Genomic DNA, 54,463 nt, shown 5'->3' on the forward strand with positions numbered 1-54,463 from the left:
ATCTGGACGGCACATTGGCGGATACATCGGGCGATTTGCTGGCGGCGGCGAACCATTGTTTTCGCGAAATGGGGTATGGTGATGTCCTGGTTCATGGGCAGGATGCAGGCATCGCGCTGCGTGGCGGTCGCATGATGTTAACACAAGGGTTGAAACGAGTTGGAGCTTACGACGAGGACACCGTTCAGGCTTATTATCCTGTTCTGCTTGAGGCTTACGCGCAGGATATCGACACCCACACAAGTTTCTATCCGGGAGCGTTGCAGGCCGTCGAGATTCTGAGTACCGCGGGCTACGGTGTCGGCATTTGCACCAACAAGCCGGAACATCTGGCCGAATTGTTACTGACGCGCATGGGAGTACGGGATCGTTTTGCCTCGTTGGTCGGGGCGGATACGCTGCCAGTGCGCAAGCCGGACCCGGCCCCTCTGCGCGAGGCTGCTCGACGGGCCGGGGGGGATCCGGCTTGGTGCGTGCTGATCGGAGACTCGGATACCGACCGCAATACCGCCCGAGCGGCAGGGGTCCCATCGGTTTTGGTGACTTTCGGACCGTCAGGAGAGGACATGGCAGCGCTGGAGCCCGAAGCCCTGCTGCATCACTTTGACGACTTGCCCGATCTTGTGCCTGATCTGATCGGTGCGGCAGCCTGAAACCTTGACCGGACCCTGTCGGAGATCCAGAAAAAGACCATGACAGAAACATTCACTGGTAATTTCACACAGCAGGAACCCCTTCCAGACGACGCAATTGAGGCAGCGCTGGCTGTCTTGCGTCACGGGCGGCTGCATCGCTATAACGTGGTCCCCGGTGAGTTGGGGGAAACGGCCCTGCTAGAGCAGGAATTTGCGGCACAGATGGGGTCCAAGTATTGTCTGGCGGTTTCCTCTGGCGGTTATGCGCTTGCCACCGCGTTGCGGGCCGTCGGTGTGCAGCCGGGCGACCCGGTTCTGACCAACGCGTTCACTCTGGCCCCGGTGCCGGGATCAATTGCCTCGGTCGGGGCGCGGGCGATCTTTGTCGGCGTCTCAGGAAACCTGACCATCGATCTGGAGGATCTTGAGGGCAAACTGGATCAGGCCCGTGTCCTGATGCTCAGCCATATGCGCGGGCATCTGTGTGACATGGATCGTCTGATGCAGATGTGTGACGCGGCAGGCGTTATCGTGATCGAGGATTGCGCACACACGATGGGCGCGGCTTGGCGCGGTCAGTTGTCGGGACGGCAGGGCGCGGTCGGGTGTTATTCTTGCCAGACCTATAAGCACGTAAACTCGGGCGAGGGCGGTTTGCTGGTTACTGATGACGCGGAACTGGCGGCCAAGGCTACAATGCTGTCGGGGTCATACATGCTGTATGAACGCCATCTGGCGGCGCCGGGACCTGAAGTGTTCGAGCGGATAAAGTACACCACACCCAATGTGTCCGGTCGCATGGACAATTTGCGTGCCGCCATCCTGCGCCCTCAGTTGCGGGATCTGGACCGGCAGGTGGAACGGTGGAACGAGCGCTATCGCGAGATCGAGACCGGGCTGCGCGGCACTCCGGGCCTGACAATAGTCGAGCGACCCGAAGAGGAAACCTATGTCGGGTCTTCGATCCAGTTCCTGCTGCTGGATTGGTCGCCTGAGCGGATAGCCGACGTTATCAGCCGCTGCGCCGCGCGTGGGGTCGAGATCAAATGGTTTGGCGGGGCTGAGCCAACAGGGTTCACGTCGCGCTATGACAGCTGGAGATATTTCGAAAGTGAACAGATGCCGGAAAGTGACCGTGTTCTGGCAGGCATCATGGATATGCGTGTGCCGCTGACCTTTTCGCTGGAGGATTGCCGGGTTATCGCGCGCATCATCCGAGCCGAAGTGGGCGCAGTTTATCAATCCTAGCCAAACAGAGTGCGCTTTCAGCGCACGCTCGACCCTTGAAAGCGCCGCCCGGTCCGGGCGGCGTTTTGTGTTTTGGTCCAGGCTTTCACAAAGATTGACCGGAGACAGATTCGCTGTTAGAGATTTATTGAACAATTGTTCATTAATGCGGAGGGAGGACACAGATGTTCATGGCCACGATGAAGTTTGATCTGGGTGAGGATGTGAACGCCCTGCGCGAGATGGTACATCGGTGGGCGCAGGAGCGCGTCAAGCCGATGGCGGCTGAGATTGATGCCAAGAACAGCTTTCCGAATGAACTGTGGAAAGAAATGGGAGAGCTTGGTCTTTTGGGTGTCACCGTGCCAGAAGAATACGGCGGTGCGGGCATGTCCTATTTGGCGCATACAATTGCTGTCGAAGAGGTCGCGCGCGCCTCGGCCTCGGTTTCGCTGTCTTATGGGGCGCATTCCAATCTGTGTGTGAACCAGATCAAGCTGAACGGTACGGAAGAGCAGAAACAGAAATACCTGCCGCGCCTGGTCTCGGGCGAACATGTAGGCGCGCTGGCAATGTCGGAACCTTCCGCAGGTTCGGACGTGGTGTCGATGAAGCTGCGGGCGGAAAAACGCAACGACCATTACCGCCTGAACGGCAACAAGTACTGGATCACAAACGGGCCGGACGCGGATACACTGGTGGTTTATGCCAAGACGGACCCCGATGCCGGATCAAAAGGCATTACGGCATTTCTGATTGAAAAAGAGATGAAGGGTTTTTCGACCTCGCCCCATTTCGACAAGTTGGGGATGCGCGGGTCGAACACAGCTGAACTGATCTTTGAAGATGTTGAAGTGCCGTTCGAGAATGTGTTGGGAGAAGAGGGCAAGGGCGTAGCCGTGCTCATGTCAGGTCTGGACTATGAGCGCGTGGTTCTGGCCGGGATCGGCACCGGCATCATGGCCGCCTGTCTGGATGAGGTGATGCCGTATCTGGCCGAGCGCAAGCAATTCGGCAAACCGATTGGCAGCTTCCAACTGATGCAGGGCAAGATTGCCGACATGTATACCGCGATGAACTCGGCACGGGCCTATGTCTATGAGGTGGCGAAGGCCTGTGATCGTGGGGACGTCACCCGGCAGGATGCAGCGGCGTGCTGTCTTTACGCATCCGAACAGGCGATGGTTCAGGCGCATCAGGCGGTTCAGGCGCTGGGCGGGGCAGGGTTTCTGTCGGATGCACCGGTCAGCCGAATCTTCCGGGACGCCAAGCTGATGGAGATCGGCGCAGGTACCAGCGAGATTCGACGGATGCTGATCGGCCGGGAAATGATGAACGAAATGCGCTGAATGAAGACGCCCCGCAGACGAGGTTACAGCGGGGCGTTTTGATCAAAGGATCAGAAGCGATGAACGTAGGAAATACCGGCCAGCCAAGGGTCGATGTTCGCAGTGCCAATATCGGCTCCGTTCAGAGTGACGTCCGAGTCGATGTCGAACCAGCGTACATTCAGACGGATCGCACCTTTGTCGGTGATCATGTAGTCGAGACCGGCTTGCAGCGAAACGCCGAAGGAATCATCGACCTTGAGGTTGCCAAGGGCAGATTGCTCGTCAAAGAAGATGGTATAGTTCAGACCGGCGCCGACATAGGGCTTCCAGGCGCTATTGGTCGGGAAGTGATAGTTCAGCGACAAGGTGGGCGGCAGATGCTTGACGCTGCCAGCGTCCACGCTTCCGCCCAAGGTGACGTTATGTTTGAACGGGGTCGCGGCCAGCAGCTCGATCCCCAGATTGTCCTGGATGAAATACTCGGCGGTGAAGATCGGGCGCGTATCCGAGTCGATATCGGCGCTCAGACCGGCCAGTGTTCCGTTGTTGGATTTCGGGTCCAGGTACCCCACACCGATTCCGAGCGTCCAATCCCCCTGAGATTGGGCAAACGCAGGAGCAGCCAGAGCCACCAACGCGGTGGAAAGGGTCAATGCGGCGAGTTTCTTGGTCATTGTTTTGCCTTTGGTTCTGTTGATGACCTTGGTGTTGCAGCGATTGGAACTGCCCACTCTGATCTGCATCAAGTATTTGTGAAGGAGTTGGGTGCAGTTGAACCGCGAAGTGCAGGAAATATAGGGAAAATTCGCCGTGCTGACCGTTGAGCGCATACCAGGTTTGCGCCCGGATGGAGGCTGGGATCTGCCGGACAGGCTGAACATGGCGCAGCAGTGCCTGCGGCATGCGGGGGACCAGGTCGCGCTGATCGATTTGACCGGACCTGACCCGCAGCACATCAGCTTTGCGCAGCTGTCGCAAATGACAGACGGAATAACCCGCGCATTATTGCGCCATGTGCAGCCCGGTGATCGCGTCGGAGTGTTGCTGAGCCAGTCGCCATGGTGTGCGGCGGCTCATCTGGCGATCTGGAAGATCGGGGCTGTGTCGGTCCCTTTGTTCAAACTGTTCAAGCAGGACGCGCTGCGGTCGCGGGTTAGTGACGCTGGTGCCCGGATTGTACTGACCGACGCCGAAGGGGCTGATCTGTTGGGTGATCTGGCCGCGCCGTTGATTGCATCGGAGATTGGCGAAGATGGCCCCGCTGTAACATTCGCCACGACCGGCCCTGACGATCCGGCTGTGTTGATCTATACCTCGGGCACAACCGGCAGCCCAAAGGGTGCGCTGCATGGGCACCGGGTTCTGACCGGTCATTTGCCAGGGGTTTCGATTAGCCATAATCACTTGCGCGAAGGCGACTGTCTTTGGACCCCGGCGGATTGGGCGTGGATCGGCGGGTTGTTCGACGTGCTGATGCCGGGTCTTGCGCTGGGCATTCCTGTTGCCGCGGCACGGCTTGAGAAATTCACCCCCGAGGCCTGCGCTGACATCATCGCGCGTGGCGGGGTGCGGAACGTATTTTTCCCACCAACGGCGCTGCGAATGCTCAAGGCAGCAGATCAGGTGATCCCCGGTCTGCGCTCGGTCGCGTCCGGGGGTGAACCGCTGGGTGCCGAAATGCTGGCATGGGGCCAAGGTGCGTTCGGCCTTACGATCAACGAGTTTTACGGCCAGACTGAATGCAACATGGTCGTATCATCCTGCGCCGAAGATTTCCCTGTGCGCCCCGGCTGTATCGGCCAACCGGTGCCGGGGCATGAGGTTGCGGTGATTGATGAGGACGGAAACCCGACCGGGGACGAGGGCGACGTCGCCATCCGGCGCGGCTCGGCCTCGATGCTGCTGGAATACTGGAACCGCCCCGAAGCGACCGCAGACAAGTTTCGCGGCGAATGGCTGATCACCGGTGATCGCGGCGTGTGGGAGGGCGACTATCTGCGATTTGTCGGTCGGGACGATGACGTGATCACGTCCGCTGGGTATCGCATCGGCCCCGCCGAGATCGAGGATTGCCTGCTGACCCACCCCGCAGTGGCGACTGTGGGTGTGGTCGGAAAACCTGACCCGCTGCGCACCGAGATCGTGAAGGCCTATGTGGTGTTGAAGCCGGGGGCTGAGGCTTCGGGGCAGGAATTGCAGGATTGGGTCAAGGACCGTCTGGCGCAGTATTCTTATCCGCGCGAGGTGGCGTTCCTGGAGGAATTGCCAATGACGGTCACGGGGAAGGTAATCCGCAAGGAATTAAAAGCGCTGGCGGCGCGGGAGGTGAGTCTGTGAAAGCAATTGTGAAGATACTCGTCTTGGCAATGTTGGGCTTCGCCCAGACGTCTAACGTACTGGCTGCCAAAGAGGACAAACTCAGCGTCGGTACCCTTCTGCAATTCTGTTCAGACAGTACTCCAAATACTGAATTGGCGATTATCATGGATGGGGAATGCGTTAACCACGTTCGCAATATGTGCGAATATGCATATGATTTAGAAAAGAACGAATACTGTCTTGGTGAGGTCACTGCGTGGATGCGGCTTGACGCAGAGATCCGCTGGCAGCGGCTTCCTGACGAGCAAAAGTTAGGTTTCGAAAACCCGCCTACAGCAAAAGAAATGTCCGAAAGCGAAATTGCTCTTGGGCCCAGTTTGCCGCTGCCTGATTGCAGGGAAATTGACGTCGGGGATATTTCGGAAGAGGCAGTATGCTCTTACGCCGATGCACTGGCAGGTTGGCGCGCGTCCCGAATAATTGAACGAGTCTGGGCACTCGATACTGACAACTTAGAATAGAGGCTCCATGAAACTCACATCCAAAGCCATGCCCGGCTCCGAGGGCTTCAAGGCAAACCGCGCCGCGCATCTCGATGCGCTGGCGCAAATCTCTGCTGCTGCCGAAGCAGCCCGCATGGGCGGGGGCGAGAAATCCCGCGCGCGGCATGAATCCCGAGGCAAGATGTTGCCGCGCAGGCGGGTGGCGAACCTGCTTGATCCGGGGTCGCCGTTCCTTGAAATCGGGGCGACAGCGGCACATGGGATGTATGGCGATGCAGCACCTTGTGCCGGGGTGATTGCGGGGATTGGCCGGGTGCAGGGGCGCGAAGTCATGGTGGTGTGTAACGATGCCACCGTGAAGGGCGGCACCTATTATCCGATGACCGTCAAGAAGCACCTGCGCGCGCAGGAGATTGCCGAGGAAAACCATCTGCCGTGCATCTATCTGGTCGACAGTGGCGGCGCGAACCTGCCCAATCAGGATGAGGTGTTCCCAGACCGCGACCACTTTGGGCGTATCTTCTACAATCAGGCGCGGATGAGCGCGAAGGGTATCCCTCAGATTGCCGTGGTGATGGGATCATGCACGGCGGGTGGGGCCTATGTTCCTGCAATGTCCGATGTGACGATCATCGTAAAGGAACAGGGCACGATCTTTCTGGCAGGGCCACCATTGGTCAAAGCTGCGACGGGTGAGGTTGTCAGCGCCGAGGATCTGGGTGGCGGCGATGTGCATACGCGCCTGTCGGGTGTGGCGGATTATCTGGCTGAAGATGACGCACATGCGCTGGCATTGGCGCGGCGGGCTGTCGGGTCATTGGGGGGGGCCGGGCTGAAGCCCGGCCTACGGTTCGAAGCACCCGAGGAGCCAGCTTATGATCCGGAGGAAATTCTGGGAGTCGTTCCCGCCGACCTGCGCACGCCCTATGACATCCGTGAAGTGATTGCACGGCTGGTCGATGGCTCTCGGTTTGATGAGTTCAAACCCCGGTTTGGCGAGACACTGGTGACCGGTTTTGCCCATGTCAAAGGCTGCCCGGTCGGGATCATTGCCAACAATGGCGTGCTGTTCTCGGAGGCCGCGCAAAAGGGCGCGCATTTCGTGGAGCTGTGTTCGCAGCGCAAAACCCCGCTGGTGTTTTTGCAGAACATCACCGGCTTCATGGTTGGTCGCAAATACGAAAACGAAGGCATCGCGCGGCATGGGGCCAAGATGGTGACCGCCGTGGCCACCACCAACGTGCCCAAGATCACCATGCTGGTTGGCGGCTCGTTCGGGGCCGGAAACTATGGAATGGCCGGTCGGGCCTATCAGCCGCGGTTCCTGTGGACATGGCCGAATTCGCGGATTTCGGTGATGGGGGGCGAGCAGGCAGCCGGTGTTCTGGCCACCGTCAGGCGCGATGGGATCGAACGACAGGGCGGCACCTGGTCGGCCGAGGAAGAGGCCGAATTCAAACGTCCGACGTTGGATATGTTCGAAGAGCAATCACACCCGCTTTATGCCTCGGCCCGTCTCTGGGATGACGGCATCATCGACCCGCGCAAAAGTCGCGATGTGCTCGCCTTGTCTCTGAGCGCCGCACTGAACGCCCCGATAGAGGAGACACGTTTCGGCGTGTTCAGGATGTAAGATGAACGTATCATTGAATGACGTCATGGCACGCTATCCGGGTGCCCAGACTTTCAAGCTTGGTGACAATGCCCGGCTGAGTGCTGAGCTGCTGGCATTGGTACGATCAGGGCGGAAAACGGCAACCTGCGGTGCGTTGCGCGACTATCCCGAAGGCAGCCCTGACACTCCTGTGGTCGGGCGGAGAGATATTGCGCTGGAATGGGATGATCGTGCGGCCTTGGTGATCGAAACGGTCGAGGTCTCGACCTGCCGATACTGCGACGTAACCGAGGATTTCGCGTTGGCAGAGGGCGAAAATGAAACGCTTGAGGGATGGAGAGAGGGTCATCGCCAGTATTTCGAACGCAATGGCGGCTTTGATCCCGAGATGGAGCTGCTATGCGAACGATTTCGCCTTGTCGAAGATCTGGCGGTTGAGGGGTAAGCTATGTTCAACAAAATCCTGATTGCCAACCGGGGCGAGATTGCTTGCCGGGTTATGGAAACCGCTCAGAGGATGGGCGTATCTTGCGTTGCTGTTTATTCTGATGCGGACGCGGCGGCCAAGCATGTGCAGATGGCGGATGAGGCCATTCATATCGGCGGCCCCGCCCCGGCGGAAAGCTATCTGAAGGGTGATGTGATTATTCAGGCTGCGCTGGATACGGGCGCGCAGGCGATCCATCCCGGTTATGGCTTCCTGTCAGAGAACCCCGATTTCGTTGACGCGGTCGAAGCTGCTGGTTTGACCTTTATCGGCCCATCAGCGGATGCGATCCGCAAAATGGGCCTCAAGGACGCGGCCAAGGTGTTGATGGAGCACGCGGGCGTGCCCGTGGTGCCGGGCTATCACGGCGACAATCAGGACCCCGAGCATCTGGCGGGGGCGGCTGACACCATCGGCTATCCGGTTCTGATCAAGGCCGTTGCAGGCGGTGGCGGCAAAGGTATGCGTCTGGTCGAACGCCCCGAGGATTTTCGTTCCGCATTGGACAGCGCACGGGGCGAAGCCAGAACCGCTTTTGGCAATGACGCTGTGCTGGTCGAGAAATTCGTGGCCAAACCTCGCCATATCGAAGTGCAGGTGTTTGGCGATGGTAAACATGCCGTGCATCTGTTCGAACGCGACTGCTCGTTGCAACGCCGCCATCAGAAGGTGATCGAAGAGGCTCCGGCGCCGGGTATGACGGCTGAGATGCGTGAGGCGATGGGGCAGGCGGGCGTGCGCGCCGCCGAGGCGATAGGTTATAAGGGTGCAGGCACGGTTGAATTCATCGTCGATGCCTCGGACGGGCTGCGCCCCGACAGATTCTGGTTCATGGAGATGAACACGCGTCTACAGGTGGAGCATCCGGTGACAGAAGCCATCACCGGCGTCGATCTGGTGGAATGGCAGTTGCGCGTTGCAGCAGGAGAGAGCCTTCCCAGGCAACAGGATGATCTGTCGATCTCGGGCCACGCCTTTGAAGCCCGGCTTTATGCCGAGGACGTGCCGAAAGGATTCTTACCGGCGACAGGTACACTGACCCATCTGGTTTTCCCGGCCAACTGCCGTGCGGATAGTGGCGTTCGCGCAGGCGACACGATCAGCCCGTGGTATGACCCGATGATTGCCAAAGTGGTGGTGCACGGTCCGACCCGCGCCGTCGCGCTTGAGACGTTGAACCGAGTGCTGCGGGAGACCGAAGTGGCGGGCACCGTTACGAATCTCGCCTTTCTGGGCGCGCTGACCCGCCATAACGGATTTGCCTCGGGCGATGTAGATACGGGCCTGATCGGGCGCGATCTTGACGGGTTGGTGCAGGAATCGCCGACTTCGGCCACAACCGCTGTTGCGGCTGCGATGACCGCACTGAATCTGGTGGATGTCGCGCCTGACACCGGGTTTTCGCTCTGGGCTCCGTTGCATCGGGCGGTGCAATTGTCCGATCAGGGAGAGGTTCTTGATCTGTACGTGCAAGTCGACGGGTCGGATCGCCAGCTTTGGCAGTTGGGCGAACACCGTGTCGTGGCCGAGCGGATCTCGGGGCGGTGGGCGCTGAGCGGCGCACCGATGCCCCGGGTGGCTGTCAGCGGAACTACTTTGACCGTATTTACTGACTACGGTCGCAGTTTCGACGTTATCGATCCGCTTGACCGGGATGCCAGCGCGACGGGTGACACCAACGTGATCGAGGCGCCGATGCCGGGTCTGGTCAAGGCAGTCTTTGCCACCGCGGGGCAAACCGTTCAAGAAGGCGACCGTTTGGCTATTCTCGAAGCGATGAAAATGGAGCATTCGTTGCTGGCCGCGCGAGATGGTGTGGTGGCCGAGGTGCTGGTCAAAGATGGCGCGCAGGTCGAGGCTGGGGCGGCTTTGGTGCGTTTGGAAGAAGAGTGATCTGTACCCGCGCGGTTTGACGTGGCACGGTCGCGCGATCCGTATTTGGAATGAGAACAAGCCATAAGGGGTTCTGACATGGGTGATCTGGTCGAAATCTACGAAGTTGGACCGCGCGACGGGCTACAAAACGAAACACGTGAGATACCGGTTGCCGACAAGGTGGCGCTGATCAATTGCCTCAGCCGCGCCGGGTTCCGTCGGATCGAAGTTGCAAGCTTTGTCTCTCCCAAATGGGTTCCTCAAATGGCGGGGTCGGCGCAGGTTCTGGCCGGTATTACCCGCGCGGACGGAGTGCGTTACGCGGCGTTGACGCCGAATATGCACGGATACGAGGATGCGCTGGCCGCCAAAGCGGATGAGATTGCCATTTTTGCGTCTGCTTCCGAGGGGTTTTCCAAGGCAAACATCAATGCCTCGATCGCCGAGTCAATCGAACGGTTCACGCCGATTCTCGAAGCGGCGCGCCATATCGACCTTCCGGTTCGCGGCTATGTCTCTTGCGTGACGGATTGCCCTTATGACGGCCCGACCCCGCCCGAGAAAGTGGCCGAAGTTGCCGACCGGCTGTTTGCGTTGGGCTGTTACGAGGTGTCATTGGGGGACACGATCGGGCAAGGCACGCCAGACAAGATCGCTCATATGCTTCTGGCGGTGCGGGAAAGGGTTCCTGTGACGCGGCTTGCCGGGCATTTTCATGACACCAATGGGCGTGCAATCGACAATATCGATGCGGCACTTTCGCTGGGGGTGCGCGTGTTCGATGCGGCCGTGGGTGGGCTTGGCGGTTGCCCGTATGCTCCGGGGGCCGCGGGCAATGTCGCGACTGAAACCGTTGCAGCGCATTTGCACCGGTTGGGCTACCAAACCGGTCTGGATATCGATGTGGTCGAAGAGGCCGCGAAGATGGCCAAGGCGTTGAGAGGCTAACATGTTCGAAACAATCTCGATTTCAGCAGACGAACGCGGTGTTGCCACGTTAACTCTGGACCGGGCGGAAAAGCACAACGCGCTGTCGGGTCAAATGATTACCGAGCTGACACAGGCCGCGTCGCAACTGGGTCAGGATGGCTCTGTCAGGGTGGTCGTTCTGGCCGCTGCGGGAAAGACGTTTTGCGCCGGTGGTGATCTGGGGTGGATGCAGGACCAGATGGCGGCCGACAAGGCGACGCGATTTGTCGAAGCGCGCAAGCTGGCCGAGATGTTGCAGGCGTTGAACACAATGCCCAAACCCCTGATCGGGGCGCTGCAAGGCAACGCCTTTGGCGGAGGCGTTGGGATGGCCGCCGTGTGCGATGTCGCCATCGGTGTAGATAGTCTGAAGATGGGATTGACCGAGACCCGGCTGGGGCTGATTCCGGCGACAATCGGCCCTTATGTTATCGCTCGTATGGGTGAGGCGCGGGCACGGCGTGTGTTCATGTCGGCCCGGTTGTTCGATGCGCCCGAAGCGGTTGATCTGGGATTGCTGGCAAAGGCTGTGCCCTCCGAGCAGCTTGCGGCCGCGATAGAAGATGAAGTCCTGCCCTATCTTTCTTGCGCGCCGGGGGCGGTTGCATCTGCCAAGGCACTGGTTCGAACTCTGGGACCTCGTATTGATGATGCCACAATCGACCAGACCATCAACGAACTGGTCGAACGCTGGGAAACGGAAGAGGCGCGTGAAGGGATCGCGGCGTTCTTCGAAAAACGTAAACCTGCATGGAATAAGTAAGTTTACCGAGTTTCCGCAAGCCAATGCAAAACGCGCGAAATGCGATTCTATGCCACGCTGTCAAGCGTATGTTTGATGGTGAACGGGGCTGTGTTCGGTTGACCCTCTGACCCGGCGGGGATAGAGAATGTCCAGTCAACACGCCAATTGACGGCGCACCCGACAAGATGCGTGCGCAAGAAAGGAGCTATTCGTGGAAGACCTGCTGCGGGAGTACCTCCCGATTCTGGTGTTTCTGGCCGTTGCCGTAGGCCTTGGAATCGTCCTGATTCTTGCCGCCGTTGTACTGGCTGTCCGCAATCCCGACCCCGAAAAGGTCAGCGCATATGAATGTGGCTTCAACGCCTTCGACGATGCGCGAATGAAATTTGACGTCCGATTCTATCTGGTCTCGATTCTCTTCATCATCTTCGATCTTGAGATCGCATTCCTGTTTCCCTGGGCCGTCGGGTTCCGCGATATCAGCGATGTCGGCTTCTGGTCGATGATGGTGTTTCTGGCCGTGCTGACCATCGGCTTTGCCTATGAGTGGAAGAAAGGGGCCTTGGAATGGGAGTGATGACCGGTGCAAACACCGCTGGCGTCGACAAGGAAGTCGCCACCCAGGCCCTGAATGCCGAGTTGCAGGACAAAGGTTTTCTGCTGACCTCGAGCGAGGATATCATCAACTGGGCCCGTACCGGTTCGCTGCACTGGATGACCTTTGGTCTGGCCTGCTGCGCGGTTGAAATGATGCACACCTCGATGCCGCGCTATGATGCGGAACGTTTCGGCATCGCCCCGCGCGCTTCTCCGCGCCAATCTGACGTGATGATCGTGGCTGGCACGCTGACCAACAAGATGGCCCCTGCGTTGCGTAAGGTTTACGACCAAATGCCCGAGCCGCGCTATGTGATCTCGATGGGATCCTGCGCGAATGGCGGCGGCTATTATCACTATTCTTATTCCGTTGTGCGCGGCTGCGACCGAGTTGTTCCCGTGGATATCTATGTGCCCGGCTGCCCTCCGACCGCCGAGGCGCTGCTTTACGGTCTGCTACAGCTACAACGCAAAATCCGCCGCACCGGCACAATTGTACGCTGAGGGGAAGGGTAGATGAGCGAAGCACTCAAAGAACTCGGCACCCAGCTTGAACTGAAACGAGCCGATTGTGTTCTGTCCTGGGATGTGACCCATGGTGAGCTGAACGTCGATGTGGCGCCGTCGAACCTCGTGGAATTCGTAGAATTTCTGCGGTCGGACCAAAACTGCAAGTTCTCGACAATGGTGGATATCACCGGCGTCGATTACCCCGAACGCGCCAAGCGGTTCGACGTGGTGTACCACTTCCTTTCGATGTACCAGAACCAGCGCATCCGTCTGCGGGTTTCGATCCGCGAAGATGACATGGTGCCTTCGATAGTCGATATCCACCCCTCGGCCAACTGGTTCGAGCGTGAGGTGTTCGACATGTTCGGCATCCTGTTCTCGGGCCATCCAGACCTGCGGCGCATCCTGACGGATTATGGCTTCCGTGGCCATCCGCTGCGCAAGGATTTCCCGACCACGGGCTACACCGAGGTGCGTTATGACGAGGCGCAGAAACGCGTCGTCTACGAGCCGGTCAGTCTGGTGCAGGAGTACCGTCAGTTTGATTTCATGTCCCCATGGGAAGGTGCGAACTACATTCTGCCGGGGGATGAGAAACAGGAGACCGAATAATGGGTGGCATCTGGTGGCTGATCCTGTCTGCGCTGACCATCATTCCGATGGTGAAGATTTTGCCGTTCTTCGGGATCAACAAATACTGGTGCCTGCTGTGTCTGGTTCCCTTTGGCACGATCGCATTGCTGTGGTGGGTCGGGCTGAAACTGCAAGAGTTGGAGCGTCGCTGAGATGATAGGTGAGTTGGTCATTCTGGGCGCGTTTGGGGTTCTACTGGCCGGAGCTGCGGTCAAGGCGACCGAGGCGGAAAAGGTCCGGGTTCGGGCCGAAGCAAAGAAGAAACGAGGGCGTTGATGGACGGCTCAAGATATGATGACGGCAGCACGGACGCGCTGAGCGGCGAGCAGAAGATCCGCAACTTCAACATCAACTTCGGCCCGCAACACCCCGCGGCGCACGGAGTTTTGCGTCTGGTGCTCGAGTTGGACGGCGAGATTGTCGAACGTTGCGACCCGCATATCGGCCTGCTGCATCGTGGCACCGAAAAGCTGATGGAAAGCCGGACGTATCTGCAAAACCTGCCGTATTTCGACCGTCTGGACTATGTGGCACCGATGAACCAGGAACATGCCTGGTGTCTGGCCATCGAAAAGCTGACCGGGGTCGAGGTGCCGCGCCGGGGCTCGCTGATCCGGGTGCTGTATTCCGAGATCGGACGCATCCTGAATCACCTGTTGAACGTGACCACGCAGGCGATGGATGTGGGCGCTCTGACCCCGCCGCTGTGGGGTTTTGAAGAACGCGAAAAGCTGATGGTGTTTTATGAGCGAGCCTGTGGCGCCCGCCTGCACGCCGCTTATTTCCGCCCCGGTGGTGTCCATCAGGACCTGCCGCCCGAACTGCTGGACGATATCGAGGCCTGGAGTCACGAATTCCCAAGCGTCCTTGATGACATTGACGGGCTGCTGACCGAAAACCGCATCTTCAAGCAGCGCAACGCCGATATCGGCGTGGTGACCGAGGATGACATCCAGAAATACGGCTTCTCGGGCGTGATGGTGCGTGGATCGGGTCTGGCCTGGGACCTGCGTCGCGCGCAGCCCTACGAGTGCTATGATGAGTTTGAATTCCAGATTCCCGTCGGCAAGAACGGCGATTGCTATGACCGCTATCTTGTCCGCATGGAGGAAATGCGCCAGTCGCTGCTGATCATCCGTCAGGCCATCGCCAAAATCCGCGAGTGCCCCGGTGACGTTCTGGCTCGCGGCAAGATCACTCCACCGAAACGCTCGGACATGAAGACCTCGATGGAGAGCCTGATCCATCACTTCAAGCTGTATACCGAAGGCTTCCACGTGCCTGCTGGTGAGGTCTATGCTGCCGTCGAAGCCCCCAAGGGCGAGTTCGGCGTTTATCTGGTCGCCGACGGCACCAACAAACCCTACCGCGCCAAACTGCGCGCACCGGGCTTCCTGCACCTGCAAGCCATGGACCACGTTGCCAAAGGCCACCAACTGGCCGACGTCGCCGCCATCATCGGCACCATGGACGTCGTATTTGGAGAGATTGACCGCTAATGCTCCGCCGTCTTCATCCCGAACAACCCGAAAGCTTTGCCTTCACCGCTGCCAACCAGCAATGGGCCGAAGCGCAGATCACCAAATACCCCGAAGGCCGTCAGGCCAGCGCGGTCATTCCGCTTCTGTGGCGCGCACAGGAACAAGAGGGATGGCTGAGCCGTCCGGCGATTGAATCCGTCGCCGACATGCTGGGTATGGCCTATATCCGTGTGCTTGAGGTTGCTTCGTTTTACTTCATGTTCCAACTGCAACCCGTTGGGTCGGCTGCGCATATTCAGGTTTGTGGTACGACCTCCTGCATGATCTGCGGAGCAGAGGACCTGATTGCGGTCTGTAAGGAAAAGATCTCGGCGAAACCGCACGAACTGTCGGCTGATGGCAAGCTCAGTTGGGAAGAGGTCGAATGCCTTGGCTCCTGCACCAATGCGCCGATGGCGCAGATCGGCAAGGATTACTACGAAGACCTGACCGCCGAGAGCTTTGGCAAGATCCTCGATGATCTGGTGGCGGGGAAAGTTCCGACGCCGGGCCCACAAAACGGACGTTATGCGGCTGAACCGCTCAAAGGGCTGACCAGTCTGACCGATCATGAGGCTGGAAAGGCCCGGTATAACGCTAGCGTCGAACTGGCCACCGATATTGGCGATACGGTCAAACGCATCGACGGGACCGAGGTTCCGATCCTGACCCCTTGGTTGGGCAAGGATGGCAAAACGGCTGCGACCAAAGCTGCACCGAAGCCGCCCAAAGCGCCAGCCCCGGCGAAACCTGCTGCGAAACAGGCCGCTGAAGCGAAGGCAGCGAAAGAGGACCAGCCCGAAACACTGACAGGCGCGCGCGCCGGCAAGGCAGATAACCTGAAACTGTTGAAAGGCGTAGGTCCCAAGCTGGAGCAGACTCTGAACGAGCTGGGCTTCTTCCACTATGATCAGATCGCTGCCTGGACACCGGAACAGGTCGCCTGGGTCGATGCACGGTTGAAGTTCAAGGGCCGGATCGAGCGCGATGGCTGGATTGAACAAGCAGCCAAGCTTGCGGCGGGTGAGGAAACCGAATTTGCCAAACGTGCCAAGGAAGATGGCACCTACAAAGACTAAACGGGTGCCCCATCGGGGCATCGGGGGATGATGGACAAGGACAAGGATCAGGCTATAGCCCGAAAGGGCCGACATATCGGCATCGTCATTGCGGTGGCGATGGTGATCTGGCTTGCCATGAACCTGTTCATTGGCCCCGCGCTGGGTTTGACAGCCCGGCACGCGCTGCTGTTTGATTTTGCTGCTCTGGCGGCATTCATTTATGCGGGTGTGAACATTTTTCAACTCTGGCGCATGCGTCAGGACAGCTGAAGGTAACGAATGATGCTGAAGGATCAGGACCGGATCTTTACCAACATCTACGGGATGCACGAACGCACGCTGAAAGGCGCGCAAGCCCGCGGGCATTGGGACGGCACAGCTGGCCTGATTGAAAAGGGCCGGGACTGGATCATTCAGACAATGAAGGATTCCGGGCTGCGCGGACGCGGCGGTGCGGGCTTCCCAACTGGCCTGAAATGGTCGTTCATGCCAAAGGAAAGCGACGGTCGCCCTTCCTATCTGGTTGTGAATGCCGATGAGTCCGAGCCCGGCACCTGCAAGGACCGTGAGATCATGCGCCATGATCCCCACACGTTGATTGAAGGGTGTCTGATCGCCTCTTTCGCGATGAACGCACATACCTGCTATATTTACCTGCGCGGCGAATACATCCGCGAGCGTGAGGCATTGCAGGCTGCGATTGATGAGGCCTATGACGCGGGGCTTCTTGGCAAAAATGCCGCTGGTTCGGGCTGGGATTTCGATCTTTTCCTTCATCACGGGGCAGGGGCCTATATTTGTGGCGAGGAAACCGCCCTGATTGAAAGCCTTGAGGGCAAGAAGGGCATGCCGCGGATGAAACCTCCGTTCCCGGCGGGTGCGGGGCTGTATGGCTGTCCGACCACGGTAAACAACGTGGAATCCATCGCGGTGGTGCCGACCATTCTGCGTCGGGGTGCGGATTGGTTCGCTGGATTTGGTCGCCAGAACAACGCCGGTACCAAGCTGTTTGCGATCTCGGGCCACGTGAACAACCCATGTGTCGTCGAAGAGGCGATGTCGATCCCGTTCGAACAGCTGATCGAAACCCATTGCGGCGGCATTCGCGGCGGGTGGGATAATCTGCTGGCGGTTATCCCCGGTGGGTCCTCGGTTCCCTGCGTGCGTGGTGAAAACATGCGCGACGCGATCATGGATTTCGATTACCTGCGCAATGATCTGGGGTCGGGTCTGGGTACGGCAGCGGTGATTGTGATGGACAAATCCACCGACATCATCAAGGCGATCTGGCGACTGTCGAAGTTTTACAAGCATGAAAGCTGTGGTCAGTGTACGCCGTGTCGCGAAGGCACCGGCTGGATGATGCGTGTGATGGATCGTCTGGTGCGCGGCGAGGCTGAACTGGAAGAGATCGACATGTTGTTCGACGTGACCAAACAGGTCGAAGGACACACGATCTGCGCTTTGGGCGATGCGGCCGCCTGGCCGATCCAGGGCCTGATCCGCAATTTCCGGGAAGAGATCGAAGACCGCATCAAGGCTCAGAAATCGGGCCGTATGGGTGCGATGGCAGCGGAGTGAACGAAGATGGAAGTGTTTGCTGTATATAGCCACGCGATTGCGTCGGTTGTGCTATTCACGCTGGTTGTATTGTTTCTGGCGCCGTTTTCTGCACTGGCCAAACAAGCCAAAGGGCTAGAACCCGGTGCGACGCCCGAGCAGGACTATGCCGACAAGGCGTATCGTCTGAACCGGGCCTATCTGAATGGAACGGAAACACTTCCTGCGTTTGTGACTGTCATAACAGCGGCGATTTTGCTGGGCGTCAGCCCGTTCTGGGTAAACCTGCTGGCCTCAGTGGCGTTGGTTGCGCGCTTGGCGATGCTGGTTGTGCACCTGAAAGGGATTGGCAAGCCAAGCAGCGGTCCGCGGACAATTCTGTATGTGATCGGCTGGGCGTGCATGGTCGTGATCGGGCTTATGGCATTGGTGGCGGCGTTTTGATGGCGACGCAGCGGAACAGAAAACAAAGAGGGAAAGTATGAAGGCCCCCAAAGCCCTTATTGTTGTGTTGGCGCTGGCTGGTGTTTCTGCATGCGGTCTGGTGAAGCCGTCGGCAGACCGGCTTTTGTTCGACGGCAAGTCGTTCAGGGCCAAGGCGAAGGTGGTCAACAAGAAAACCTCGCCCGCGGACTTTACGGTTGTCGTCAAAGGCGTCTCTGCTTCACTCGATGGTGCGCGCGAGGCCGGACGTCATGAAGGTACCAAATTCTGCATCCAGAACTTCGGATCGTCTCGGATTGCTTGGAAGGTGGGTCCGGATACTGACCCGCAGAACCTCAGCGTCAGCAATGATCAACTGACATTTGCAGGAACCTGCCAGCGGCCATGACCGGTGTTTTTCCATATCTTCGGTGGGCGGGCAGGGTGTTATTGCCTAGCAGCGGCAAAGCGCTTCGTCTTGGACAGTCCAAGACGAAAGGAAAACCCATGTCTGTTGTAAAACTAGTTGCCCTCGCATCGCTGATGGCCTTGCCGACGGTGACAGAAGCAAAGCCGCCCTTGAGGGATGTCAAAGAGATCGACAACGAACTCTACTACATCGCCATTGCAAATGAGATTTCCGAGTTCTGCCCGTCGATCAGCGGGCGGCGATTGAAAGCGATCAGTGTGATGTGGGGACTGCGGTCCAAAGCGAATAATCTGGGGTACTCGGACACGGAAATCCGCGCCTATGTCGAGTCGGATGCTGAAAAGGATCGGATGCGGGCCGAGGGCGAGGCTTATCTGGCGAAAAACGGCGTGTCCTACGACAACCCCAAAACATTCTGCTCTCTGGGGCAGAAAGAAATCCAAAGAAACAGCGCCATTGGCGTTTATTTGAGAGCGAATTGAGAGCCATGTCTGACCTCCGCAAGATCAATATCGACGGGCAGGAAATCGAAGTCGATGGTGCGATGACCCTGATACAGGCTTGTGAACAAGCTGGGGTCGAGGTACCGCGTTTCTGCTATCACGAGCGCCTGTCGATTGCGGGAAACTGCCGGATGTGTCTGGTTGAGGTAGTGGGCGGACCGCCGAAACCGGCTGCCTCCTGCGCGATGCAGGTGCGCGATCTGCGCCCGGGGCCGGAAGGGCAGCCGCCGGTAGTCAAGACGAACTCTCCCATGGTCAAGAAGGCCCGCGAGGGTGTGATGGAGTTCCTGCTGATCAACCATCCACTGGATTGCCCGATCTGCGATCAGGGCGGAGAGTGCGATCTTCAGGACCAGGCGATGGCTTATGGCCTGTCCGGTTCGCGGTTCAAGGAAGCCAAACGCGCGGTTGATGATCTGGATCTGGGACCGCTTGTGGGCACCGCAATGACCCGCTGCATCAGTTGCACCCGCTGCGTGCGCTTCACCACCGAAGTCGCCGGGATCACTCAGATGGGTCAGACAGGGCGCGGTGAGGATGCCGAGATTACCTCGTATCTGAACCAGACGCTGGATTCGAACCTGCAGGGCAACATTATCGACCTGTGCCCGGTTGGGGCACTGACCTCGAAACCTTATGCGTTTACCGCCCGCCCGTGGGAATTGACCAAAATCGAAAGCATCGACGTCATGGACGCGCTGGGATCGAACATTCGTGTCGATACCAAAGGGCGCGAGGTGATGCGCTTCCTTCCTCGCAATCATGACGGAGTGAACGAGGAGTGGATCAGTGACAAAACCCGCTTTGTCTGGGACGGGTTGCGGCGTCAGCGTCTGGACAAGCCTTACATCCGTGAAAACGGCAAGCTGCGCCCGGCCTCATGGTCCGAAGCACTGACCAAGGCCGCAGAGGCGCTGAAAAGCGCTGAGAAGCCAGCCGGTATCGTCGGTGATCTGGCGCCGGTCGAGGCCGCGTTCGCTTTGAAGCAGATGATCGAAGGGCAGGGCGGTGTTGTCGAATGCCGCACCGATGGAGCCAAGCTTCCGGCCGGGAACCGTGGCGCATATGCCGGGACCGCCGCGATTGAAGACATCGATACGGCCGAGCGTATTCTTCTGATTGGCACCAACCCGCGCGATGAAGCACCGGTTTTGAACGCGCGTATCCGCAAGGCGTGGGCGCATGGGGCCGAAGTCGCTTTGGTAGGTGCAGCGGTCGATCTGACTTATGCGTACCATCATGTGGGCGATGACCGCGCGGCGATGCAAAAGGTTGTCGACATGGGGGGCGACGATGAAATCAGGGGCAAACGCTCGCTGGTCATCATCGGGCAGGGAGCGCTGCAGGAGGCGGATGGAGCCGCTGTTCTGGCTGCCGCGCAAACAATTGCCGCAAATACGGAAAGCGGTCTGATCACTCTGCACACTGCGGCGTCGCGCGTGGGCGCGATGGATGTGGACGCCACCAACGCAGGCGGCATGGAAGCGATCAATGCTGCGGATGTGATCTATAACCTTGGTGCAGATGAGGTCGAAATCGGCGAAGGCGCGTTTGTGATCTACCAGGGCAGCCACGGAGATCGGGGCGCACACCGCGCAGATGTGATCCTGCCGGGCGCGGCCTATACTGAGGAAAACGGTCTGTTCGTGAATACGGAAGGCCGCCCGCAACTGGCGATGCGCGCCGGGTTTGCGCCGGGTGAGGCCAAGGAAAACTGGGCCATCCTTCGTGCGCTGTCGGCTGAGCTAGGGGCGACGCTCCCCTATGACTCACTGGCGCAGTTGCGCACAGCCTTGATCGAGGCGGTCCCCCATCTGGCCCGCATCGACGAGGTGATCGAGAATGAGGTTCAAGCGCTTGAGGCCGGATCTTTAGGCCAGGCGACCTTCCGCAACGCGATCAAGGATTTCTATCTGACCAACCCGATCGCACGGGCCTCGCAACTGATGGCCGAGCTGTCGGCGCAGGCGCAGGTCCGCAAAGCCGAGAAGATTGCGGCCGAATGAACCATAGCAGTTTCATATCCCAAGCCAGCGCTGTGGTTGGGTCGCACCTGACTGCGCCGGAAATGTGCGGGAAACGAAAGAAAAAGGGTGGCGCAATGGCGGCAGATGCTGTTTACACCAACGCGCCGACCCAGCCGCAATTTGCGCAGGCATCTGGCCTTTGCATAGCGCGCGAAAAACGGAATACCCACGGTGTGAGGACCAATGGCTGAATTCTTTAACACCCCCGGCGGAATAGCCATCATCATTCTGGCGCAAGTGCTTGCTGTTGTTGCCTTTGTGATGATCTCGCTGTTGTTCCTTGTTTATGGCGACCGCAAAATCTGGGCCGCTGTCCAGATGCGCCGCGGGCCCAACGTGGTCGGCGTCTACGGCCTGCTGCAATCGGTGGCGGATGCGTTGAAATACGTCGTCAAAGAGGTCGTTATCCCCGCAGGAGCCGACCGCACGGTTTTCATACTCGCGCCGCTCACCTCTTTCGTGCTGGCGATGATCGCCTGGGCGGTGATCCCATTCAACGATGGCTGGGTCCTGTCGGATATCAACGTCGCAATCCTCTATGTCTTCGCCGTATCCTCGCTTGAGGTTTATGGCGTGATCATGGGCGGTTGGGCGTCGAACTCAAAGTACCCGTTCCTCGGCTCGTTGCGCTCAGCCGCGCAGATGATTTCGTACGAGGTTTCCATCGGCCTGATCATCATCGGTGTGATCATCTCGACCGGGTCGATGAACTTTGGCGATATCGTGCGGGCGCAGGATGGGTCGTTCGGGTTCTTCAGCTGGTACTGGCTGCCGCACTTCCCGATGGTCTTTCTGTTCTTCATCTCGGCGCTGGCTGAGACAAACCGGCCACCGTTTGACTTGCCCGAAGCGGAATCGGAACTTGTGGCGGGTTATCAGGTCGAATACTCGGCCACGCCCTTCCTGCTGTTCATGGCGGGTGAATACATTGCAATTTTCCTGATGTGCGCGCTGACCTCGCTGCTGTTCTTCGGCGGCTGGCTGTCGCCGATCCCCGGCCTGCCCGATGGTGTTTTGTGGATGGTCGCCAAGATGGCGTTCTTCTTCTTCATCTTCGCGATGGTCAAGGCCATCACGCCCCGCTACCGCTATGACCAGCTGATGCGGCTGGGCTGGAAAGTGTTCCTGCCATTCTCGCTGGTCTGGGTGGTGTTCGTGGCCTTTGCGGCGAAATTCGACTGGTTCTGGGGCGCATTTGCCCGTTGGAGCGTAGGAGGCTGATATGGCAAACATCGATTACACCCGCGCTGCCAAATACTTCCTACTGCAGGATTTCTGGGTCGGAATGAAACTGGGTCTGAAGTATTTCTTCGCTCCCAAAGCCACCGTGAACTACCCGCACGAAAAGGGCCCTCTGTCCCCGCGTTTCCGCGGTGAACACGCACTTCGCCGCTATCCGAATGGCGAAGAGCGCTGCATCGCCTGTAAACTGTGCGAGGCGGTCTGCCCGGCGCAGGCCATCACCATCGACGCCGAACCGCGAGAAGACGGCAGCCGCCGCACCACGCGCTATGACATCGACATGACCAAGTGCATCTATTGCGGCTTCTGCCAAGAGGCATGCCCGGTTGATGCCATCGTCGAAGGCCCGAACTTTGAATTCGCCACGGAAACCCGGGAAGAGCTGTTCTACGACAAGGAAAAACTCCTGTCGAATGGCGAACGCTGGGAAGCCGAGATCGCGCGCAATCTGGAACTGGACGCACCGTACCGATGACTGACAGCCCGACAAATCCGTTCGAGCTGATGATGAAGCAGGCTCAGGACATGGCCAAGGCGATGAACCCGGCGATGGAAAGCTTCTCGCCCAAAGGGTTCGAGGCGCTGTGGCCAACCATGCCCAAAGAGGTCATGGAGATGATGTTCGGCAACACCGTCAACAAGGACGGGCTGGATGCCAAAACACGCCTGCTGCTGACGCTGGCCGGGCTGACCTGTCAGGGCGCTCAGGCGGATTCGGCCGTGCGCCAGACCGTACGTCATGCGCTGGAAGCGGGCGCAAAGAAACAAGAGATCGTGGAAACGATCGGTCAGATGTCGGTCTTTGCCGGCATCCCGGCCATGACCCGCGCGCTGGATCTGGCGCAAGAGGTCATGGGCGACAACGAGGATGAGGATCAATGACCGTCTTTGCCTTCTACCTGTTTGCCATCAGCGCCATCACCGGCGGGCTGTTTACGGTGATCAGCCGCCAACCGGTGCACTCGGTCCTGTGGCTGATCCTGGCGTTTCTGTCCTCGGCAGGGCTGTTCGTGCTGCTGGGGGCCGAGTTCGTGGCGATGCTGCTGGTCATCGTCTATGTCGGCGCGGTCGCGGTTCTGTTCCTCTTCGTGGTGATGATGCTGGACGTGGACTTTGCCGAGCTCAAGGCCGAAATGGCGCGCTATATGCCGCTGGCCCTGTTGATTGGTCTGATCATCCTGATGCAGTTTGTCATGGCCTTCGGGGCATGGGACAGCGCACAGGGTGCGGCGGCCAATCTGGCCCAGCCGGTCCCGACAGACCGCCACAACACCGAGGCGCTTGGCCTCATCCTTTACGATCAATATTTCCTTCTGTTCCAGCTGGCGGGCCTGATCCTGCTGGTGGCAATGATCGGAGCCATCGTTCTGACGCTGCGCCACCGCAAGGACATCAAGCGTCAGGACATCATCGGCCAGATGATGCGCGACCCGGCCAAGGCGATGGAGTTGAAGGACGTGAAGCCGGGGCAGGGGTTGTGAAACGAGCGATGACCGCTGCAATGCTCATATGTTCGGTTACGACGTCTCACGCGGAGACGAGCCCAGTACCGCCGAAAGAGTGCACTGGGTATGACGGTACCTTTGAGTTAGATACTCCCGGCATTCATGACTGGTGGGTTGCAAGAGAGATTGGGTGTGAAAACCCCGGTTACTCTTGGACCGTTGTGCCATGCGCTACGGGTGAAACTCTCGATGTTGTTGTTAAAGGTTTTCGTGCAGATAGCCTGAAATTTGATCTGAGTTCAGAATTGAATGTGCTCAGAGAGCAGTACGCCAACCTCGATACTCCACCAATGCTGACCGAGGTTGTCTCCGACCTCACGGTGATCGGTGCTGATCCAATTGTACGCGATGAGCAACTCGATCCGGCGAAATTCTGCAAAACGGGAACTGTCTCAGATGAAGGCGAGGCGAAGCTATGATCGGACTTGAACACTATCTTACGGTCGCGGCGACGCTGTTCGTCATCGGCATCTTCGGTCTCTTCCTGAACCGCAAGAACGTCATCATCCTGCTGATGAGCATCGAACTGATGCTGCTGGCGGTGAATATCAACCTTGTGGCGTTTTCCAGCTTTCTCGGCGATTTGGTCGGGCAGGTGTTTACGCTGTTCGTTCTGACCGTTGCGGCGGCCGAGGCAGCAATCGGGCTGGCCATTCTAGTTTGTTTCTTCCGCAACCGCGGCACCATCGCGGTTGAAGACGTCAATATGATGAAGGGGTAAGAGAACATGGAAACCACCATCCTCTTTGCCCCGCTGGTGGGCGCGCTGCTCTGCGGGTTCGGCTGGAAGTTCATTGGCGAGAAAGCCGCCATGTGGACGGCCACGGGCCTGCTGTTTCTGGCTTGTCTGCTGTCCTGGATCGTGTTCTTCACCTTCGACGGCCACACGCAGCAGATCGAGATCATGCGCTGGATCGAAAGCGGTTCGCTTTCGACAAGCTGGGCCATCCGTCTGGACCGACTGACGGCAATCATGCTGATCGTGGTGACGACGGTCTCGGCGCTCGTGCACCTGTACAGCTTCGGCTACATGGATCACGATCCGCAATGGCGCGAAGGCGAAAGCTATAAACCGCGCTTCTTTGCCTATCTGTCCTTCTTCACCTTTGCCATGCTGATGCTGGTGACGGCGGATAATCTGGTGCAGATGTTCTTTGGCTGGGAGGGCGTCGGCGTCGCTTCATACCTGCTGATCGGGTTCTATTATCGCAAGCCTTCGGCCAACGCGGCGGCGATCAAGGCCTTTGTAGTCAACCGGGTCGGCGACTTTGGTTTTGCTCTGGGCATCTTCGCGCTGTTCTTCCTGACCGACAGTATCAACTTCTCGGATATCTTTGCCTCTGCCCCTGCCTTGGCCGAAGAAAAGCTGCATTTCCTGTGGGGGGAATGGACCGCGATCGAAGTGATCTGCGTGCTGCTGTTCATCGGGGCGATGGGTAAATCGGCGCAGTTGATCCTGCACACATGGTTGCCGGATGCGATGGAAGGCCCGACGCCTGTGTCAGCGCTGATCCACGCTGCGACCATGGTGACCGCAGGCGTCTTTTTGGTCTGCCGCATGTCCCCGCTGATGGAGTTCGCACCGGGCGCGACAGGGTTCATCACTGTTCTTGGGGCCTCGACTGCGTTCTTTGCGGCCACTGTTGGTCTGGTTCAGACCGATATCAAACGTGTCATCGCGTATTCGACCTGTTCCCAGTTGGGTTACATGTTTGTGGCGGCGGGCGTCGGCATGTATTCGGCAGCGATGTTCCACTTGTTCACGCATGCCTTCTTCAAGGCGCTGTTGTTCCTTGGGGCCGGTTCCGTGATCCACGCGATGCATCACGAACAGGAGATGACCGAATATGGCGGTCTGCGCAAAAAGATCCCCTATACCTTCTGGGCGATGATGATCGGTACCCTGGCGATTACCGGTGTTGGCATCCCGCTGACCACCTTTGGGTTTGCCGGTTTCCTGTCAAAGGACGCAATTATCGAAAGCGCCTATGCGGGCGGGTCAAGCTATGGCTTCTGGTTGCTGGTTGTCGCTGCGGCGTTCACCTCGTTCTACAGCTGGCGTCTGATCTTCCTGACCTTCTATGGAGAGCCGCGTGGGGACAAGCATACGCATGATCACGCACATGAAAGCCCAATGGTCATGCTGGTGCCGCTGGGAGTTTTGTCGCTGGGTGCGGTATTCGCGGGCATGATCTGGTACGGAAACTTCTTTGGCCATGCCGACAAGGTCGGCAAATTCTACGGTATTCCGGTTGCAGAAGCTTCAGAGCATGCCGAGGCCGGTGATCACGCGGCGGCGGATGCGTTGCACGGCCAAGACAGCCATGCCGATGAAAGCCATGCGGCTGACAGCCATGCTGACGAGGCCGCGAATGGTGAGAATGCCGCAGTGGGCGGTGACCACCATTATATGTTTGCGGGTGAGCCGGGTGAAGGTGCGCTTTACATGGCGCCGGACAACCACATTCTGGACGATGCGCATGCGGCTCCGAAATGGGTCAAGGTTTCGCCATTTGTTGCGATGGTGCTTGGCTTTATCGTGGCCTATTGGTTCTACATCGTGAACACGTCGCTACCCGCACGTCTGGCCGCAAATCAGCGCCCGCTGTACCTGTTCCTGCTGAACAAATGGTATTTCGACGAAATCTACGACGCGATCTTTGTCAAACCCACTGTCGCCCTTGGCCGGTTCCTGTGGAAACGCGGTGACGGCAATACAATCGACGGCTTCCTGAATGGGGTTGCAATGGGCGTTGTTCCCTTCTTCACCCGCCTCGCAGGCAAGGCGCAGACCGGGTACATCTTTACTTACGCCTTCTGGATGGTATTGGGCATTGCGGCCCTTGTCACCTGGATGTCGATCGGCGGAGGCGCACACTAATGGACAATATCCTATCTATTGTCACCTTTATCCCCGCCATCGCAGCAGGCATTCTGGCGCTGTTCCTGCACGGGAGCGACGTCGCAGCGCAGCGCAACGCCAAGTGGATTGCATTGCTGGCGACAACTGTGACGTTTCTGGTGTCAATTGGCATCTACACAGGCTTTGATCCTTCGAACACCGGCTTCCAGATGGTGGAAGAGGGTGAATGGCTGATGGGTCTGAAATACAAGATGGGTGTGGATGGCATCAGCGTTCTGTTCGTGTTGCTGACCACCTTCATCATGCCGCTGACCATTCTGGCCAGCTGGAATGTGACAGACCGCGTCAAGGAATACATGATTGCCTTCTTGCTGCTGGAAACGCTGATGCTGGGCGTGTTCATGGCGCTGGACTTGGTGCTGTTCTACCTGTTCTTTGAGGCGGGTCTGATCCCGATGTTCCTGATCATCGGGATCTGGGGCGGCAAGGACCGTATCTATGCCAGCTTCAAGTTCTTCCTTTACACCTTCCTCGGCTCGGTGCTGATGCTGGTAGCCATGGTTGCAATGTATGCTGACGCGGGCACTACGGATATCGAAGCGCTGATGGCCCATCAGTTCGCATCCGAGAGTTTCAGCGTGTTGGGCATCTATGTCACCGGCGGTATGCAGACGCTGATGTTCCTGGCCTTCTTCGCATCTTTTGCGGTGAAAATGCCGATGTGGCCGGTGCATACCTGGTTGCCCGATGCGCACGTTCAAGCGCCGACGGCGGGCTCGGTCGTGCTGGCGGCGATCCTGTTGAAGATGGGCGGCTACGGCTTCCTGCGGTTCAGCCTGCCGATGTTCCCGGTTGGCACGGCGGTGATGACTGATCTTGTGCTTTGGATGTCAGCCATAGCGGTTGTCTATACCTCGCTGGTGGCACTGGTGCAGGAAGACATGAAAAAGCTGATCGCGTATTCCTCGGTGGCGCATATGGGCTTTGTCACGATGGGCATCTTTGCTGCGAACCAGCAAGGCATTGACGGCGCAATTTTCCAGATGCTGAGCCACGGGTTCATCTCTGCCGCGCTCTTCCTCTGTGTCGGCGTGATCTATGACCGGATGCACACCCGCGATATCGAGGCTTATGGCGGTCTGGTCATCCGGATGCCCGCCTATGCGCTGGTCTTCATGCTGTTCACCATGGCCAATGTCGGACTGCCGGGCACCAGCGGGTTTATTGGTGAGTTTCTGACACTCATGGGAACATTCCAGGTTAACACCTGGGTGACTGCCGTTGCGGCGACCGGTGTGATCTTCTCGGCAGCCTACGCGTTGTGGCTCTACCGCCGCGTTGTCTTTGGGGACCTGATCAAGGAAAGCCTGAAGGCGATGACCGACATGAGTTCTCGCGAGCGGTTGATTTTTGCCCCGCTGATCGTGATGACGATCCTGTTGGGGGTCTACCCGTCGCTGGTGACCGATGTGATCGGGCAATCGACGACGGCACTCATTTCGAACTATGACACGGCTCTGGCCGCGGCTGAGGCTGCGACCCAGACTGCCGCTTCGCATTAAGGGAGCTTTGGAGACATGATCCAGGCTGATCTGACAATTATCCTGCCGGAAATCATTCTGGCGATCTATGCGATGGTGGCTCTGTTGGGGGCAGTCTACACGTCGAAAGACGGGCTGGCTTCGGTTCTTGTCTGGACCACGGCGGGCCTGATGGCGGTCCTGGCGATCTGGATCGCTACTCAGGGCAGTGGCACCAACGTGGCCTTCAACGGCATGTTCGTAGATGACGGGTTCGCGCGTTTTGCCAAAGTTGCCATCCTTTTGTCGGCAGGTGCCGTACTGGTGATGAGCCAGGAATACATGGCGCGCCGGGGTCTGCTGCGCTTTGAATATCCGCTGCTGGTGGCGCTTGCTGCCGTTGGTATGATGATGATGGTCAGCGCGGGCGATCTGATGTCTCTTTACATGGGGCTCGAGCTGCAATCCCTTGCGCTGTATGTTGTTGCCGCGCTGCGTCGTGACAGTGCGAAATCAACCGAAGCAGGGCTGAAATACTTTGTTCTGGGCGCTCTCAGTTCAGGTCTGCTGCTGTATGGTGCGTCGCTGGTCTATGGGTTCACCGGCACGACACTGTTCTCGGGCATTATTCAGACGGTCCATCATGGGGACGTCTCGGTTGGTCTGTTGTTTGGCCTGATCTTCCTGATCTCGGGTCTGGCATTCAAGGTCTCGGCGGTTCCGTTCCATATGTGGACACCGGATGTCTATGAAGGGTCGCCGACGCCAATTACGGCTTTCTTTGCCACCGCTCCGAAAGTCGCGGCAATGGCCTTGTTTGCACGTCTTCTGCATGACGCCTTCGGAGGCGTGGTCAAAGATTGGCAGCAAGTGATTGTTTTGCTGTCGGTGCTGTCGATGCTGCTGGGGGCGGTTGCCGCAATTGGTCAGCGCGACATCAAGCGACTGATGGCGTTCTCGTCGATTGCCCATATGGGCTATGCGCTGATCGGTCTGGCGGCTGGTACCGAGTTGGGTATTCAGGCGATGCTGATGTATCTGGCGATTTACGTGACCATGAACATTGGCACGTTTGCGTTTATCCTGATGATGGAACGCGACGGCAAACCCGTGACTGACATTGATGCGCTGCGCCAGTATTCCAAACGTGATCCGGGCAAGGCCCTTGCTGTTCTGATCCTGATGTTCTCGCTTGCCGGTGTCCCACCGATGCTGGGTTTCTTTGCGAAGTTTGGTGTTTGGCGGGCTGGTGTAAGTGCCGATTTGACAGGCCTTGTTGTGGTCTCAGCCATCGCATCGGTAATTGGCGCCTTCTATTACCTGCGGATCGTGTTCTACATGTATTTCGGGGCCGAGAACGAGGACCCGATCGAAACGCGGTCGACACCCGTTCTATGGGTCGCCCTGATGGGATCCGCGGCGCTGATGCTGATCGGGGTCTTCTATCAGTTCGGGATCGAGGGCGCGGCAGCGGCCGCGGCGGCGACTCTTGTCAACTGAACGTTTTGCACAATCTGAGAGAGGGGCTCGGTCGCGTGACCGGGCCTTTTTGATATGACCAAGTGGCCAAAAGGCTATGGCCTGCACGAGGTGCAGGAAGTCGATAGCACACTCAACGAAGCGGCGCGGATTGCCCCCAATGCCCGTGGTCCTGTCTGGATCATGGCGCATCATCAGACGGCTGCGCGTGGGCGACGCGGACGGTCATGGGCCAACCCCATGGGCAACCTTGCCGCGACCCTTTTGATGCGCCCCGAAGGTGCACCAGAACAGGCGGCACTGCGCAGTTTTGTTGCGGCACTGGCTCTGTTTGACGCTTGCGTCTCTGTGACAGGGCGTGCCGCGGGGTTGTCGTTGAAATGGCCCAATGACGTACTGCTGAACGGTGGTAAGCTTGCTGGTATTTTGCTGGAAAGCGCCGGTCAGGGGCGCGGTGTAGCGCATCTGTCGATCGGTATTGGCGTGAATTTGGCCAACGCCCCAGACGCCGACGCGGTAGAACCGGGCGCGATCCGTCCCGTCTCGCTGTTGTCGGAAACCGGTGCAAACGTCACGCCCGAGGATTTTCTGACCGAGCTTGCCTCGGCCTATGCCAAATATGAAACTCAGTTTGTTACCTACGGGTTCGAACCCATTCGCACTGCGTGGCTGTCCCGTGCTGCCCGGCTGGGCGAGGTTATCACGGCCCGTACCGGAACGTCCGAGACGGTTGGGACCTTCGAAACGGTAGACGCAAGCGGTAACCTTGTCTTAAACACCGCCAAAGGCCGCGTGAGCATTCCTGCGGCGGATGTCTATTTCTGAAAGGGGCGCAAATGCTTCTGGCCATTGATTGCGGCAATACCAATACAGTCTTCTCAATCTGGGACGGTCAGGAATTTCTGTGCACCCTGCGTACCTCGACCCATCACGCACGCACGGCGGACGCCTATTTCACCTGGTATTCGACGCTGGTGAAACATTACGGGATCGAGGCGAATATCTCGGATGTCATCATTGCCTCGACAGTGCCGCGCGTCGTGTTCAACCTGCGCATCTTTGCTGATCGCTTTTTTGGGTGCAGGCCGCTGGTGGTGGGTAGGCCGGACTGCCTGTTGCCCGTGCCGCCGCGTGTGGATCAAGGAACTGTGCCGGGCCCGGATCGACTGGCCAACGCGGTTGGCGCATTTGACCGTCATGGCGGCAATGTCGTCGTGGTGGACTTTGGTACCGCAACAAATTTCGACGTTGTCGCCGCGGACGGTGCCTATGTGGGGGGCGTCATCGCTCCAGGTGTGAACCTCAGCCTTGAGGCTTTGCATCAGGGCGCGGCTGCACTGCCGCATATCGACATAACGCGACCCGAGAAGGTGATCGGTACAAATACGGTTGGTTGTATTCAGTCGGGCGTGTATTGGGGATACTCCGGCCTGATTGAGGGGCTGATCGCGCGGATCAAGGCCGAATATGGAATGTCGATGAAAGTCGTGGGAACCGGAGGGTTGGCCCCCTTGTTCGATCAGGCCGACGTGGGGTTCGACGTAATCGAAGATGATTTGACGATGCACGGCTTGACCGTGATTCATCGCTACAACAAGGAAAATGGCTCGATATGAGCAGTGAAAGATTGATCTACCTGCCGCTGGGTGGCGCGGGCGAAATTGGCATGAATGCCTACGTGTACGGATATGGCCAGCCCGGGCGGGAACGTCTGATCCTGGTGGACCTGGGCGTCACCTTTCCCGATATGGAGACAACACCGGGCGTCGACCTGATCTATGCGGATATTTCCTGGTTGAAAGAACGGGCCGACCGGCTGGATGGCGTTTTCATCACCCATGCGCATGAAGATCATGTCGGCGCGGTGGCTCATTGCTATGAGGCTCTGGGAGTTCCGATCTATGCCCGGGCTTTCACGGCCAATATTGCGCGTCGCAAGATGGAAGAATATGCGCACCCGACCGATGCGGTGACAACCGTGTCCGCTTGGCCTGAAACGGTCTCAGTCGGACCGTTTACCGTCGGTTTCCTTCCGGTTTCACACTCGATCCCGGAAAGTGCTGCTTTGGTCATCGACACGCCCGCAGGGCGCGTGGTGCATTCGGGTGATTTCAAGCTGGATGCAAACCCGGTCGTGGGCGAAGCCTTTGACCCCGATCTATGGGCCGAGATTTCCAAGCCGGGTGTCAAGGCGTTGGTTTGCGACAGCACGAATGTTTTCTCGGCGCATCCGGGCCGTTCGGAATCCGAGGTTGGGCCAGAGATTACCAAGCTAGTCGAAAACGCCGAGGGTATGGTTGTGGCTACCACCTTCGCGTCGAACGTGGCACGGGTTAAAACATTGGCCGAGGCGGGCGCACGCGCGGGGCGTTCAGTTGTGTTGCTGGGGCGCGCAATGCGGCGGATGATCGAGGCCGCGACCGAAACGGGTATCCTGTCGGACTTCCCCAAGGTAATCAGCGCGGAAGAGGCGCTGGACCTGCCGCGCCAAAACCTGATGCTGATCGTGACCGGCAGCCAGGGCGAACGCCGTGCGGCAAGCGCGCAACTGGCCCGCGGCAAGTACCGTGGTCTGGAACTGTCCGAAGGCGACCTGTTCCTGTTCTCGTCAAAAACCATTCCCGGAAATGAACGTGGCGTGATTTTCATCATGAACCAGCTCAGTGAAAAGGGCGTGGATGTGGTGGATGACAGCTCGGGCCTCTATCACGTCTCTGGCCATGCGAACCGGCCCGATCTTGAGAAGGTGCACGCGCTGATCGATCCGCAAGTTGTGATCCCAATGCATGGAGAGCACCGTCACCTGCGCGAGCATGTCAAACTGGCTGAGCAGGGTGGCAGAACGGGCGTGCTGGCCGTGAACGGCACCATGCTGGATCTCAGCGGCAATGCGCCCGTGGTGGTCGACTACGTCGAAACCGGGCGTACCTATCTGGACGGTACGGTGAAAATCGGTGCGATGGACGGTGTGGTACGGGACCGTATTCGCATGGCGCTGAACGGCCACGTAACTGTGACAGTCGTTCTGGACGAAGAAGACGAGCCGCTGGGCGAACCGTGGTGCGATACGATGGGTCTGCCCGAGGTCGGAACGTCCCGGGCCGGGTTGGTCGAGGTGTTGGAAGAAGACCTGAACCAGTTCCTGATGCGGGCGGCAGCCAAGACCCTACGGGATGACGACAAGCTTGAAGACGAAATGCGCCGGATCGTGCGTCAGACGGCAAAAGCGGAAATCGGCAAAAAGCCCGAAGTGACGGTAGTTGTCAGCCGGATGCGGTGAAACTGACCAGTCAGTCGTGCTCGGGCATTGGATAGCCTCTGAGCCGCAGGAACAGATTGGCTTCTTCGTTGTTCTGATAGAACGGAACCGATATTGGCGGCTCGGGTGAGGTCACCCGGGCTGCTACTTCGGCCAGAACAACTTCGGTGATAAACGGCAGATCCAGGTCGCGCGCCCGATCCAGTTCCACCCATTGCAGATGCGACAGCTCGTCCGAGGCATGGCTGAAATCATCCAGATCGCCCTGCAGCGCATCGGCATCGACCAGAAAAAACCGCGCATCGAAGCGGCGGGGACGGCCGGGCGGTGTGACTGCGCGAAAAACAAATTGCAGTGCAGCGGCCGACGGCACGTAACCCATGGCGGAAAAGCTTTGCCAGTCGTCAGGAACGTTGCCCGGCCAGCGTCCTGTCTGGCCCAGGACAAGTCCTGTTTCTTCCCAAAGCTCGCGAATTGCTGCCGCAGCAAGGGCGTGTTGTTTTCCGGATTCCGCCTGTTCCGCCAACCGCTCAGAACACAGGTCAGGCAGTGCGGTCGCAAGCGGTACATCCGCATCCGCCGGATCGACCGCTCCACCGGGGAACACGAATTTGTTGGGCATGAACACAGCCTTGGACCCACGTTGACCCATCAGGATCGACGGATTGGTCCACCTGTTCCGCAAAACGATGACGGTTGCGGCGTCGCGGATGGCGGTCTTGTCGGTCATCATGCCCAAAACAATCGCTTCTTCCGGCTCATGAATCGTTGCCAAAACCGTGCATACGACGCGCCCACTGATAGGCGACCACAGCGCCTTTCAAACGGGGGAGCAAAAACAGCGACAGTGCAACGCAAGCAATGGAAAACCCGATGGCCATCACCCATGGGTCCGGGCGCCAGTTCACATACGAGACGTGCAGGGCCGGGGCCAACAAATGCCCGACCAGCAGGATCGTCAGATAGGCGGGCCCATCATCGGCGCGATGATGAAACAGTTCCTGTCCACAGTTCGAGCAGGTGTCATTCACTTTCAGGTAGCTGTGCAACAGCTTGCCTTCGCCGCAACTAGGGCACTTGCACCGAAACCCTTTGACCAAAGCGGGCCAGGTTTCACGCTCGCTCTCAGTCGTGGTGTCGATCGTCTGATCCGTCATAATATAACTCGCGCAGTAATCTTTGGCGGATAATGCGCCTGAACGGGTGGTTTTTAAAGGGGGGTGCGTCGCTTTGCAACGCACCTGAGGTGAACCACGTCGTGAAATACCGCACTGGTTAAAAAAAAGTTGCTGGCACTGCGACGGAATTCCCTGCCTCGCGCGTTTGAATGGATATGAGCAGCGGCACTCAGGCCGCGTCAACAAGGGAAAACCGAAATGAAAAACGCAAAGTTCATCACGGCGATTGTCCTGTCGGGTGTTGCAATCACCGGCACGTCTGTTCTGGCGGCTGGCCCGGGTGGTCGTGAGCCAGTGTCCTTTCAGGAATTGGATGCCAATGGCGACGGTCAAGTGACACAGCAGGAAATGGAAGCACATCGCACCGAGCGTTTCTCGGCCGCGGATACTGATGGGGACGGCCAGCTCAGCCTTGAGGAGATGCAGGCCGCCGCTCAGAAAAAAGCAAACGACCGCGTCACCAAAATGTTCGAAAACAACGATGCGAACAAAGACGGGTTCCTAAGCCAGGACGAGTTGCCGAAACCGCGCCGGGGTGACAAGTTGTTTGACCGGATGGATGCAGATAACAGTGGTGGAATATCGGAACAGGAATTTGCCGATGCCAAAGACCGGATGGGACGGCACCATAAGAAAAAGCACCACAAGTCGGGTGCAATCGACAACTGATGCAGGGTGGAGGACCTGACCTCCCACCTACACGATGTTCGCGGTGCGGGTTGCACCGCGAGCTCTCTCAGCGACGATGTGTTGCTGAGCCAATTTGCTGAGGGTGACGCACAGGCTGCGCGGGTCTTAACCGATCGCCTTGGGCCGCTTTGTTATTCCGTCGCGTTGCGTATGTTGGGCAATCGGGCCGAGGCAGAAGACGTAACGCAGGAGGCGATGATGCGGATGTGGCAGATGGCGCCGGAATGGGTGCCGGGTCAGGCCAAAGTGTCGACATGGCTGTATCGCGTGACGTTGAATCTGTGTGTGGACATCCGGCGCAGGAAGGCCCCCGGCAGGTTGTCGGATATTCCTGAGCCAGAAGATGGCAAAGCCAGCGTAGCCGACCGACTGCAGGATGAGGCCCGCGTGGATGCGTTGCAGCTTGCCCTGTCTCAGCTGCCGGAAAGGCAGAGGCAGGCAGTGATTCTGCGCCACATCGAAGAGTTGCCCAACCCTGAAATTGCCGGGATCATGGGAATTTCAGTAGAAGCGGTCGAAAGCTTGACCGCGCGGGGCAAACGAAGTCTGACCGCGATACTGGCCGGGCGACGTGAAGAACTGGGGTATGACGATGACGGATGAAAACCTGGAACTGGATCATTTGTTTGCGCAGGCTCGGCAAAACCGACCGGCGCTGCCCGACGATCTGGCCGTGCGCATTCAGACAGATGCTGAAAAACTCCGCCTCAGTCGCCTAAGGCCCGAACCGCGTCCTCAATCTTCGATCTGGCATCGAATGATGGACAACGTAGGTGGCTGGCAGGGGTTGGGCGGCTTGATCGCCGCCAGTGCGGCGGGGCTCTGGATCGGCTTTTCCGCGCCGGGGTTCCTGCCTGATCCCGCCAATCTGCTGGCATCGCAGGAGACGGTCCTTTTTGTGGCGGACCTTGGATATGACACGAGTTTTCTGGAGAGCACTGAATGAATGCTGCCCCTAAACCGAAACGCCGGTGGATGACGGTTTTGCTGGTTTCGTCATTGGCACTGAACCTGTTGGTTGTCGGTGTTGCAGTTGGAACCGTGCTGCGCCTGAAGGATGGAGATCACACCGAGGCACCGCCGGGATTCGGTCCTGCGCTGTATCGCGCTTTGCCGAAAGATGACCGCAAAGCGTTGCGAGGGGAACTGTCTGCGCTGCGCGAAAAAGACTTAAGGGGGCGCAGACAGGACTTTCAAGCCCTGAGCCTGGCACTGCGCAGGGTGCCCTTCGATCCGGTCGCCGTTGAAGTGTTGTTGCAGCAACAGTCGCAGGCGACGGCAGAACTGCAACTAGCATTGCAGACACAATGGCTGGCTCGCATCACCGCCATGAGTAACGCAGAGCGGCAGTCTTATGCGGACAGGTTGCAAAAGATCGTCGAACGCGGGCCACATGGGCACAAGAAAAAGGATTGACGGGTTCAGGCTGCGCTTTGCCTGATACTCACCTGATTGCGCCCCGCTTTCTTTGCCGCGTAAAGGGCTTTGTCGGCGGCTTTCAGGATATCTTCTACAGGAACGGGTGTGCGTTCTTTTCCCGGCGTACCCGATTGCGGCATCTCCAGCCCAATGCTGATCGTGACGTTAACCTGCAAACCTTGGTCCGATAGTCGGAACGGGGCGCGACAAATGCTGTCACAGATGGTCTCAGCCAGTTTTCTGGCTTGCTTTTGTGACACATCAGGCACTGCAAACATGAACTCTTCACCGCCGATACGGGCGACAAAACCTTTGGATCCAAGTGCGCTTTGCATGCGTTTTGCGGCCTGCGTCAGAACACAATCACCGGCGCCATGGCCATGGCAGTCATTGATGGTCTTGAAGTGGTCCAGATCCGCCAGCATGACGGCAAAGCCACGTCCGGTACGGGCAGACTGGCGCGCGATCTGATCCAATGCCCGCATGGCGTAACGACGATTGTGCAGCCCGGTCAGCGGGTCAATCCAGGACTCGGCGATCCCTTTTCTCAGTGATACGCGCAAATGATCAAGCCGTGCCTTGCGCGCAATCTGATTGTTCAGCCGCAACAGGATCTCTTGCGCGCAGAACCCCCCCAGGCATACGGCGTCCGCTCCTCTGTCCAGCGCTTCCGAGGCCTGCACGGCGTCGTAGTCCTGCAGGACGCCAATCAGGACAGTGTTCCGGGTTGCTGCCCGTGACCTGAGATCCGCAAGGATATTCAGCGCGGATGGGTGCGAGCCCAGTTCGACCACAATCGCGTCCGGTATCGGCCCGGACAAAACGCCTTGCAGGTTCGATTGAAGGTGCCAGGACAGATCGAAATGGTGGTGGCCTTGCAAGGCCTTGTACCAAAGGGCACCAGTTCGGACAGTATCGGTCAAGATATCAACCCGGGCCGCGTTCGGTGGGCTGATCATGACAGGGGCGGGTTCCCCAAATCCAATAGGTTGCGATCCGTTGCTGACCTGCAAATCTTGAGTAGCTGCGCGCGCGCGCAAAAGGCTGCGAATGCGTGCCAGTAGCAACGTGTCTTTGAAAGGGAGCGTCAACACATCGTCCAGCCCGTCTTTCAGGGCACGCAGACGCGCGTTTTTGTCATTCTGTGCTGCCAGTACGACAACGGGCACGTCATCAAGGCCTGATACTTCGGCGAGGGCTTTCTTGACATCTGCGGCTGTTCCATCGGGCAATGTCTGGGCCGTCAGAACAAGGTCTGGCTGCACGCGGCGGGCAAGGGCTTGTAGCCCTTCAAGTTTTCCACCCTGCACCACGTGGTACCAGGCAGCAGTCAGTTGAACCTTCAGCATTATGCGGTTGGTTGATACCCCGTCGAGGACAAGGATGGTGCCTTGCACAGACATAGTCGTTCACCGTTGATTGCATGCGTGAACAAATTGTTTATGAGTCTGGTTAACAAACTCTTTCCAACACCATTCTCTGAGCGCAGTTTATGCCCCTATCGCCCGACTTAGCCGAGACTCTTGCTCTGACAGCCCTGGGGTGGCTGGTCAGCAATGACGAGCTTTTGCCTGTATTTCTTGGCTCGACAGGCGCTTCGATCGGGGATGTTCGCAATCGGGCCGGTGATCGGGACTTTCTGGCTTCGGTTCTCGATTTTCTGGTGCTTGACGATTCGTGGGTCATGGCGTTTTGTGACGCCAACTCGATCGCCTATGATCACCCGGCCCAAGCGCGGGCCGTTCTGTCAGGCGGTGGCGATGTACACTGGACCTGAACATCTTTTCCGCAGGAGCACGCGATGCCAATAGAAGCAATCGTCTTCGACAAGGATGGCACTTTGTTCGATTTTGCCAAAACCTGGGGAACCTTCGGGCGCTCGTTGCTGATGCGTCTGACAAAGGGGGATGTAGACCGGGCGGTGGAACTCGGGAGCGTCATCGGGTTTGACTACGAGCAAGAGCGGTATGCCACAGGTAGCATTGTGATCGCCGCAACGGTCGAAGAAATCGCCGAGGTGCTTATTGCGCATGTTGACGATGTGACATTGCAGGAAGTTGTGGACATGATGAATGCCGAGGCCGCAGCCGCTCCTCAATCCCCTGCCGTGCCGTTGGGCCCATTCCTGAAAGGGTTGCAGCAATCCGGGATCAAACTGGGCGTTGCGACAAATGACAGTGAGCACCCGGCATTGCAGCATCTGGAATCTGCGGGAATACGCGAACACTTCGATTTTATCGCCGGGTATGACAGTGGTCATGGGTTCAAACCGGGGCCCGGTCAGTTGCTGGCCTTTGCCGCACAGGTCGGGGTCGAGCCGTCGCGCATTGCAATGGTGGGTGACAGTGTTCATGACCTGCAAGCGGGGCGCGCAGCCGGGATGATCACCATTGGCGTTTTGACCGGATTGGCAGAAGCAGATGCGCTGGCACCGATGGCGGATGTGGTCCTGCCGGATATCGGTCACATTCCTGCATGGCTGGCCGAAAAATGATGCGTTGATCCGGAAAATCGACGCACAATTATAGAAAACCGACAAGCTCTGTCGCAGATGGAGCGGCCAGAAATGCGTCTTCGGGTCTTGCTTGTATCAAGCCAGAACGGAGGCAACCATGGCCGAGACCAACACACGCAAACGCCGCGGCGGAGGACGCGCAGGTGCGGCAGCACGCAGGGGCAGCGCGGTGATTGACCAGATGCCGTGGGACCCACCCATCAATATAGATCGCCCGACTGAACCGCTGGATCAGGCCGGGATCGAAGCGATCCATGAAGGGGCCATGCGAATTCTGGAAGAAATCGGGATCGAATTCTACAACGAAGAGGCAATCGGCATCCTGCGCGAAGCGGGGTGCACGATCAATGGTGACAACGTCCGCATGGGGCGCGATTTCCTCATGGAGATGATCGCCAAGGCGCCCAGCCAGTTTTCCATCACGCCCCGCAATGTTGACCACAGGATCGAGATAGGTGGAAAGAACATCCTGTTCGGCAACGTTTCGTCGCCGCCCAATTACTGGGACATGGAGATTGGAAAGAAAGTGCCCGGCAATCGCGAGATGTGCCGGAATCTTCTGAAACTGACGCAGTACTTCAACTGTATTCACTTCGCAGGCGGATATCCTGTAGAACCCGTCGATATTCATGCCAGCGTCCGGCATCTGGATGTGCTGTATGACAAGCTGACCCTGACCGACAAGGCGATGCACGCTTATTCGTTGGGTAAGGAACGTGTCGAAGATGTGATGGAAATGGTGCGCATCGCGGGCGGTCTCAGCCATGAGGAATTCGAGGCCTCGCCACGGATGTACACCAACATCAACTCGACCTCGCCGTTGAAGCATGACCATCCGATGATTGATGGCTGCCTGAGATTGGCGCGGCGCGGGCAGGCGATTGTCGTAACCCCCTTTACGCTGGCGGGAGCAATGGCGCCCGTAACAATGGCGGGGGCGGTTGCCCAGTCCCTGGCCGAAGCCTTATGCGCTATCGCTTTGTTCCAATATGTGCGCCCTGGTATTCCCTGCGTAATCGGAACGTTCACGTCGAACGTAGACATGAAATCAGGCGCGCCCGCTTTCGGGACGCCGGAATACATGCGCTCGACCCAGATGACCGGGCAGATGGCGCGATATTATGGGCTGCCGCTACGTTCATCCGGTGTGTGTGCGGCCAATGTGCCAGACGGGCAATCCGTGTGGGAAACCTCGAACTCGCTCTGGGCGGCCGTGCAGTCGGGCACTAACATGGTGTACCACGCCGCCGGTTGGCTGGAAGGCGGCCTGATCGCAAGCCCGGAAAAATTCATCATGGATTGCGAGGTTTTGCAGCAAATTCAGCGTTATATGAACCCTGATCTAACCGCGACCGGGCCGGATGAGATTGCTTTGGATGCCATCCGCGCGGTTGGCAATGACGGTCACTTTTTTGGAATCCAGCATACACAGGATCGCTACACCACGGCCTTCTACCAGCCCTTCCTGAGCGACTGGAAGAACTATGAGGGCTGGGAGGCCGCCGGAGGCATCTGGACGGCTGAGCGTGCGCATCACATGTTCAAAGAGATCATCTCGAGCTTTGAGGCCCCTCCGATGGACGATGGTATCCGCGAGGAACTGGCCGAGTTCGTTGAACGCCGCAAGGCTGAAGGCGGCGCGCCGACGGACTTCTGACAGGGCGGGTAGTGTCGACTTGATACTCCGTTGCTTTCACAGCAACTCGGGGCGAATTTTGGCTATTTGTTAAGGTTTCTCAGACCACAGTGCCAAGGACACCAATCTGAGGCATCCGATGCATGGTCTGATCAATCGGGCGATACAGTCCTTTGTCGGCGCGACCTACGGGCAATCCTGCTGGGTTCGCGTGACCGAAGGTGCACGGCTAGGGTTTGTCGAATTTGAAGCCATGCTCATCTATGATGATGACATGACGACCCGGTTGCTCGAGGCCCTGAGTATTGACCTCAACCGACCACAGGCGGAAATCCTCGAAGATCTGGGAACATATCTGGTGTCCCATCCGAACATGGAAGGGCTGCGCCGACTGCTCAGGTTTGGGGGTGTCACCTATGTTGAGTTCCTTCATTCCCTTGATGATCTTGCGGATCGTGTAAGACTGGCTGTCTCTGATCTGAATTTGCCTGCGCTTGAGTTGAGAGAGCTTTCAGCCACGGAATACCAGTTGTGCTGCCTTCCGGACTTACCGGGATTTTCCAGTGTTATGGTTGGGGTCCTGCGCGCGATGGCCGATGATTATGGTGCGCTGGTGATGCTGTCGCATGAGGGTCGTCAAGAGTGTTGTGAAATCATTTCAATCATTTTGGTCGAAAGCGCCTTTGCCGAGGGGCGCCATTTTGATCTGGGGGCTCGGAACAGATGACACATACTCAGGAACTGGCAGATCTTCTGGAAACGCTTTGCCCGATGTTCCTGTTGGTGGACCGAAGCGGATGCATTCAACAAGCGGGTCCGACACTGCAAAAGCTGCGGCCCGAATTGCCTTTGGTCGGGCTGGGGGTTCTGGACGTGTTCGAGCTGATCCGCCCCAGAACAGTCACCACCGTTCCCGCGTTGATGTCGATGGCCGGTGCCAAACTGCATCTGAGATTTCGCGATGAACCGCGTACGACTCTGAAAGGCCTGGTCGCGCCCTTGCCCGACTCGGGCGGTGCAGTCATCAATCTGTCATTCGGTATTTCGATTTTGGATGCGGTTCGGGATTACGCCCTGACAAGCGCTGATTTTTCCGGCACTGACCTGGCGATCGAGCTGTTGTATCTGGTCGAAGCCAAATCCGCCGCGATGGAAGCGTCCCGTTCACTTAATCTCAGGCTTCAGGGGGCAATGCTAGCCGCGGAAGAGCAGGCATATACCGATACATTGACAGGATTGAAGAACCGCCGCGCGATGGATCATTTGTTGGGGCATCTGATCCTGGCAAATTCTACATTTGCCCTTATGCATCTGGATTTAGACTTCTTCAAATCCGTGAATGATCGGCTGGGCCATGCCGCCGGGGATTACGTTCTGCAACAGGCCGCCCGCATCATGCTTGAAGAGACGCGTGGAGACGATACGGTTGCCCGGGTTGGTGGGGATGAGTTTGTCATAATTTTCAAGGGCCTGACGCGGGAAGAAACTCTGGAGTCCATCGCCGGCCGTCTGATCGCGAGGTTGAATGAACCCATGATGTTTCAGGACCAACCGTGCTGTATCTCTGCAAGTATCGGAACGGCCTTATCCACCCAGTTCAAGGTTCCCAAAGCCGCCGACATCCTTCACGCCGCCGACGTCGCCCTTTATCAGGCCAAGCGAGACGGCCGGTCCTGTCACCGCCTGTATTCCACGCTGATCAAAGCGCAAACCTGAGTTTTTCCTGTTTCCGGGTCGGAGATTTCAGGCGAATTTTCAAGCGAGCTGAACGGCCTTTGTTAACTGCTTGGCAATCTGGTGCCGGATGGGTGGCAGTTCCCCTACCACTGGCAGCAGAACGCCTTTGAACCCTGCTTGGCTCAATCCGGCGGGCACGTCGTCCACTGCGTGCCCCCCGGTGCAGGCAAAGAACGGAAGACACAGCGCCTGAGCCCCCGTGTCGGTTGCGGCTTCGGAAATGGAAGGTGGTTCTTCAACAAACCCAACGCGGACAGATTTCAAAGCCAGCATTTCCTCAAGTTGAGATGCGAAATTCAGTGCCACCGCCGACGGGTTTCGGCTACGCCCTGACCCATGTGCTGCAATGACCAGGTCGGTCGACGCAGCTGCCCAATTCCTTTTGGACAACTCGGATTGCAGGGCGTGTGCGGTCAAGGCCGGTAGCTCTGGGTCAATACCTAATGGGTCTAGGATGCGCGCTTTGTGATCCCCTAATCGCTTGGGCAAAGCGCTGGTGACAAACCATCCATTTGCCATGAAAAGCGGATAAATGACCGTGTTTTCCGGCAGGCTGCTCAGCTTAGCCTCGAACGCGCCGGGCGCGGCCAGAGTTGCTGCATGCACCGTTACATGCTCGGTCAGGGCGTCGACCGTAGTCGCGAACGCAGCCAAAGCAGCCTCGGCCGGTTCTGGATCGGACGGCTGACCATGTGCGACGATGATGGCATGTGGCATTTGGATCTCCTGACACGATATGCGTTAGGTGCCTCTGTGCGAACCGAAGTCAACACTACTGTTAGCCCAGAACCGTTAGCCAAAGCCAGACAGTCAGGATGGATGTGGCTGTCCCAATGAGAACAGCCGAAGCTGCCACCCGCTTGGCGCGGCCATACATGTTGGCAAAGATATAGGCGTTGAACCCCGGCGCCATGGCTGCGTTCAACACGCCCGAGCGGAACAGATCCTGAGGCAGCCCTGTGGATTTGCCGAATATCCACACAAGGCTGGGATGCAGCATCAGCGAGATTGCGCAAACAAAGGCGATAGTGCGCAGATCACCTTCGGGTTTGTATTTGACCAATACCCCGCCCAGTGCAAACAGGGCGCCAGGCAGGGCGGCCCGCGTGATCAGACCAAGGGCTTCGTCCACCACAGCCGGGATGGCCAAACCGGATAGATTAACCACGAATCCCAGTGCAATACCAAGGATCAGCGCGTTCTTGAACATTGCCGACAGAACAGAACGCGCCATGCGTACGCCACCGTTTCCGCGATTGCGGACAACCTCCATCACCGTGATCCCTACGCCGTAACAAAACGGGGAATGGAAGGCGATAATCGCATAGTTGCCTGTCAGGTTCTCGGGACCATAAGCGCGTTCGGTAATCGGCAACCCCAGCAGAACCGAGTTAGAGAACAGGCAACAAAACCCGATTGCCACGCAGTCTTCCCATTCGCGGCCGAAAATGATGCGCGCACCAAAAAGACCAGCGATGAAACACAAGGCGGCGGCGGAATAGAAACTGGCCAAAAGCCGGGGATCGAAACTGGCGCTGAGGTCCAGATGCGCGATGGCAAAAAACAACAGGCATGGGATCGCGAACCCTTGCGTAAATCTCATCAGCCCGTCGACATGGTCTTCTTTGAAATATCCTGTTCGTGTTGCCGTGTAGCCAGCACCGATCACAAGAAAGACAGGAAGAATGACGTCAATCAGGCTTTGCAGCATTTGGCCCCCGTGCAACGGCCATGTTGCAATATCTTATGCAAAAGGAACAGGGACCTGAAACGCGTGATGTATCACCATCCCGTCATAGGCGGGGGTGATATTGTCCGGAGTTTCTGCATCGACGGTCATATAGTCCAGATCGATATGCATGTTGGTTAGTATCGCCTGTTTTGGTTGCAGCTTCTCAATCCACTCAAGCGTTTTTTCCAGATGTGCATGTGTGGGATGAGGGCTTCGGCGCAGGGCGTCGATTATAAGATATTCCAACCCTTCCATTTCGGGCCATGCGTCGTCGTATATTTCGGCAACATCCGGCAAATAGGCGAGCCGTCCCATGCGAAAACCTAGAGAATCTATCGAGCCGTGATTGACCTTGAATGGACGAAACGGAATGGGCCCGCCCGGTCCGTCGATTTCGAACGGCCCGTCGATGGACTTGAGGTCGAGGATCGGAGGATAAGGTGACCCTTCGGGTTGAATGAAGGCGTATCCAAACCGCCCCAGCAGGGCGTTCTGAGTATCACCATCAGCCCAGACCGGAACACGGGTTTTCATGTTGAACACGATCATGCGCAGGTCGTCGATTCCATGGACATGATCCGCGTGAGAGTGTGTATAGACTACACCATCAAGCCGCTCGGTGCCCGTGTCCAGCAACTGGCTGCGCATGTCCGGGGTCGTATCAATCAACACTGAGGTTGTGCCGCCGGGGCCGTCACGCTCGACAAGCAGGGAACAGCGCCGGCGAATGTTCTTGGGGTTAGCAGGATCGCAAGCACCCCAGTGGCCACCCAACCGGGGTACGCCGCCTGACGATCCGCAGCCCAGAATGGTAAATCGCAATTCGGTCATGCAGCGGCCCTGTTCGTTGCCGCCTTGCTGAACAGCCGGTCAAAGTTCGCCTGAGTTTGGGCGGCAAAAGCCGGATACTCCAGACCGAACACTTCAGCCCCTTTTCGGGCTGTATGTGCGGTATAGGCCGGTTCGTTTCGCTTGCCACGATAAGGGGGCGGCGCAAGATAGGGCGCATCGGTTTCCACCAGAATGCGATCCACCGGCGCGCTTGCGAAAATGTCGCGCAACTCCTGGCTTTTGGGAAAGGCCGCAATGCCGGACATGGACAGATAAAACCCAAGATCCAGCGCGGCTTTGGCCAACTCGGCCGAGGACGAGAAACAGTGCATCACGCAGGAATAGGGCGCATTGCGATACTCATCGGCCAGAATTTGGGCCATATCGTCGTCTGCCGCGCGGGCATGAATGATCAAAGGCAACCCTGTGCGCTGGGCTGCTTCGATATGAATGCGCAGAGATTGCTTCTGAAGCTCAGCGCTGTCGGCGGTATAGTGGTAATCCAGACCGGATTCGCCGATGCCCACAAATTTGGGATGTTGTGCCAGCGCAACCAATTCATCGACCGAGACCATAGGCTCGTCTGCGGCGCTCATCGGGTGGGTGCCTGCGGCGTAGAATACCGGTGCATGGGCTTCGGCAATTGCACGGACTGCGGGTTCATTGCGTAGCTTGGTGCAAATCGTCACCATCCTAGTCACGCCAGCCTCGGCCGCGCGCGAGATGATGTCGTCCAACTGACCGTCAAAATCCGGGAAGTCCAGATGGCAGTGACTGTCGGTGATCTGGGGGGTGTCGCTCATCTGACCTGGCCGGCGGTTTCCTGTATCTTGAACACCGTATCTAGGACCAGAGCGGCAGGGTCAAGGTTCACCGCCTGACCATGTCGCGTGCGGGCTGTGATTGTCGCTGCGACTTCGGCCCAGCGACGGGCCTGATCCGAAGAATCTGACAGTCTGGCCAGCGTTTCAGCTTCGTTCGGGGCGGCCTCAGAGGTCGGCGGTGCTCCGGTTGCCCCGGTCAGGGCCAGCCGAGACAAGGCGATATCGATCAGTGTCAGCAGCAGATCAAAGCGCTCGGCCGCGCCGCGTTGTGCCGCAGCCTCGGCCAGGGCCAGCGCGCGCTGCCGGTCCAGGCGGGGCAGGGTGCCCAGAATGGCAATCAGTTCGGCATAGATTTCAAGCCCGCCCAGATTGATCAGGCGAACGGCGTCCCCGACCGAGCCAGCGGCCAATGCGGCGAGATATTCGGGATGCGTCGGTAAGGTCGTCCCGGTTTGCGACAGCGCGTCCTGCATATCCCCGGCACTCAGGGGCCCAAGACGCAAGGTCCGGCACCGAGAGCGGATGGTCGGCAACAAGCGCGAGGGTTGGTGCGATACCAGCAAAAGAGTTGTACGCGCCGGAGGCTCTTCCAGCATCTTCAGCAAAGCATTGGCGGCGCTGACATTCATCTCATCCGCCGAATCCACGATTACGACCCGGCGCCCACCATCGGCAGAGGACAGGCCAAAGAACTTTCCCAGCTTTCGGATGTCGTCCACAACGATTTCGTTGCGCAGCCGCCCCTGATCATTCAGCGACCGGGCTATCGCGGCCAATCCCGGCTCGGCCCCGGCCAGAATGCGACGTGACACCGGGTGGTCGCGATCAATGTCGAGCGTCTCTGGCGGTGGCGGCGCGCCAAACAGCCCACCGTCGTTTGCCAAAGGTGTAGCCAGCAAGAACCGCGCAATCCGCCAGGCCAACGTTGCCTTGCCGACGCCACGCGGCCCGGTCAGCAACCAGCCGTGGTGCAGCCGGTCCGAGTTGTAGGCGGTCAGAAACGCCTGTTCCGCCGCATCCTGACCAAAAAGCCGGACGGTCTCGCGGGGATGCGGCGCACCGGGCACCTGATCCGGAGAGGGGATTTCGTCATTCATCGTCTATCGCAAAGCAGCCTGGACGATTTCTGTCACATCCTGCGCAACGCTGTCCATGTCCCGGTTACCGTCCACCACGCGGAAACGGTCGGAAAACTCATGGGCCAGTGCCAGAAAGCCCGCCCGCATTTTCCTTTGTAGGTCCGGGCCGAAATCTTCGAACCGTTCTTCCGCGCCTTGCCGCCCTTTGGCGCGGGACAGGCCGGTATCGGGGTCCATGTCGATCAGCAGCGTCAAGTCCGGCTCGCGCTTGATCATCAGGCTGTGCAGCTGATCAACAAGGCCGCGCAGATCGCCTCGCGACAGGCCCTGATACATACGTGTGCTGTCGGCAAAGCGGTCGCAGATCACCACTTGCCCTGCGGCAAGTGCGGGTTCGATCGTACGTTCCAGATGGTCGCGGCGGGCGGCCGTGAAAAGCAGGACTTCCGTTTCGGCCGACCAGCGGTCGGGATCACCTTCCAATACCAGGCTGCGGATTTCCTCCGCGCCGGGTGAGCCGCCCGGTTCACGCGTCAAAACGACCTCATGACCCTGCGCCCGCAGTTGATCCGCCAGCATCCGCGCCTGAGTTGACTTGCCTGATCCGTCAATGCCTTCGAAAGTCAGAAATAACCCCGCCTTGGTCACATCGACTCCAGCGGGTTATTGATCACGTCTTTCAGAACAATGCCGCCAACGGTCAGCATACGAACGACAAATCCACCAATTGCAACGTTTTCCGCTGCCACCAGCGGACGTCGAATTTCCGGCAATCCTTCAGGCTTGATGACAAGCTCGGCCAGTTGCTGGCCTTTATTGACCGGTGCTTTGATGGGACCCTGATAGACAACTTCAGCCTTGACGTTCTGTGTGCCCAGAACCGGAAACAGAACCGTCAGATCGCCGTCAGGTACAAGACCTACGGTCTTCTTCTCGCCCATCCACAGCTTGGCTTCGGCTATCGGCGTTTCCGCGTTGGCAACTGTCCTCTCGACAAAATTTCGAAACGACCAGTTAACCACGGCCTCAGCCTCCTCTGCCCGTTGACCGGTGCTGTCCAGCCCGCTGAGGACAAAGATGACACGGCGATCGCCTTGTTTGGCAGACCCGACCAGGCCGTATCCGGCCTCCTGCGTGTGGCCGGTTTTCAGGCCATCCGCGCCAATGCTCAGTTTCAGCAATGGATTGCGGTTACGGGCATTCGACGGCGCACGGCCATCGAATTCGAATACCTCTTCTGAAAACAGGGGGTAGTATTCGGGAAAGTCGGTAATCAGCCTGTCGGCCAGAACCGCAAGATCATGAACCGACATCATATGTCCGGCGGCAGGCCAACCGTTCGAGTTCGCGAAATTCGAGTTGTTCATACCGATCTGCTTTGCGCGCTGGGTCATATAGCGGGCAAACCCGGCCTCTGTCCCGTCAGGGCTTAGCGCCTCGGCGAGGACCACGCAGGCGTCGTTGCCTGACAGAACGATGATGCCGCGCAGCAGGTCCTCGACCCGAACCCGGTCCTGCGTGTCCAGAAACATGGTTGAGCCGCCATAGCTCTTCGCGTGTTCGGACACGGGCAGGGTTTCGTCCAGCTTCAGTCTTCGGTCACGCAGCGCTTCGAAAGCAACATACAGCGTCATGAGCTTGGACATGGATGCAGGAGGCAAGGGCTGATCGGCGTCTTTTGCCAAAAGCACCGTACCGGTGGTCTGATCGATCACATACGCCGCGCGGGCAGATGTATCAAAAGCCTGAGCCGGGATTGCCAGTACAGCAAGCCCAATGGCCAGAACAGAAGTTCGCAATGAGGATAGCATGTTATGCCTCCTTGTATCAGTCGGACACGGTGAACGCATCTTTGAAACCAAGATCCTTTACATCTTTTTGAATGGCTTTGCGTTCGGCCCGGGTTGCGGCAGGGCCAACCAGGACCCGCCATACTGTTTTGTTTTCGGTTTTCAGTTCCCGCACAACAGTCGACATGCCATTCCGGCGCACTTTCTCAGCAGCGGCATTCGCATTTGCTTCGACGCTGAATGTGCCGATCTGCACAAATGGTTTGCTCAGCGACGACGCAGCGCCTGTTGCCGCCGCCGCGGCCGGAACCGCTTCGGTCGCGTCAATCGCGGCTGCTGCGCCTTCGATGGGGTCCAGCGGCGTTTCGGTGATTTCAGTGGGGTCTTTCTTTTGCCACCACTTCCGTTTCGCGGGTTTTTCAATGGGGGCTTCGACCGGCGCATCCGACAACGCCGGTGCAGCTGCGGCTACCGCTACATCTGCGGCTACATCAACACTGTCTGTCGCGACATCCGCCGCAGCCACGGTGGCTCCCGCCGCTGCCGCTGCTGGCTCTTTTTTCTGCCACCACTTCCGCTTGGCGGGTTTTTCTTCAGTGGGCTCTGTTGGGTCCTCAGTGGCCGATGCCGCATCAGTGGTCGTTTCCGTACCTTCGGTCGCTTCGTTGGCAGAACTTGCCGCTTCCGCCCCAACCACTGCTGTACCGGCTGCCGCCGCTGGTGCCTTTTTTTGCCACCATTTCGGCTTGGCCGGTTTTTCGGTATCTGCCGCGGATGGATCGCCGGTGGCCGCGGTGTCCGACACCGCAGCCGTATCTGCCGCCTCGTCTTCCGGTTTGGGCGCGTCCTCTGGTGGTGATTCCTTTACAGCTTCACGGCGCAAAGCGACCACACTGACCTTTGTCGGCGCGCCCGCCAGCATTCCGAGCTGTTCCGCAGCCGCAGATGACACCTGAAGCGCCGGGCCGGGCAGGTTGCGTTCACGTCGGAACAGGGCCCCTGTTACAGACTTGTTGTTTGCGGTGTTCGTAATTACGACACGCTCGGGCTGGGATACTTCCGGATAGGCAACCCAGATTCCGCCCAGCGAGGGCCTGCCATCCCAAAGCCCCGCTTCGGTGACCTGAAAAACCTCGGGGGCTTCGACTTCACGCTGGGAGCCCGAGGCTACCTCGGGAAGGAGTTCGGTTTTGTTTGATTTTTCTTCAGGTTTTTCAGTCTCTTGAAGAATGTCTTCACACCCGCTTAAAACTGTCAAAGTCAACGCCAGATACGCCAACCGTTTCGGTCCCGGGCGTGTCATGATCGCTCGCTTCATCTGCTTATCCCTTGCCTGAAGGGGTCTCGTTCTAGGAACCCCACTGCCGGTCTGCTGGTTCTGCTTGCCAGCCTGTTTCGGTCTATTTCGGGGATCATAACGCGGCTGAAGAGTCATGGAAAGACCGCTGCGCGGGCTTCGGCAAGAAATCCCGATTTCGACTTGCCTCTGGCCGAACTTGCGCTTAGACCCTGCCTTCGACGGGGAGGTGGCAGAGTGGTCGAATGCGGCGGTCTTGAAAACCGTTGGGCGTGAGAGCGTCCCCAGGGTTCGAATCCCTGTCTCCCCGCCACAAACCATTCGCGAACCCGATATGAGGTCCCTGACGGGGCCTTTTTTCTTTTTGTTTCAAAGGGGTTTAGCGAGACCATCCGACTTTCGGAGACTGGCCGTTGGCCCGAAATTGGTCTCCGAACGCCCCGCGTCTCCTTTCACCCGCCCTTCACCCAAATCGAGACGCATCCAAAACTGGTCGCCTTTTCAGATACTTGCCGAAAATGGGTTGCGCCGCAGTTGAGGCCGGTTCGACCGCTATCGAAACGGTCAGCGACACCCGACGGCGGCGTGGTTGTGCGGGGTGGTGCTAAGTCTTGAGTAGATCAGGACGCGCTCGCCATTCCAAGCGCGATTGGCGGATTGAAGCCAGGATATCGAAGGGCCGACATTCGCTGCAGCATGAACGAACGACTGGGGTGCGCGACAATGCGGCCATTGGCTTGAGATGAAGAATTATTCTGCGGCTATCCATTTCGGACGTCCAAGACCTGTTGTGTGATCTGGCCAATATGGCGTCCGTCGGTACCGCAACACCCACCCCAAACGTTAACATGAGGGAAACGGCTAGCCAAAGAGGCCATCTGCCCGCCGAGTTCCTTAGGATCACCGTCCTCAAGATGACCAAGCTTGCACAGGTCAAGCGTTTCCATAGCAACGGCATTTGGCATGAAGCCGCCAAGTCTCTTTGTCCATGCACCGTCGGTAAGCGCTGGCGCAAACTCGGTCGGATGCGTGCAGTTGATCATATAGTAAGCGGGAGCGTTATCAGTGGCCGCGTCGACTGTCTTGATCGCATCTTCCAGAGTTTCTCCACCGTTAAGTCTCCCACCTTTCGCAACGAAGAATGAGATCACGGCGGGGATGCCCGCCGCTTTCGCGGCCCGAGCGACGCCGATCGCTTCCTCCGTGCTCGAAAACGTCAAAGCGCTCACAATATCTGCACCAGCCTTCTTAAAGGTCAGGATCTGTTCGGAATGGTAATCTTCAGCTTCCGCCGCGTCTGGCATCCGGCCGACATTGTAGGCGTCACCGCGGGGGCCAATGACACCGCCAACAAGCATTGGTGTATCAGGACTGTCATATTCACGTGCAAAATCCTTGTAAAACTCGATTCCGCGAATGTTGATTTCCTCAAGAGCTTCGCGGGAAAACCCGATCAACTCGCCCCAGTCCCGGCTAGCGCGGTAATGCAGGCCCTCGTTAATGACACCAAACTTGTTTGCAACAGCCGCCTCAACAAGCTTGCGTTGATAGTCTTTTAGGCAAGCGACGCCGCGCTCGTCATTCAGAAGCTCGAAAGCGCAAAAGTGGCGAAGTTCGAACCCATCGACATACTGCAGCCAGGTCTCGAACCCCCCTCCACAAGTCATATGCTGGTTGTTCAGTTGTGGCAGTTGGCTCTGTACTCCCATCCCATTTCCCTCCCTAGTCTAGCCGTCAGGATAGCAGGGAAGTGGCAATTTGTCTTCCAACGGGGTTTTGAAGGTCACTGCAAAGAGTGCTCTCATTGTATTCTTTCCTGACCTTTGCCGGAGCGTGACACGAAGACAATTCAGACAGATTAACCTAAAATAGGAACCCACGGTGGGCGAGAATCGCACTGAACATGGTCAACAGATGGGGCGCGAAACCGATGGCGGATGATCCATATCGAATTTCCGATCAAGTTGATGCCAGCATGCTCGAGATGATGGTAGCTCGACTTGAGGAGCGCGGGAGAGATGCGCGATTTCTAGGAATGATCGACGACTATCTGGACGCGGTAGGCATATCGCAAGCGAAAGAAATTCTCGATCTTGGAAGTGGAACGGGCGTTGTCGCCCGCAGAATAGCCGCTCGGAAGGATTTCACCGGCCGGGTCACCGGCATCGATCTGAGCCCGCAATTAATTGCCAAGGCTCGTGAGTTGGCGGCATTGGAGGGGCTGTCGCAGAAGACGTTTTTCAAGCCTGGTGATATTCGCAGCTTTGCTTTTGAGGACAGCCGTTTTGACGTCACGGTAATGCACACATTGCTTAGTCACCTCGATGACCCTGCAACCGCCCTACAGGAAGCCGCGCGCGTGACGCGAACAGGTGGCGCGATTGTAGTGTTTGATGGTGACTATGCCTCGTCCACGCTGGAGACAGCAGACCCAGGTCGAGCCGCTGAGATCGATAATGCCATGATTGAAGCTACGGTCACACAGCCCCGAGTCATGCGACGGTTGCCCCGCATGGCCAACGCGGCAGGTCTTTCGATTGAAAGATGCTTCTCCTACCTGATCGCCGAAGCCGGTACGCCGGATTTCTTTGCGGGCCTCGTTGATACGATCGGCCCCATGCTCGTGAGTTCCGGCGTATCTTCGGAAGACGAGGCTGCGGTGATAACCGCAGATCTCAGGGCCGCTGCGGATGGGGGCACCTTCTTTGGCGCCTGCAACTACTACGGCTATGTTCTACGCAAACCTTGAGCGGCTTCGAGTCGCAAATGCGCTTCGAATGGCCTTGTCAGACTAACTTTGCTTGAGCGGGGCAGGGCGGTTGCGTAGCGTTTGGGAATGAGCAAACCTGCCTCTTTCAAGTACTTTAAGACCAGTCCCGAGATCATCCGCCTTGCTGTGATGTTATACATCCGTTTCCCGCTTTCGCTTCGGAATGTGGAAGATCTGCTGCATGAACGCGGGATCGACGTGAGCCACGAAACTGTCCGCTACTGGTGGAACCGTTTCGGCCCGATGTTTGCTTCTGAGATCAGACGAAAACGGGTTCAGCAACTTCGAGCTTTTTCAAAATGGAAATGGCACGTGGACGAGGTTTTTGTGAAGATCAATGGCAAGCGCCACTACCTCTGGCGTGCGGTCGACCATGAAGGCGAGGTGCTAGAGGCAGTTGTCACGAAACGCCGAAACAAACAGGCGGCATTGAAATTCCTCAAGAAATTGATGAAGCAGCGCGGGTGTGCTGAGGAGATTGTCACTGATCGCCTCGCGTCATACAAAGCCGCGCTTAGAGAGCTGGGGGCTTTAGAAAAACAGCGCACGGGCAGGTGGCTCAACAACCGGGTTGAGAATTCTCATCTTCCATTCCGACGAAGGGAACGCGCCATGCAACGCTTCCGGCGGATGCGAAGTTTGCAGAAATTCGCCGCCGTTCACTCCTCCGTTTACAACCACTTCAATCAGGAAAGATCGCTCACGAGCCGAGACACCTTCAAGCTGAAACGCAGTGCCGCTCTTGCCGAGTGGCGTGAACTTGGCGCGGCTTAACGGACAGTGTCACTGGCCTACCAGAGACTGGTTCGAATTCGTCTGACACCACCGGCGCGTGAAATGGTTGCCAACGGCGACATTGGCAAGATCCGCGTGGTTCAGGTTGAATACCCACAGGATTGGCTGACCGAGCAGCAGGATTTCAAACAGGCGGAATGGCGAACCGATCCCGAACGCTCGGGCGCTGGTGGATCAACCGGTGACATCGGAACTCATGCATACAACCTTGCCTGCTTCGTGACCGGGCTAAAAGCGGAAAGCCTTGCGGCAGACTTGCAGGCCTTTGTGCTGGGGCGCAAAGTCGATGACAACGCCCACGTCTTGCTTCGCTTCAAAGGCGGAGCGCGCGGTATGCTGTGGTCTTCTCAGGTGGCTCCCGGCAATGAAAACGCTCTTCGTTTGCGCGTCTATGGCGAAAAAGGTGGGTTGGAGTGGGCTCAGGAAGATCCCAATTACCTGTGGTTCACGCCATACAACGAACCAAAGCGTCTAATCACCCGAAATGGAGCTAGTGCTGCTGATGCAGCCAACCGGTTGAGTAGAGTTCCTCCGGGACATCCCGAGGGATATCTTGAGGGGTTCACGAATATCTATGGAGAGGCTGCTGAAGCGATCCAAGCTTTCCGAAATGGTATTTCACCTGACGCTTCGGTTGTTTATCCGACAGTCTATGACGGGCTCAATGGCGTTAAATTTGTGGCCGCGTGCGTACAAAGCTCTTCAAGGAATGCGGCTTGGATCGACTTAGCTTAGAATCTGGTTGTGGGCATAGGGCAGACGGGGGTTGTCACGTTAACTTGCCGTTTGATGAAAGTGTCGCAAACTCCTGGAACGACCAAAGGAAAATACGAGCGAAAAACTCTAACTACAAACGGCAGGAAAATCGGGTTTCAGAGCAGGCCCAAAACCGAAGTTTCTTATCCCGGCCATGCAAAAGTCTGCGAAGACCTCATCAGCGCATCGAGAGCCGGCGAGTATTTTCGGCCAGGGACTGTAAAGGCCGCGATAGTTCTTGAAACTTCTGGCTCCACAAGCGGGCGCTGCAACAAGCCCGGCAGAGTAACCGAATACTCAGGCATGAAAGCAAAACCAATGCCTGCAGCAACCATTGCTTGTACCCAATCTTCGCGCTCAGAACGGAAGCGAGCGTAAAGTTCCACACCTTTTGACTGACAAACGGACATTACCATCTCGCGCAACTCGCAAGCCAAACGATCTACATAGTTTTCTCGAGATAAATCTTGGAGCGAAATTGAGTTTAGTTGTCCAAGGCGGTGCTCCGGCGGAAAAACAACCACATATCTTTCGACGTAAAGTGGTCTAGCCCTAAACTCTTCTTCCAGTTCTTCA

Annotated in this window: 60 protein-coding genes, 1 tRNA gene and 1 pseudogene (2 of these 62 only partly in view); 48 read left to right on the plus strand and 14 right to left on the minus strand. The window is 57.9% G+C overall.

Going from position 1 to position 54,463, the window contains the following annotated elements:
- The 3 genes from AC2FLO_RS08895 to AC2FLO_RS08905 form a co-directional block, all read left to right on the plus strand.
- A protein-coding gene (locus tag AC2FLO_RS08895) for an HAD-IA family hydrolase (protein WP_480583157.1) crosses the window boundary here: on the plus strand, positions 1-653 show its 3' portion. Its footprint begins 19 nt before the window's first position; only the last 653 of its 672 coding nucleotides appear in the window; its start codon lies off the left edge, out of view; the stop codon is at positions 651-653.
- Between the two features lie 39 nt (positions 654-692).
- On the plus strand, positions 693-1,883 hold the full coding sequence (locus AC2FLO_RS08900) for a DegT/DnrJ/EryC1/StrS family aminotransferase (RefSeq protein ID WP_496752600.1): 1,191 nt from the start codon (positions 693-695) through the stop codon (positions 1,881-1,883).
- A gap of 164 nt (positions 1,884-2,047) precedes the next feature.
- The gene (locus tag AC2FLO_RS08905) at positions 2,048-3,211 is read left to right on the plus strand and encodes an isovaleryl-CoA dehydrogenase (RefSeq protein ID WP_267362877.1); all 1,164 of its coding nucleotides are present in this window, start codon (positions 2,048-2,050) and stop codon (positions 3,209-3,211) included.
- A 50-nt stretch (positions 3,212-3,261) separates the two neighbouring features.
- On the opposite strand, the gene AC2FLO_RS08910 is transcribed toward AC2FLO_RS08905, so the two are convergent.
- Positions 3,262-3,867 carry an OmpW/AlkL family protein gene (locus AC2FLO_RS08910; RefSeq protein WP_480583163.1) on the minus strand — a complete coding sequence of 202 codons (606 nt, stop codon included), beginning with the start codon at positions 3,865-3,867 and terminating at the stop codon, positions 3,262-3,264.
- A gap of 136 nt (positions 3,868-4,003) precedes the next feature.
- Between AC2FLO_RS08910 and AC2FLO_RS08915 the strand changes: the two genes are divergently transcribed.
- The 32 genes from AC2FLO_RS08915 to AC2FLO_RS09070 all read left to right on the plus strand — a co-directional run bounded on the left by AC2FLO_RS08915 (position 4,004) and on the right by AC2FLO_RS09070 (position 32,859).
- Positions 4,004-5,530, plus strand: a complete 1,527-nt coding sequence (locus AC2FLO_RS08915) for an AMP-binding protein (RefSeq protein WP_496752598.1) — start codon at positions 4,004-4,006, stop codon at positions 5,528-5,530.
- On the plus strand, positions 5,527-6,033 hold the full coding sequence (locus tag AC2FLO_RS08920; protein ID WP_496752596.1) for a hypothetical protein: 507 nt from the start codon (positions 5,527-5,529) through the stop codon (positions 6,031-6,033). Before AC2FLO_RS08915 ends, AC2FLO_RS08920 begins: the two co-directional genes overlap by 4 nt.
- 7 nt (positions 6,034-6,040) lie before the next feature.
- Positions 6,041-7,648, plus strand: a complete 1,608-nt coding sequence (locus tag AC2FLO_RS08925) for a carboxyl transferase domain-containing protein (RefSeq protein WP_496752594.1) — start codon at positions 6,041-6,043, stop codon at positions 7,646-7,648.
- Between the two features lies 1 nt (position 7,649).
- Positions 7,650-8,075, plus strand: a complete 426-nt coding sequence (locus tag AC2FLO_RS08930; RefSeq protein ID WP_496752592.1) for an ASCH domain-containing protein — start codon at positions 7,650-7,652, stop codon at positions 8,073-8,075.
- A 3-nt stretch (positions 8,076-8,078) separates the two neighbouring features.
- A complete protein-coding gene (locus tag AC2FLO_RS08935; RefSeq protein ID WP_496752590.1) occupies positions 8,079-10,010 on the plus strand; it encodes an acetyl/propionyl/methylcrotonyl-CoA carboxylase subunit alpha in 1,932 nt (643 codons plus the stop codon).
- Positions 10,011-10,088: 78 nt separating this feature from the next.
- Positions 10,089-10,940, plus strand: coding sequence for a hydroxymethylglutaryl-CoA lyase (locus AC2FLO_RS08940; protein ID WP_496752588.1), 852 nt, complete (start codon positions 10,089-10,091; stop codon positions 10,938-10,940).
- A 1-nt stretch (position 10,941) separates the two neighbouring features.
- Entirely contained in the window at positions 10,942-11,724 is a 783-nt protein-coding gene (locus AC2FLO_RS08945; RefSeq protein ID WP_480583175.1) for a crotonase/enoyl-CoA hydratase family protein, read from the plus strand.
- Positions 11,725-11,917: 193 nt separating this feature from the next.
- Positions 11,918-12,283, plus strand: a complete 366-nt coding sequence (locus AC2FLO_RS08950) for an NADH-quinone oxidoreductase subunit A (protein WP_209504455.1) — start codon at positions 11,918-11,920, stop codon at positions 12,281-12,283.
- Positions 12,274-12,807: a NuoB/complex I 20 kDa subunit family protein gene (locus AC2FLO_RS08955; RefSeq protein WP_209504454.1), complete on the plus strand. Its 534-nt coding sequence runs from the start codon at positions 12,274-12,276 to the stop codon at positions 12,805-12,807. The genes AC2FLO_RS08950 and AC2FLO_RS08955 overlap by 10 nt, the downstream gene beginning before the upstream one ends.
- A 12-nt stretch (positions 12,808-12,819) precedes the next feature.
- Positions 12,820-13,425, plus strand: coding sequence for an NADH-quinone oxidoreductase subunit C (locus tag AC2FLO_RS08960; protein WP_496752586.1), 606 nt, complete (start codon positions 12,820-12,822; stop codon positions 13,423-13,425).
- Positions 13,425-13,598, plus strand: a complete 174-nt coding sequence (locus AC2FLO_RS08965) for a hypothetical protein (protein WP_010442775.1) — start codon at positions 13,425-13,427, stop codon at positions 13,596-13,598. Before AC2FLO_RS08960 ends, AC2FLO_RS08965 begins: the two co-directional genes overlap by 1 nt.
- A gap of 1 nt (position 13,599) precedes the next feature.
- Positions 13,600-13,722 carry a hypothetical protein gene (locus AC2FLO_RS08970; protein WP_496752584.1) on the plus strand — a complete coding sequence of 41 codons (123 nt, stop codon included), beginning with the start codon at positions 13,600-13,602 and terminating at the stop codon, positions 13,720-13,722.
- Positions 13,722-14,945 carry an NADH-quinone oxidoreductase subunit D gene (locus AC2FLO_RS08975; RefSeq protein WP_171631140.1) on the plus strand — a complete coding sequence of 408 codons (1,224 nt, stop codon included), beginning with the start codon at positions 13,722-13,724 and terminating at the stop codon, positions 14,943-14,945. Before AC2FLO_RS08970 ends, AC2FLO_RS08975 begins: the two co-directional genes overlap by 1 nt.
- Positions 14,945-16,045, plus strand: a complete 1,101-nt coding sequence (gene nuoE, locus AC2FLO_RS08980; protein ID WP_496752582.1) for an NADH-quinone oxidoreductase subunit NuoE — start codon at positions 14,945-14,947, stop codon at positions 16,043-16,045. Before AC2FLO_RS08975 ends, nuoE begins: the two co-directional genes overlap by 1 nt.
- Positions 16,046-16,075: 30 nt before the next feature.
- Positions 16,076-16,297: a DUF5337 domain-containing protein gene (locus AC2FLO_RS08985; protein WP_496752790.1), complete on the plus strand. Its 222-nt coding sequence runs from the start codon at positions 16,076-16,078 to the stop codon at positions 16,295-16,297.
- Positions 16,298-16,309: 12 nt separating this feature from the next.
- Positions 16,310-17,608, plus strand: a complete 1,299-nt coding sequence (gene nuoF, locus AC2FLO_RS08990) for an NADH-quinone oxidoreductase subunit NuoF (protein WP_209504919.1) — start codon at positions 16,310-16,312, stop codon at positions 17,606-17,608.
- Positions 17,609-17,614: 6 nt separating this feature from the next.
- Positions 17,615-18,031: an MAPEG family protein gene (locus AC2FLO_RS08995; protein ID WP_496752580.1), complete on the plus strand. Its 417-nt coding sequence runs from the start codon at positions 17,615-17,617 to the stop codon at positions 18,029-18,031.
- Between the two features lie 37 nt (positions 18,032-18,068).
- Entirely contained in the window at positions 18,069-18,419 is a 351-nt protein-coding gene (locus tag AC2FLO_RS09000) for a hypothetical protein (RefSeq protein WP_267362834.1), read from the plus strand.
- A gap of 98 nt (positions 18,420-18,517) precedes the next feature.
- Positions 18,518-18,922 carry a DUF5333 domain-containing protein gene (locus AC2FLO_RS09005; RefSeq protein WP_496752579.1) on the plus strand — a complete coding sequence of 135 codons (405 nt, stop codon included), beginning with the start codon at positions 18,518-18,520 and terminating at the stop codon, positions 18,920-18,922.
- Positions 18,923-18,927: 5 nt separating this feature from the next.
- Positions 18,928-20,949 carry an NADH-quinone oxidoreductase subunit NuoG gene (gene nuoG / locus AC2FLO_RS09010; RefSeq protein ID WP_496752578.1) on the plus strand — a complete coding sequence of 674 codons (2,022 nt, stop codon included), beginning with the start codon at positions 18,928-18,930 and terminating at the stop codon, positions 20,947-20,949.
- A 204-nt stretch (positions 20,950-21,153) separates the two neighbouring features.
- The gene (gene nuoH, locus AC2FLO_RS09015; RefSeq protein WP_117868407.1) at positions 21,154-22,191 is read left to right on the plus strand and encodes an NADH-quinone oxidoreductase subunit NuoH; all 1,038 of its coding nucleotides are present in this window, start codon (positions 21,154-21,156) and stop codon (positions 22,189-22,191) included.
- 1 nt (position 22,192) lies between these two features.
- Entirely contained in the window at positions 22,193-22,687 is a 495-nt protein-coding gene (gene nuoI, locus AC2FLO_RS09020; protein ID WP_267362826.1) for an NADH-quinone oxidoreductase subunit NuoI, read from the plus strand.
- A complete protein-coding gene (locus tag AC2FLO_RS09025) occupies positions 22,684-23,094 on the plus strand; it encodes a carboxymuconolactone decarboxylase family protein (RefSeq protein WP_152458579.1) in 411 nt (136 codons plus the stop codon). Before nuoI ends, AC2FLO_RS09025 begins: the two co-directional genes overlap by 4 nt.
- Positions 23,091-23,693 (plus strand): NADH-quinone oxidoreductase subunit J, encoded by a 603-nt coding sequence (locus tag AC2FLO_RS09030; protein ID WP_480516396.1) that lies wholly within the window; start codon positions 23,091-23,093, stop codon positions 23,691-23,693. The genes AC2FLO_RS09025 and AC2FLO_RS09030 overlap by 4 nt, the downstream gene beginning before the upstream one ends.
- Before the next feature lie 8 nt (positions 23,694-23,701).
- Positions 23,702-24,136, plus strand: a complete 435-nt coding sequence (locus AC2FLO_RS09035) for a hypothetical protein (protein ID WP_496752576.1) — start codon at positions 23,702-23,704, stop codon at positions 24,134-24,136.
- On the plus strand, positions 24,133-24,438 hold the full coding sequence (gene nuoK, locus AC2FLO_RS09040) for an NADH-quinone oxidoreductase subunit NuoK (protein WP_005984024.1): 306 nt from the start codon (positions 24,133-24,135) through the stop codon (positions 24,436-24,438). The genes AC2FLO_RS09035 and nuoK overlap by 4 nt, the downstream gene beginning before the upstream one ends.
- A 6-nt stretch (positions 24,439-24,444) precedes the next feature.
- Complete coding sequence (gene nuoL, locus AC2FLO_RS09045; protein ID WP_496752575.1) at positions 24,445-26,598, plus strand: NADH-quinone oxidoreductase subunit L; 2,154 nt, start codon at positions 24,445-24,447, stop codon at positions 26,596-26,598.
- Positions 26,598-28,142 (plus strand): NADH-quinone oxidoreductase subunit M, encoded by a 1,545-nt coding sequence (locus AC2FLO_RS09050; protein ID WP_267362806.1) that lies wholly within the window; start codon positions 26,598-26,600, stop codon positions 28,140-28,142. The genes nuoL and AC2FLO_RS09050 overlap by 1 nt, the downstream gene beginning before the upstream one ends.
- Before the next feature lie 15 nt (positions 28,143-28,157).
- On the plus strand, positions 28,158-29,600 hold the full coding sequence (gene nuoN, locus AC2FLO_RS09055) for an NADH-quinone oxidoreductase subunit NuoN (RefSeq protein WP_496752573.1): 1,443 nt from the start codon (positions 28,158-28,160) through the stop codon (positions 29,598-29,600).
- Positions 29,601-29,654: 54 nt separating this feature from the next.
- Positions 29,655-30,404, plus strand: coding sequence for a biotin--[acetyl-CoA-carboxylase] ligase (locus AC2FLO_RS09060; protein WP_480481776.1), 750 nt, complete (start codon positions 29,655-29,657; stop codon positions 30,402-30,404).
- 11 nt (positions 30,405-30,415) lie between these two features.
- Positions 30,416-31,195, plus strand: a complete 780-nt coding sequence (locus AC2FLO_RS09065) for a type III pantothenate kinase (protein WP_496752571.1) — start codon at positions 30,416-30,418, stop codon at positions 31,193-31,195.
- Positions 31,192-32,859, plus strand: a complete 1,668-nt coding sequence (locus tag AC2FLO_RS09070; protein WP_496752569.1) for a ribonuclease J — start codon at positions 31,192-31,194, stop codon at positions 32,857-32,859. The genes AC2FLO_RS09065 and AC2FLO_RS09070 overlap by 4 nt, the downstream gene beginning before the upstream one ends.
- 10 nt (positions 32,860-32,869) lie before the next feature.
- Here AC2FLO_RS09070 and AC2FLO_RS09075 read toward each other — a convergent pair whose 3' ends face one another.
- Both AC2FLO_RS09075 and AC2FLO_RS09080 read right to left on the minus strand, forming a co-directional pair.
- Complete coding sequence (locus AC2FLO_RS09075) at positions 32,870-33,571, minus strand: NUDIX hydrolase (RefSeq protein ID WP_496752789.1); 702 nt, start codon at positions 33,569-33,571, stop codon at positions 32,870-32,872.
- Positions 33,572-33,596: 25 nt separating this feature from the next.
- A complete protein-coding gene (locus tag AC2FLO_RS09080; protein ID WP_480622300.1) occupies positions 33,597-33,995 on the minus strand; it encodes a DUF983 domain-containing protein in 399 nt (132 codons plus the stop codon).
- Positions 33,996-34,214: 219 nt separating this feature from the next.
- Here AC2FLO_RS09080 and AC2FLO_RS09085 point away from each other — a divergent pair, with 219 nt between their 5' ends.
- From AC2FLO_RS09085 to AC2FLO_RS09100, 4 genes are read left to right on the plus strand one after another with little or no spacing between them, the layout of a single operon-like run.
- The gene (locus AC2FLO_RS09085; RefSeq protein WP_496752566.1) at positions 34,215-34,685 is read left to right on the plus strand and encodes an EF-hand domain-containing protein; all 471 of its coding nucleotides are present in this window, start codon (positions 34,215-34,217) and stop codon (positions 34,683-34,685) included.
- A gap of 6 nt (positions 34,686-34,691) precedes the next feature.
- Positions 34,692-35,309 carry an RNA polymerase sigma factor gene (locus tag AC2FLO_RS09090; RefSeq protein WP_480773248.1) on the plus strand — a complete coding sequence of 206 codons (618 nt, stop codon included), beginning with the start codon at positions 34,692-34,694 and terminating at the stop codon, positions 35,307-35,309.
- On the plus strand, positions 35,299-35,652 hold the full coding sequence (locus tag AC2FLO_RS09095; protein ID WP_267362789.1) for a hypothetical protein: 354 nt from the start codon (positions 35,299-35,301) through the stop codon (positions 35,650-35,652). The genes AC2FLO_RS09090 and AC2FLO_RS09095 overlap by 11 nt, the downstream gene beginning before the upstream one ends.
- On the plus strand, positions 35,649-36,122 hold the full coding sequence (locus AC2FLO_RS09100; protein WP_496752565.1) for a periplasmic heavy metal sensor: 474 nt from the start codon (positions 35,649-35,651) through the stop codon (positions 36,120-36,122). The genes AC2FLO_RS09095 and AC2FLO_RS09100 overlap by 4 nt, the downstream gene beginning before the upstream one ends.
- Before the next feature lie 5 nt (positions 36,123-36,127).
- Here AC2FLO_RS09100 and AC2FLO_RS09105 read toward each other — a convergent pair whose 3' ends face one another.
- Positions 36,128-37,528: a diguanylate cyclase domain-containing protein gene (locus AC2FLO_RS09105; protein WP_496752563.1), complete on the minus strand. Its 1,401-nt coding sequence runs from the start codon at positions 37,526-37,528 to the stop codon at positions 36,128-36,130.
- An 89-nt stretch (positions 37,529-37,617) separates the two neighbouring features.
- Here AC2FLO_RS09105 and AC2FLO_RS09110 point away from each other — a divergent pair, with 89 nt between their 5' ends.
- From AC2FLO_RS09110 to AC2FLO_RS09130, 5 genes are all read left to right on the plus strand, one after another.
- A complete protein-coding gene (locus tag AC2FLO_RS09110) occupies positions 37,618-37,902 on the plus strand; it encodes a DUF3572 domain-containing protein (protein WP_267362783.1) in 285 nt (94 codons plus the stop codon).
- 24 nt (positions 37,903-37,926) lie between these two features.
- Complete coding sequence (locus AC2FLO_RS09115; RefSeq protein ID WP_496752561.1) at positions 37,927-38,619, plus strand: HAD family hydrolase; 693 nt, start codon at positions 37,927-37,929, stop codon at positions 38,617-38,619.
- Positions 38,620-38,737: 118 nt separating this feature from the next.
- Positions 38,738-40,297: a trimethylamine methyltransferase family protein gene (locus AC2FLO_RS09120; RefSeq protein ID WP_496752559.1), complete on the plus strand. Its 1,560-nt coding sequence runs from the start codon at positions 38,738-38,740 to the stop codon at positions 40,295-40,297.
- A gap of 118 nt (positions 40,298-40,415) precedes the next feature.
- Positions 40,416-41,003 carry a heme NO-binding domain-containing protein gene (locus AC2FLO_RS09125; protein ID WP_480481768.1) on the plus strand — a complete coding sequence of 196 codons (588 nt, stop codon included), beginning with the start codon at positions 40,416-40,418 and terminating at the stop codon, positions 41,001-41,003.
- Entirely contained in the window at positions 41,000-41,992 is a 993-nt protein-coding gene (locus AC2FLO_RS09130; RefSeq protein WP_496752557.1) for a diguanylate cyclase domain-containing protein, read from the plus strand. The genes AC2FLO_RS09125 and AC2FLO_RS09130 overlap by 4 nt, the downstream gene beginning before the upstream one ends.
- Before the next feature lie 39 nt (positions 41,993-42,031).
- Here AC2FLO_RS09130 and AC2FLO_RS09135 read toward each other — a convergent pair whose 3' ends face one another.
- From AC2FLO_RS09135 to AC2FLO_RS09170, 8 genes are all read right to left on the minus strand, one after another.
- Positions 42,032-42,730, minus strand: a complete 699-nt coding sequence (locus AC2FLO_RS09135) for a CbiX/SirB N-terminal domain-containing protein (protein WP_496752555.1) — start codon at positions 42,728-42,730, stop codon at positions 42,032-42,034.
- Positions 42,731-42,791: 61 nt separating this feature from the next.
- Positions 42,792-43,724 carry an AEC family transporter gene (locus AC2FLO_RS09140; protein ID WP_496752554.1) on the minus strand — a complete coding sequence of 311 codons (933 nt, stop codon included), beginning with the start codon at positions 43,722-43,724 and terminating at the stop codon, positions 42,792-42,794.
- A gap of 33 nt (positions 43,725-43,757) precedes the next feature.
- Entirely contained in the window at positions 43,758-44,576 is an 819-nt protein-coding gene (locus AC2FLO_RS09145; protein ID WP_496752552.1) for an MBL fold metallo-hydrolase, read from the minus strand.
- Positions 44,573-45,379 (minus strand): TatD family hydrolase, encoded by an 807-nt coding sequence (locus tag AC2FLO_RS09150; RefSeq protein WP_496752550.1) that lies wholly within the window; start codon positions 45,377-45,379, stop codon positions 44,573-44,575. The genes AC2FLO_RS09145 and AC2FLO_RS09150 overlap by 4 nt, the downstream gene beginning before the upstream one ends.
- Positions 45,376-46,497, minus strand: a complete 1,122-nt coding sequence (locus AC2FLO_RS09155; RefSeq protein ID WP_480583240.1) for a DNA polymerase III subunit delta' — start codon at positions 46,495-46,497, stop codon at positions 45,376-45,378. Before AC2FLO_RS09155 ends, AC2FLO_RS09150 begins: the two co-directional genes overlap by 4 nt.
- Positions 46,498-46,500: 3 nt before the next feature.
- Positions 46,501-47,127: a dTMP kinase gene (gene tmk, locus AC2FLO_RS09160; RefSeq protein WP_496752548.1), complete on the minus strand. Its 627-nt coding sequence runs from the start codon at positions 47,125-47,127 to the stop codon at positions 46,501-46,503.
- Positions 47,124-48,290, minus strand: coding sequence for a D-alanyl-D-alanine carboxypeptidase family protein (locus AC2FLO_RS09165; protein ID WP_496752546.1), 1,167 nt, complete (start codon positions 48,288-48,290; stop codon positions 47,124-47,126). The genes tmk and AC2FLO_RS09165 overlap by 4 nt, the downstream gene beginning before the upstream one ends.
- A gap of 16 nt (positions 48,291-48,306) precedes the next feature.
- A complete protein-coding gene (locus AC2FLO_RS09170) occupies positions 48,307-49,587 on the minus strand; it encodes an SPOR domain-containing protein (RefSeq protein WP_496752545.1) in 1,281 nt (426 codons plus the stop codon).
- Positions 49,588-49,789: 202 nt separating this feature from the next.
- On the opposite strand from AC2FLO_RS09170, the gene AC2FLO_RS09175 reads away from it, so the two are divergent.
- Positions 49,790-49,879, plus strand: a tRNA-Ser gene (locus tag AC2FLO_RS09175).
- A 448-nt stretch (positions 49,880-50,327) separates the two neighbouring features.
- Here the strand turns inward: AC2FLO_RS09175 and AC2FLO_RS09180 are convergent.
- The gene (locus AC2FLO_RS09180) at positions 50,328-51,275 is read right to left on the minus strand and encodes a homocysteine S-methyltransferase family protein (protein WP_496752544.1); all 948 of its coding nucleotides are present in this window, start codon (positions 51,273-51,275) and stop codon (positions 50,328-50,330) included.
- Between the two features lie 221 nt (positions 51,276-51,496).
- Here AC2FLO_RS09180 and AC2FLO_RS09185 point away from each other — a divergent pair, with 221 nt between their 5' ends.
- From AC2FLO_RS09185 to AC2FLO_RS09195, 3 genes and pseudogenes are all read left to right on the plus strand, one after another.
- Positions 51,497-52,315 carry a methyltransferase domain-containing protein gene (locus AC2FLO_RS09185; protein ID WP_496752542.1) on the plus strand — a complete coding sequence of 273 codons (819 nt, stop codon included), beginning with the start codon at positions 51,497-51,499 and terminating at the stop codon, positions 52,313-52,315.
- A gap of 87 nt (positions 52,316-52,402) precedes the next feature.
- On the plus strand, positions 52,403-53,110 hold the full coding sequence (locus tag AC2FLO_RS09190; RefSeq protein WP_496752540.1) for an IS6 family transposase: 708 nt from the start codon (positions 52,403-52,405) through the stop codon (positions 53,108-53,110).
- Between the two features lie 54 nt (positions 53,111-53,164).
- Positions 53,165-53,866, plus strand: a pseudogene (locus AC2FLO_RS09195) (Gfo/Idh/MocA family protein); the annotation flags it as partial.
- A gap of 164 nt (positions 53,867-54,030) precedes the next feature.
- Here AC2FLO_RS09195 and AC2FLO_RS09200 read toward each other — a convergent pair.
- Positions 54,031-54,463, minus strand: the 3' portion of a protein-coding gene (locus tag AC2FLO_RS09200; RefSeq protein ID WP_480583304.1) for a LysR family transcriptional regulator. It continues 446 nt past the right edge of the window; only the last 433 of its 879 coding nucleotides appear in the window; the start codon falls outside the window, past its right edge — the gene reads right to left on this strand; it ends in the stop codon at positions 54,031-54,033.

This window comes from Ruegeria sp. TASC047, assembly GCF_059612445.1.

What these genes read in the sequence shown, in the direction of transcription:
- AC2FLO_RS08900 (WP_496752600.1), top strand. Translation starts at nt 693, where the DNA reads ATGACAGAAACATTCACTGGTAATTTCACACAGCAGGAACCCCTTCCA.
- AC2FLO_RS08905 (WP_267362877.1), top strand. Translation starts at nt 2,048, where the DNA reads ATGTTCATGGCCACGATGAAGTTTGATCTGGGTGAGGATGTGAACGCC.
- AC2FLO_RS08910 (WP_480583163.1), bottom strand. Translation starts at nt 3,867, where the DNA reads ATGACCAAGAAACTCGCCGCATTGACCCTTTCCACCGCGTTGGTGGCT.
- AC2FLO_RS08925 (WP_496752594.1), top strand. Translation starts at nt 6,041, where the DNA reads ATGAAACTCACATCCAAAGCCATGCCCGGCTCCGAGGGCTTCAAGGCA.
- AC2FLO_RS08930 (WP_496752592.1), top strand. Translation starts at nt 7,650, where the DNA reads ATGAACGTATCATTGAATGACGTCATGGCACGCTATCCGGGTGCCCAG.
- AC2FLO_RS08935 (WP_496752590.1), top strand. Translation starts at nt 8,079, where the DNA reads ATGTTCAACAAAATCCTGATTGCCAACCGGGGCGAGATTGCTTGCCGG.
- AC2FLO_RS08940 (WP_496752588.1), top strand. Translation starts at nt 10,089, where the DNA reads ATGGGTGATCTGGTCGAAATCTACGAAGTTGGACCGCGCGACGGGCTA.
- AC2FLO_RS08945 (WP_480583175.1), top strand. Translation starts at nt 10,942, where the DNA reads ATGTTCGAAACAATCTCGATTTCAGCAGACGAACGCGGTGTTGCCACG.
- AC2FLO_RS08955 (WP_209504454.1), top strand. Translation starts at nt 12,274, where the DNA reads ATGGGAGTGATGACCGGTGCAAACACCGCTGGCGTCGACAAGGAAGTC.
- AC2FLO_RS08960 (WP_496752586.1), top strand. Translation starts at nt 12,820, where the DNA reads ATGAGCGAAGCACTCAAAGAACTCGGCACCCAGCTTGAACTGAAACGA.
- AC2FLO_RS08965 (WP_010442775.1), top strand. Translation starts at nt 13,425, where the DNA reads ATGGGTGGCATCTGGTGGCTGATCCTGTCTGCGCTGACCATCATTCCG.
- AC2FLO_RS08970 (WP_496752584.1), top strand. Translation starts at nt 13,600, where the DNA reads ATGATAGGTGAGTTGGTCATTCTGGGCGCGTTTGGGGTTCTACTGGCC.
- AC2FLO_RS08975 (WP_171631140.1), top strand. Translation starts at nt 13,722, where the DNA reads ATGGACGGCTCAAGATATGATGACGGCAGCACGGACGCGCTGAGCGGC.
- nuoE (WP_496752582.1), top strand. Translation starts at nt 14,945, where the DNA reads ATGCTCCGCCGTCTTCATCCCGAACAACCCGAAAGCTTTGCCTTCACC.
- AC2FLO_RS08985 (WP_496752790.1), top strand. Translation starts at nt 16,076, where the DNA reads ATGGACAAGGACAAGGATCAGGCTATAGCCCGAAAGGGCCGACATATC.
- nuoF (WP_209504919.1), top strand. Translation starts at nt 16,310, where the DNA reads ATGCTGAAGGATCAGGACCGGATCTTTACCAACATCTACGGGATGCAC.
- AC2FLO_RS08995 (WP_496752580.1), top strand. Translation starts at nt 17,615, where the DNA reads ATGGAAGTGTTTGCTGTATATAGCCACGCGATTGCGTCGGTTGTGCTA.
- AC2FLO_RS09000 (WP_267362834.1), top strand. Translation starts at nt 18,069, where the DNA reads ATGAAGGCCCCCAAAGCCCTTATTGTTGTGTTGGCGCTGGCTGGTGTT.
- AC2FLO_RS09005 (WP_496752579.1), top strand. Translation starts at nt 18,518, where the DNA reads ATGTCTGTTGTAAAACTAGTTGCCCTCGCATCGCTGATGGCCTTGCCG.
- nuoG (WP_496752578.1), top strand. Translation starts at nt 18,928, where the DNA reads ATGTCTGACCTCCGCAAGATCAATATCGACGGGCAGGAAATCGAAGTC.
- nuoH (WP_117868407.1), top strand. Translation starts at nt 21,154, where the DNA reads ATGGCTGAATTCTTTAACACCCCCGGCGGAATAGCCATCATCATTCTG.
- nuoI (WP_267362826.1), top strand. Translation starts at nt 22,193, where the DNA reads ATGGCAAACATCGATTACACCCGCGCTGCCAAATACTTCCTACTGCAG.
- AC2FLO_RS09025 (WP_152458579.1), top strand. Translation starts at nt 22,684, where the DNA reads ATGACTGACAGCCCGACAAATCCGTTCGAGCTGATGATGAAGCAGGCT.
- AC2FLO_RS09030 (WP_480516396.1), top strand. Translation starts at nt 23,091, where the DNA reads ATGACCGTCTTTGCCTTCTACCTGTTTGCCATCAGCGCCATCACCGGC.
- AC2FLO_RS09035 (WP_496752576.1), top strand. Translation starts at nt 23,702, where the DNA reads ATGACCGCTGCAATGCTCATATGTTCGGTTACGACGTCTCACGCGGAG.
- nuoK (WP_005984024.1), top strand. Translation starts at nt 24,133, where the DNA reads ATGATCGGACTTGAACACTATCTTACGGTCGCGGCGACGCTGTTCGTC.
- nuoL (WP_496752575.1), top strand. Translation starts at nt 24,445, where the DNA reads ATGGAAACCACCATCCTCTTTGCCCCGCTGGTGGGCGCGCTGCTCTGC.
- AC2FLO_RS09050 (WP_267362806.1), top strand. Translation starts at nt 26,598, where the DNA reads ATGGACAATATCCTATCTATTGTCACCTTTATCCCCGCCATCGCAGCA.
- nuoN (WP_496752573.1), top strand. Translation starts at nt 28,158, where the DNA reads ATGATCCAGGCTGATCTGACAATTATCCTGCCGGAAATCATTCTGGCG.
- AC2FLO_RS09060 (WP_480481776.1), top strand. Translation starts at nt 29,655, where the DNA reads ATGACCAAGTGGCCAAAAGGCTATGGCCTGCACGAGGTGCAGGAAGTC.
- AC2FLO_RS09065 (WP_496752571.1), top strand. Translation starts at nt 30,416, where the DNA reads ATGCTTCTGGCCATTGATTGCGGCAATACCAATACAGTCTTCTCAATC.
- AC2FLO_RS09070 (WP_496752569.1), top strand. Translation starts at nt 31,192, where the DNA reads ATGAGCAGTGAAAGATTGATCTACCTGCCGCTGGGTGGCGCGGGCGAA.
- AC2FLO_RS09075 (WP_496752789.1), bottom strand. Translation starts at nt 33,571, where the DNA reads ATGATGACCGACAAGACCGCCATCCGCGACGCCGCAACCGTCATCGTT.
- AC2FLO_RS09080 (WP_480622300.1), bottom strand. Translation starts at nt 33,995, where the DNA reads ATGACGGATCAGACGATCGACACCACGACTGAGAGCGAGCGTGAAACC.
- AC2FLO_RS09085 (WP_496752566.1), top strand. Translation starts at nt 34,215, where the DNA reads ATGAAAAACGCAAAGTTCATCACGGCGATTGTCCTGTCGGGTGTTGCA.
- AC2FLO_RS09095 (WP_267362789.1), top strand. Translation starts at nt 35,299, where the DNA reads ATGACGGATGAAAACCTGGAACTGGATCATTTGTTTGCGCAGGCTCGG.
- AC2FLO_RS09100 (WP_496752565.1), top strand. Translation starts at nt 35,649, where the DNA reads ATGAATGCTGCCCCTAAACCGAAACGCCGGTGGATGACGGTTTTGCTG.
- AC2FLO_RS09105 (WP_496752563.1), bottom strand. Translation starts at nt 37,528, where the DNA reads ATGTCTGTGCAAGGCACCATCCTTGTCCTCGACGGGGTATCAACCAAC.
- AC2FLO_RS09110 (WP_267362783.1), top strand. Translation starts at nt 37,618, where the DNA reads ATGCCCCTATCGCCCGACTTAGCCGAGACTCTTGCTCTGACAGCCCTG.
- AC2FLO_RS09115 (WP_496752561.1), top strand. Translation starts at nt 37,927, where the DNA reads ATGCCAATAGAAGCAATCGTCTTCGACAAGGATGGCACTTTGTTCGAT.
- AC2FLO_RS09120 (WP_496752559.1), top strand. Translation starts at nt 38,738, where the DNA reads ATGGCCGAGACCAACACACGCAAACGCCGCGGCGGAGGACGCGCAGGT.
- AC2FLO_RS09125 (WP_480481768.1), top strand. Translation starts at nt 40,416, where the DNA reads ATGCATGGTCTGATCAATCGGGCGATACAGTCCTTTGTCGGCGCGACC.
- AC2FLO_RS09130 (WP_496752557.1), top strand. Translation starts at nt 41,000, where the DNA reads ATGACACATACTCAGGAACTGGCAGATCTTCTGGAAACGCTTTGCCCG.
- AC2FLO_RS09135 (WP_496752555.1), bottom strand. Translation starts at nt 42,730, where the DNA reads ATGCCACATGCCATCATCGTCGCACATGGTCAGCCGTCCGATCCAGAA.
- AC2FLO_RS09140 (WP_496752554.1), bottom strand. Translation starts at nt 43,724, where the DNA reads ATGCTGCAAAGCCTGATTGACGTCATTCTTCCTGTCTTTCTTGTGATC.
- AC2FLO_RS09145 (WP_496752552.1), bottom strand. Translation starts at nt 44,576, where the DNA reads ATGACCGAATTGCGATTTACCATTCTGGGCTGCGGATCGTCAGGCGGC.
- AC2FLO_RS09150 (WP_496752550.1), bottom strand. Translation starts at nt 45,379, where the DNA reads ATGAGCGACACCCCCCAGATCACCGACAGTCACTGCCATCTGGACTTC.
- AC2FLO_RS09155 (WP_480583240.1), bottom strand. Translation starts at nt 46,497, where the DNA reads ATGAATGACGAAATCCCCTCTCCGGATCAGGTGCCCGGTGCGCCGCAT.
- AC2FLO_RS09165 (WP_496752546.1), bottom strand. Translation starts at nt 48,290, where the DNA reads ATGCTATCCTCATTGCGAACTTCTGTTCTGGCCATTGGGCTTGCTGTA.
- AC2FLO_RS09170 (WP_496752545.1), bottom strand. Translation starts at nt 49,587, where the DNA reads ATGAAGCGAGCGATCATGACACGCCCGGGACCGAAACGGTTGGCGTAT.
- AC2FLO_RS09180 (WP_496752544.1), bottom strand. Translation starts at nt 51,275, where the DNA reads ATGGGAGTACAGAGCCAACTGCCACAACTGAACAACCAGCATATGACT.
- AC2FLO_RS09185 (WP_496752542.1), top strand. Translation starts at nt 51,497, where the DNA reads ATGGCGGATGATCCATATCGAATTTCCGATCAAGTTGATGCCAGCATG.
- AC2FLO_RS09190 (WP_496752540.1), top strand. Translation starts at nt 52,403, where the DNA reads ATGAGCAAACCTGCCTCTTTCAAGTACTTTAAGACCAGTCCCGAGATC.